The following is a 52,832-nucleotide window of genomic DNA, read 5'->3' as shown; positions in this document are numbered from 1 at the left end:
CTGCCACCACGTTTTCTTACGGCACTTTCGGTTCCAAAAGTGCCTACCCGTGAACTGTATCTGCCTGTTCCGTATATGTGAACATTTCTTCACGTCTTTCTTGACAAACGCAGACTGCACCTTTACAATAAAATACCGAACTGATGGGTAAAAAACGCTTTTCCAGCGTGGTTAAAGCGTTTTTTGCTGATTTTCCGGTAACGATTTGGCACTTTCATCGTTATCATAACAGAACCTGTTGCTATTTAGTATAGCACATTTTATTTTACGGAACAAGAAAACAGCGGCACACAAGATGATTGCCGCAGATGAAAGGATTTAAACCATGAAAAATCCACTTCACTACCAATTATCGGAATACGACTGCGGTCCGACCTCCCTCTTAAACGCGATCAGCTTTTTGTTTGAGCGCGAGGAAATTCCGCCGGAGATTCTTCGAAATATCATGCTCTACTGCCTCGACTGCTACGGTCCGGAGGGCTCGGCTGGAAAGAGCGGCACCTCCTGCACGGCGATGATGTTTTTGAGCAACTGGCTGCAGGGACTCGGCGATATCGGAAAACTTCCCATATCCAGCCGCTATCTGCGCGGTTCGGATGTCTATGTCGGGGACAACAGCCTGCTTCTCGACGCCCTGCACCGGGGCGGCGCGGTTGTCGTGCGCCTTTACTATGAGGTAGCGCATTATGTGCTGTTTACCGGTGTCAAAGATGGACAGATCCTGCTCTTTGATCCGTATTACCAGACGGTTCCATTTACAAAACCAGACGAGAAAGAGGCGCTTCTTGTGACCGACCACCCATTTTCATGGAACCGATCCGTGCCATTTTCCTATTTTAACCGGGAATCGATGGAGCTCTACGCGCTGGGCGAAATGGCAGGACGCGAGGCTGTGCTTCTGTTTAACCGGAATACGGTGCTGACGGAGGAAGCTACGATCGAATATTTCATATAAGGGTAATACAGCAAATAAAAAAGAATGTGCCTTTTTGTGTAATCGGGAATTCCAAGTAATTTCCTATTACACAAAGAAACTGCTGACAGAATATATTATAAGGGAGTATCATATGTTAAATTCATTTTCACGAACGGAACTTCTCCTCGGCAGGGATGCCATGGAGCGTTTATCAAAAGCACGCGTTGCCATCTTCGGCATCGGCGGAGTCGGCGGCTATGCGGTGGAGGCACTCGCGCGCAGCGGTGTCGGCACGCTTGATCTCATCGACGATGACAAGGTCTGCTTAACCAACATCAACCGCCAGATCATCGCAACCACCTCCACCATCGGAAAGTACAAGGTTGATGTCGCTGAGGAACGCATCAAATCCATCAACCCACATGCGGTTGTCCACACCTACAAGACATTCTACATGCCGGATACCGCGAAGGAATTTGATTTTTCCCAGTATGACTACGTGATCGACGCAATCGACACCGTGACGGGAAAGCTGCTTCTGGTGGAACAGGCGGAAGAAACCCACACGCCGATCATCAGCTCGATGGGCGCCGGAAACAAACTGGATCCGACCGCTTTTGAGGTGACCGATATTAATAAAACCTCTGTTTGTCCTCTCGCGAAGGTCATGCGGCGGGAGCTGAAAAAACGCGGGATCAAGAAGCTGAAAGTGGTTTATTCGAAAGAAAAACCACTGACGCCGGTGGATGATACGGCTATCTCCTGCAGTTCCCACTGTGTCTGCCCGCCGGGAACCGCACGCAGCTGTACCGCCAGACGGCAGATTCCGGGGAGTATCTCTTTTGTACCGTCAGTAGTGGGACTGATTATTGCTGGGGAAGTTATTAAGGATCTCGTTGGGGTTCATTGATTGCTTACCGATTAATTTGTTAAGCCGATATATTCTATTTGTGTCATTTTTTTAATTTTATATGTATGTAAAAAACCAATGAATCCCATCTTGGGGGTATCATTGGTTTTTTCGTTTTCTGTCTTTTATTCTTTTTCCAGTAAAAGCACCTCTTCATTCAGTGCCTTCGTGAAGATTCCCTTCACCGTCTTATTTTTCAATCCTTCTTCGTATGGCACGGCACCTTTGACATACTGGCGGGTGTGTCCCATCATGTATTTGGTTCCGTCAATCTCGATTGGTTCTTCGAGAAGGATTTCTTCTTCGGTTCCGAGGAAGCGCCCGCGGTATTCTAAGGACTGCTGTTTTTCCAGTGCCAGCAGGATATCGCTGCGGACGGATTTGGTTCCTTCTGGTACCTGATCCGGCATATCGGCGGCGCGGGTGCCTGCGCGGCGGGAGTATTTGAATATATGCATTTCATAGAAATGGATCGCTTTTAAGAAGCGTTCTGTTTCGGCAAATTCTTCTTCGGTCTCGCCCGGGAATCCTACGATGACATCGGTCGTGATCGCCGGATTGTCAAATTCTTCCCGTAGAATTTCACAGCACGCCTGATATTCGGCAGCGTTGTAGCGGCGGTTCATGCGCTTTAAAGTCGCGTCACAGCCACTCTGGAGTGACAGATGGAAGTGCGGGCAGATGGTCCGCAGCCTCGCCAGCTCTTTGGCAAATTCGCGTGTTACGATACGTGGTTCAAGAGAACCGAGGCGCAGGCGCTCAATGCCCGGAATCTGGTCGAGACGTTTGATTAAAGTCAGCAGATTTTCTTGCTGCTCATCCTTGAAATCGACACCATAGGAGCTTAAATGGATACCTGTCAAGACAATTTCCTTGTATCCGGCTTCCGCAATCCCGCGCACCTCGTGCTCGATGTCCTCCGGGCGGCGGCTGCGGACGCGTCCTCTCGTATATGGTATAATACAATAGCTGCAAAACTGGTTGCAGCCGTCCTGTACCTTGATAAAGGCACGCGTATGGTCAGCAATCCGGCGGATATGGAGTTCTTCGTATTCCTGTGAATGTCCGATATCCAGAATCTCACCGCTGTTTTCGTGATCTGCAAAATAATCATCCAGGATCTGTACCAGATCTTTTTTCTGGTTATTGCCGACGATCAGATCGACCGCCTCATCTTTTTTCAGCTCCGCGCCTGCTGCCTGCACATAACAGCCGACCGCCACAACAGCCGCCGACGGGTTCATTTTCTTTGCCCGGTGCAGCATCTGACGCGATTTCCGGTCGGCAACATTCGTCACGGAACACGTGTTGATAATATAAACATCCGCTCCTTCCTGGAACGGCACAATCTCATATCCTGCATCCTCTAAGAGCTGCTGCATGGCTTCCGTCTCATATGAGTTCACCTTGCAGCCCAGATTGTGGAATGCCGCTTTTCTCATTTTTATCTCCTTTAAATTGAATCCTCTCTTGACTTTTGTCAGATTACTTTGTAGTATAAAAGTATTATTGTAGATAGAGGAGGTTTTTTTCATGAAAACAGTTCGTATTTCTTTAAACTCGATCGATAAAGTTAAATCCTTCGTCAACGACTTAGCGAAGTTCGACGTAGATTTTGACCTTGTTTCCGGACGTTATGTGATTGACGCTAAATCCATCATGGGTATCTTCAGTCTGGATCTGTCCAAACCGATCGATTTAAACATCCATTCTGAGAACCAGATCGATGAGATCTTAACGACACTGGCTCCGTACATTGTATAGCAACCATTAGAACGATCGAGATGGTTCTGTTTGAAACGAAAAAAACCGCTGTTAAGCAACTCGCTTTGCAGCGGTTCTTTTTTTCATAGAGAACTGCGTCCTATGAAAAAAACTCTCCGCGAGGATGCGCACTCGCGCGAAGCAAAAACATGTCGCAAGCGACCGCGCGAGACGCCCGAATGTGCCAAGGCACATTCTTTTTTATATATGACTAGCACCGGATAACCTCAACCGTATCAATCGCCTCTTTTACCAGCGCATCTATCTTCTCTTCCAGATTGCGCTCGGATTTTTCAATCAGGTGCAGGACCGGCTTGGTAACCGGGTGTTTGGCTACGAAGATGGTGCAGCAATCTTCATACGGCTCGATCGATGTCTCGTAGGTACCGATTTTCAGGGAAATATCGACGATATCCTGTTTGTCGAAACCGATCAGCGGGCGGAAGACCGGAAGTGTGCAGACTGCATTGGTAACCGCCAGGGAATGAACCGTCTGGGATGCTACCTGACCAATGCTCTCGCCGGTGATGAGTCCGAGACAGTCGTCTTTCTTCGCCAGCTCTTCCGCGATCTTCATCATGTAACGGCGCATGATAATCGTCAGCTCCTCATGCGGGCACTGCTCGTAGATGTAGAGCTGGATATCTGTGAAATTGACTACGTTTAATTTAATCGGACCTGCGTATTTTGCTACCTGTTTTGCCAGATCGACTACTTTCTGTTTTGCACGGTCGCTGGTGTATGGCGGCGCATGGAAATAGGTTGCCTCGATGGTAACGCCGCGTTTTGCGATCATGTATCCTGCCACCGGGCTGTCGATACCGCCGGATAAAAGCAGCATCGCGCGTCCATTGGTTCCGACCGGCATACCGCCCGGTCCCGGAATCACCAGAGAATATACGTTGATACGTTTTGCACGCAGTTCCACATTTAAAAGAACATCCGGATTGTGTACGTCTACCTTCGTCTCCGGGAATGCGTCCAGGATGACCTCACCGAGATCGCGGTTGACTTCCTCGGAGGTATGCGGATACTGTTTGTTGGCACGGCGGGTGTTTACCTTGAACGTAAAGTGTTTATCTGGGTATGCTTTGTCCACATACTCAACAATCTTCGCTTTCAGGTCGTCATAGCCGTTGTCCTCTAACTGGACCATCGGACAGATCGCCGCAATACCGAATACCTTTTTCAGTGCGTCGATGACCTCATCGTAATCAAATTCTTCCGCTGCGGTCGCATAGATACGCCCTGCCTCCTTGGTTACGGTAAATTTTCCATCAAGACGCTTTAACGAGTGATGGATGTGGGACACCAGCGCGTCCTCGAATACATAGCGGTTTTTACCTTTCAGGCCAATCTCCGCATATTTAATCAAAAATGTATGAAACATGGAATTCCCTTTCTACAACAGGCTGTCATTCTTCTGCTTTCCCGCAAAAAACTGAACAGCCATTCTTTAAACAGCCATTTTATTTCATCTGGTAACGGCGCAGTACCGGAAGCAGTTCTCCCAGAACGCCGATCGCATAGTCTACTTCTTCCTCGGTATTCAGATCACCCAGACTGAACCGGATCGTCGAATCGAGAAGTTCTTTTTTCACGCCGATTCCCTTTAAAGTACCGCTGATGCCCGGATGATTGGACGAGCAGGCGGAACCGGACGATACATAAACCCCTTTGTCCTCCAGCGCATGGAGAAGTACCTCGCTGCGGACGCCCTCAAAGCTGGCGCTGACGATCTGCGGCGCGTTGGTGCGGTCCTCACTGCCGTTGATGGTGACGCCGCCGAGCGGTTTCAACCCCGCAATCAGGTGCTCCCGGAGTGTATACAGCTTTTCGATGCGTGCATCAAAATCTTTGTACGCCTCGCGTGCTGCCACGCCGAGTCCGACACACCCCGGCACATTTTCCGTACCGGAACGCATGCCCTTCTGCTGCCCGCCGCCAAACAGAATCGGGCGGATCTTGACACCATCGCGGATATAGAGGAATCCGACGCCCTTCGGCGCATGGATCTTGTGTCCGCTGACGGAAAGCAGGTCAATTCCCTGTTTTTTCGGACGGATCTTATATTTTCCATATGCCTGGATCGCATCGACATGGAACAATGTCTTCGGATTTTTCTTCTTGATGCACTGGCTGATCGCCTCGATCGGCTCTACTGCTCCGACCTCGTTATTGACGTACATCACAGACACCAGGATCGTGTCCTCGCGGATAGCTTTTTCCAGATCCTCCAGAGAAATATGCCCCAGATGATCGACCGGAAGATAGGTCACCTCAAAGCCCATCTCCTCCAGAAATGACATCGTATTGTAGATCGACGGATGTTCCACACCGGTCGTGATAAGGTGTTTTCCGGCTCTGCGGTTTGCCAGCGCCGTGCCGATCAGCGCCGTATTGTTCGATTCTGTTCCGCCGGAAGTAAAGAGAATCTCCTTCTCCTGCACTTTCAGTGTATCCGCGATCGCCTTCTTTGCCTCGCGAATCAAATTTTCTGCTTCCACACCTTTTCTGTGCTTCGCCGCCGCGTTTCCGTAGTTGACGCACATTGCATCAACGACCGCATCCTTTACGCAGTCCAGCACCTTGGTGGTCGCTGAATTATCAAAATAGGCTTCCATTTTTATCTCTATCTCCTTTGTAATTTTCCAATTACACTTCCAACTGCAGCATCAGTGCCGACAGCATACACAAGCCTGCCGTCTCCGTCCGCAAAATTCTCTTTCCAAGCGTTACAATCTCCGCCCCGTTTTCCCTGGCCAGCTCGACTTCTTCGTCCTCAAAACCGCCCTCCGGACCGATGAAAACGGCGATATCCGTCCCCGGCTTGACCGACGCCAGCAGTTCCCTCGTTTTCCGGATGCCGTCCGCCGACTCATATGGCAGAAGAACCATATCGTACCCGGCTGCCTCTTTGACCGCCTCTTTGTAGGTCATAAGCGGCGCCACCTCCGGGATAAGGCTGCGCTTGGACTGCTTCGCGGCGCTCTCAGAAACCGCATTCCAGCGTTTTCTCTTCGCGTCCGCTTTTTTCGCATCCAGCTTGACAACCGAGCGCTTCATGCTGACCGGAACCACCCGGTATGCCCCCAGCTCCACCGCCTTCTGGATGATCAGTTCCATCTTATCGCCCTTCGGAAGCCCCTGGAACAGGTGAATCCGCGCCGGAAGCTCTTTGTTTTCCCATTCTTCCAGAATCTTTGCCGAAACATACTCTGGTTCCAGTTCTTCCACGCGGCAGAAATAGTCGCCGCCCTCACGGCTGCTGATCAGGATCTCCTCGCCCGGCTTCATCCGCAGAACATTGCGGATATGGTTGACATCCGCGCCCTCAATCCGGATTTCTTCCGCCCCGATCTGGTGCGGTTCCACAAAAAAATGGTACATGATTATTTCTTCCTCGCTGTGACAGAAACCCACTCGCCCTGATGAGTAATCTCTACAATCTCAAAGGCATCGTTCGCCTCAAATGCCGCCTTGACTGCCTCTTCCTTCATATCAATGATACCCGATGTGATGAAGATACCATTTTTCTTAATATGAACCGGGATCTCTTTCTGCAGCATGATGATAACGTCTGCCAGGATGTTGGCAACCGCAATGTCGTAATACTCGTATTTTACCTCGTCCTGCACTGCTTTATCGTCGATGATGTTGCCCTGTACGACCTTGAACTGCTCCGGTGCGATTCCGTTTGCTTCCAGATTCTCGCCAACGGCTGTGATCGCATTTTCATCCAGATCCGTTCCAAATACGTGTTTTGCGCCCAGTTTTAACGCCGTGATGCCTAAGATACCGCTTCCGGTTCCGACATCAAGCACCTCTGAATCCGGTGTCACGTATTTCTCGAGCTGGCGGATGCAAAGCTGCGTTGTCTCATGCATGCCCGTACCAAACGCTGTACCCGGATCGATCTGAATCAGCAGCTTGTCCTTATGCTCCTCCGGCACTGTCTCCCAGGTCGGCTTGATGAGGATGTGATCGACCGTAAACGGTTTGAAATACTGTTTCCAGTTGTTGATCCAGTCCTTATCCTCCGTCTCGGATTCTGCAAACGTGCAGGCGCCCAGATCGGTAAACGGCTTCAATTCTTCCAGCGCCTCTTTGACTTTCGCCATCATCGCCGGGATATCATCATCCTCATCGAGATAAAAACTTACCTTCGCCACGCCCTCATCCGGCGGAAGCTCCGGCAGAATGTCGATGAACATTCCCTTCGTCTCTTTCTCGGTCAGCGGGATATTGTCCTCAATCTCAATACCCTCGATGCCGAGCTCATCCAATGTGTAGCTGATGAGATCCACCGCCTCTGTGGTGGTCGTCAGCGTAAATTTCTTCCATTTCATGTTCGTTACCTCTCTTTATTGAAACGACTTATCAGCCAAATATTCACGTTTCATCACGCAGCTATTTTTGCATCATTTTCACTGTAAATGTGTCAAACGTTACTGTTCACAGGTAGGCACTTTTGGAACCGAAAGTGCCGTAAGAAAACGTGGTGGCAGCAGGAATTTGCCGTATTTAAATGCGAAGCCACGGCAAATTCCGTTACTGGGCACGTATGCGTGAACAGTAACTGTCAAACGAATGAATCCGCCTAATCGTTTTAATTTTCTTTTCTAATTTCCCGATAAAATCTTCACAAACAGGATCGCCAGCACCACTAGAATCAGCGGGCGCACGATCTTCTGTCCATTTCCCATTACCAGGCCGGAACCGATATAATTTCCTAAAATACTGCAGATCGCCGCAGCCAGCCCCAGCGTGTAAATGATCTTGCCGTGAATCACAAATGTGACAAACGCCGCCACATTAGACGAAAGATTGATCGCCTTTGTCGTACCCGCCGCCTCTTTCATCGTATAGCGCGCCGCTCCTGTGAGCACCAGCAGCAGGAAAGTTCCGGTTCCCGGTCCGTAAAAGCCATCATAAATACCGATGATCAGCGCGGATGCCAGCGCAATCAGAAATGATTTCCGCTCCGGCAGGGTGCCCGCCAGCGAATCATCGCCCATTTTCTTATTCCGCATAACATAAAATGCAACAATCGGAAGAATCACGATCATCATATACTGTAAAATCTTATCGCTGACTAACAGAGTCAGGTTCGAACCGATCGAAGAACCGATCAGCGCCGCCACGATAAACCAGACCACCTTCTTAAACTGTATGTAACCGTTTTTGGCAAACCGCCCGGTCGCGATTGCCGTTCCCATCATGGAACTCATTTTGTTGGTTCCGAGCGCCATATGGGTCGGAACCCCGGCGATCAGGTACGCCGGAAGTGAAATCAATCCGCCTCCCCCTGCGATCGCATCCACAAAGCCTGCCAGAAATACCATCGGGCAGACGATTATAAACTGCAGTATCGTGCAATCCATGCTACATCCTCCAAAATTTTCATGCACGCCCAAATTCCTCCTGCCGTCGCAAAACAGAAATCAAAAAGCACTCCGGGCATACATTTCTATTCTTATTGCAAAAACTCCGCCAGTGCATAGGTACTGACATCCAAGCCATATTCAGTCAGGCGGATATGGCTATCTGTCTGGACCGATGCTTCCAACAATCCTTCTTTCAAAAGCCGCTCGATCACCTCGCCGTACACCGCTTCCATCGCCACGCCAAACCGGCGTTCAAACTCTGCCGTCCGGACGCCGCCGGTCAGCCGCAGCCCCAGAAACATAAATTCTTCCATCCGCTCCTGACGGCTCAGTTCGTGTATTTCCTCATACTGCGCGCCCGCTGCCAGCTCTTCTTTCGTAAACACCAGATAACGGTTCAAATCCGCCGTCACCTGAAAGCGTTTCCCGCCCACCAGCGAGGATGCCCCCAGACCAAGCCCCAGATACTCCACACCGGTCCAGTAACCGATGTTGTGGCGGCAGGCATAGCCCGGTCTGGCATAATTGGAAATCTCATACCGCTCATAGCCCAGCTTCGCCAGCGTTGTTTTCGTGTGGTGGTACATATTCCGGTCTGTCTCCTCATCCGGCAGACATTTGCAGCCTTCATACTTCGTCTGTAAACGCTTTGGCATAGAGGCGTAATCGCCGTATTTCTCCAGATCCGCGCACATCTCCCCGTACTCTTCATATAACGGCGTGCCTTCTTCCACAATCAGGCTGTATGCGGAAATATGTTCCGGTTCAAGGTCGCAGACGAACCGCAGAGTCTCCTGCCAGCTCTCCTCCGACTGTCCCGGAAGCGCCGACATCAGATCGACATTGATATTGTCAAATCCAGCGTCCCGCGCAGCACGAAAACTCTGCAAAAACTGCTCCCGCGTATGAATCCGCCCTAAAAGCCGCAATTCCTCCTCCGAAGCCGACTGCAGCCCCAGACTCAGGCGGCTGACCCCTGCATTCCGGTAACCGGCTGCCGAATCCGGCGTCAATGTCCCCGGATTCGCCTCCATCGTGATCTCCGCATCCGGCTCTACCCGAAAGACCTGCCGGACGGCTGCCAGAATCCGCTCAACCGCCGATGGTGGAAGCAGGGACGGCGTTCCGCCGCCGATAAAGATCGTCTCCACCGTACGCCCTGTCAGGTTTAGCCGCGGCGCCGCATTTTCAGGACACTGCCCTGCATCCTCTTCCGGAATGCTTTCAATCTCCCGGATCAGCTGATCCACATATTTCTCCCGCACGCACGCATCGGACGCAAACGAAAGAAAATCACAGTAACGGCATTTGCGGACGCAGAACGGGATGTGTATATATAATTCCATTATTCCTCGTCCAGCTTCAGGACGCTCATAAATGCCTTCTGCGGAATCTCTACGTTTCCGATCTGACGCATACGTTTCTTTCCTTCCTTCTGCTTCTCCAGAAGTTTTCTCTTTCGGGAAATATCGCCGCCGTAGCATTTTGCCAGAACGTCCTTCCGCATTGCCTTGACCGTCTCGCGGGCAATGATCTTTCCACCGACCGCCGCCTGGATTGGAATCTCAAATAAATGACGCGGAATCTCATCCTTGAGCTTCTCGCACATTTTTCTGCCGCGCTCATATGCCGAACCTTCGAATACGATGAAAGAGAGCGCGTCCACTTCCTCGCGGTTGACGAGAATATCCAGTTTTACCAGCTTGGATTCCTCGTAGCCCTTTAACTCATAATCAAACGACGCGTAACCGCGGGAGCGCGATTTCAATGCATCGAAGAAATCATAAATAATCTCATTTAACGGAAGTTCATATTTCAGCAGCGCACGGCTCGCCTCAATATACTCCATTCCCAGGTAAACGCCGCGGCGCTCCTGGCACAGCGTCATGATCGCACCGACAAACTCGGTCGTAACCATGATCTCCGCCGACACGATCGGCTCTTCCATATAGGCAATCTCGGACGGATCCGGCAGGTTTGACGGGTTCGTCAGCTCAATCATATCGCCGTTCGTCTTGTGCACCCGGTATACAACGCCCGGCGCCGTTGTCACAAGATCCAGATTGTACTCGCGTTCCAGGCGTTCCTGGATAATATCCAGATGGAGAAGCCCCAGGAAACCACACCGGAAACCAAAGCCCAGCGCTACCGATGTCTCTGGTTCAAAATAGAGCGCTGCATCGTTGAGCTGCAATTTTTCCAGCGCGTCCCGCAGATCCGGATATTTCGCACCATCCGCCGGATAAAGACCGCAGTATACCATCGGCGTTACCTTCTTGTAACCCGGAAGCGGCTCTGCACATGGGTTGTCCAGATCGGTAATCGTATCGCCCACGCGGGTATCCTGCACATTTTTAATACTGGCAGTCACATAGCCAACCATACCGGCTGAAAGCTCTTCGCACGGAATAAACTGACCTGCGCCAAAATATCCAACCTCCACAACCTCGGCAGCCGCTCCGGTCGCCATCATTTTCATGCGTGTGCCTTTTTTGATCGTACCGTTCTTCACACGGCAGAATACGATAACGCCCTTGTAAGAATCATACAGGGAGTCGAAAATAAGCGCCTGCAGCGATGCCTCCGGATCGCCCGCCGGTGCCGGGATCTTCTGCACGATCTCCTCCAGAACTGCCTCGACATTTAAACCGGTCTTCGCAGAAATACGCGGTGCATCTGACGCCTCCAGACCGATCACATCCTCGATCTCCGCTGCCACGCGCTCCGGATCCGCACTCGGCAGATCGATCTTATTTAACACCGGAATGACCTCCAGATCATGATCCAGCGCCAGATATACATTCGCCAGCGTCTGCGCCTCGATTCCCTGTGCCGCATCCACAACCAGAATCGCGCCGTCGCACGCCGCCAGGCTTCGGGAAACCTCGTAGTTAAAGTCCACATGTCCAGGCGTGTCGATTAGATTAAAAATGTACTCCTGACCGTCTTTCGCCTTATATACCGTGCGGACTGCCTGCGACTTGATGGTAATACCTCTCTCCCGCTCCAGATCCATGTTATCAAGCACCTGCGCCTGCATCTCACGGCTCGTTAAAAGTCCCGTCATCTCAATAATACGATCTGCCAGCGTTGATTTGCCGTGATCGATATGTGCAATGATGCAGAAATTTCTGATTTTGCTCTGATCTATAATTGCCATCCGTTCATTCCTCTCTCTGTATCACTTTGTTTGACAGCAAAATGTTTGCTGCGATATCTTATTTTTTATTTAAAATCATCTTTTATAATAAATAACACCTGATCTAAATGAATATACCATTTTTTCAGGTACGCCGCAAGTCCTGAAATAGAAAAAGCCTTGACATTAGCCCATCAGCACCTGATCCAGAAGCTGCGCCAGCGGATCCATCGCATTGACCGCCTCTTCATATGTATTCGTCTGTGCCCCGACCTCGATCAACGCCGAGCGCGGGCGTAGATGTAGATTGTAACGAAGCCCCTTTAAATAAATCGTCCGCGTAAACCCAGGATATATCTGATCGGCATTCCACTTCATCTGAAAACTGAACGCCAGATTTTCCTTCCGGCAGGGATTTGCCAGATACTCGATCGGTCCGTCCGGCGTCTCGCTGGTACCGTTGAAAAACATGATCTGTGCCGTTGGTTTCCCTTCTATCTGCGTGACTAGATGCGTCTGCTCGCTGACACCGTCCCGGTGCACATCTAAAATCACCTGAATCGACGGATACTTCTGCAAAAGGTTCGTGACACCCTCGCAGGCATATGTATAGGCACGGCTCCGGTCGAGATGCCCCGACTTCATATCATAGGCAGTTGTATCGTGCCAGACCTGATACCCTTTCGCCCGCAGCCGTTTTGCCAGCTCTTCCCCCAGAGACACCACCGCGCCCTTTCCGTCGCTTCCCGCATAATCTCTATAATTTTCCTGCGAATGGGTATGATAAATCAAGATCTGTGGTCCGTCCGCCTCGTCCTTCCTGATTGTCAGATCCATCGACAAAAATGTCTCTGCGTTCATCAGGCTCCGGTCAATCGACGCCGTCGGGTGGATTGTAAAAAAATGCTGGATCAGATAATCATAATCTTCCAGCTTTTTCCGCAAACGCGGGCTGTCCACCAGTGCGGCAGGATTTGCCCTCTCTGTCTTTTCTCCATTCTTTCCAGCACTATACAGCCTCTCTTCGTCTGTCTCTCCGCCGCCCTGTCTCCCACTTCCATGAACAAGCCCGTTCCATTTTCCAAGTAAAGTTCCATCCACCAGCCTACTCCCGGAAAACTGTGCCAGGAAATCCGTATACTCCTGCCGGACTTCCTGTTCTTCCAGATATTTATAATAGGACGGATCGGCTTCTCCCTGCGTCTGTTTCTTCCACCCGGCAAGTCTATGCCTTTTCCCCTCCTCCGAATCTGGTATATCCCGCAAATTAGTCCCCCAGACCGGATACCAGGACCTTACCACCGCATTCTGCACAGCTGTCCAGATGAATGCACGCATCTTCCAGCCGATTGTCAGCAAAAACAGAACCATCAGGAGCCCGGCTGCCCTCTGCCACCACCGCACCGCATTCATCTCCCTTCTTTCCTGTTCTATCCTATGCGGTTAGCAAAGTGTAGTTTCCTGTTTAGTTCTGTTTTTCAATCTGGCATTTTTTCAGTGTTATCTTTCTTCCTCCAGCCGTTCCACTGCCCGCCGGATCCCCTCGGCGATTGCTGCGCTCAGCTTGCAGATACGTTCGTCCATATCCTGCGGGGTCACAAACATCGCTCCAAATTCAGGTTCCAGAAGTTCCCGGATCAGCTCATACTGGCTGTCCGAATCCAATTCCCGGATGTATTCACCGTACCGGCTGCCCTCTTTTGAGGCGGTTAGTGTCCGCACTAACGCATTGACCGTCCCGTGAACGATCGCCGCCGCGCCCACAACCGTCGGAACGCCGATCGCGATTACCGGCACGCCGAGATTTTCCCGCGTCATTCCCCGGCGGTGGTTGCCGACGCCGGAACCCGGATGAATTCCTGTATCCGTCAGCTGAATGGTGCTTGCCAGACGGTGGACGTTTCGCGCCGCCAGCGCGTCGACCGCGATCACCAGATCCGGGCGGCTCTCCCGCACGACGCCGCGGACAATTTCTGCCGTCTCCATCCCTGTCTGTGCCATCACCCCTGGATGGATACCGCTAAGAACCGGATGCACCGTCCGCCCCGCTTTCTCAGCCGTATAGAGGTATGTGCCATTTCTTCTGCCTGGCTCCGTCCGCAGATGGCGGTTCATCGAAAGCCCATCCACCACGCGCGGTCCCAGCGAATCCGGCGTCACCTGCCGGTTTCCCAGTCCCGCTACCAGAATCGAAAGTCCGGCCATGGTTGAAGCACAGTTTTTCCGGATCAGGGACGCCAGCTGCCGTCCTAACTCCCCGGCAGCCGCCTCACAGTATGCGTCCTCTGTCTCCGACAGACCCGGATCTTCCATCGTCAGGTAGGTTCCCATCGGCTTTCCCATTGATTCCGCACCTTTTTCGTTCAAAATCGAGACTTCCGTCATTCGGATCGAACTGCCATGACAGCGCCATTCCCGCAGCGCCACACCGCCGATTTCGCCCCCATTCCCCTCAAAACTTTCTCTCTCCTCTAACGCCAGATCCGTCCGATTTTCAAACATGGCTGCTCCTTTCTATTTATTTTCCTCAATTCTTATGTTTTCCAGAAATATATGTTTTATTCTTTCAAAAAATCCTAACGTAAAAAACTGCGCCACCCAGCCCAGATATTTGACATCGCCCGCAAGGATAGGCGCCGCCTGATATCCGGTCAGATACCGCAGTTTATATGTTTATTTTTCGAATTTTTCTAAAACTCTATTCTATTTCTCGCCGTCCGCACTCTCCACCGGCATCTCTTCCCCCGGATGTTCCACTTTCCAGATCTCCGTCTCCAGATAGTTCCAGATCTCTTCTCTGCCCTGTTTTGTCTCGGCGGAGAACGGAATCATCATCACTTCGGTGCCGACTCCCAGACCTGTTCTGAGAATCTTTAACTGTTTCTGGAGCTGACTGCGCTTGATCTTGTCAGCCTTGGTCGCAATCAGGATCGGCTGGAAGCCCTGGGAAACGATCCAGTCGTACATGAGTTTGTCGTTTGAAGACGGCTCATGACGGATATCAATCAGCAGGAAGACGCAGCGAAGCATCTGCGATTTGTGCAGATAATTCTCAATCATCTTGCCCCACTTTGCCTTGACCTCGACGCTCGCGCGCGCGTAGCCGTACCCCGGCAGATCGACGTAGTAAAACGCGTCGTTGATATGGTAAAAATTGATCGTCTGGGTCTTGCCCGGCTGCGAGGATGTTCTCGCATAGGATCGGCGGTTCATCAGCGCATTGATCAGGGACGATTTGCCGACGTTTGATTTGCCTGCAAACGCGAATTCCGGCTGTGTATTTGCCGGCAGCTTACTGGTGATACCGCAGACGGTTTCCAGATTTACATCTTTTATAATCATATTTTTTCTCCTACTAAACCGCTATTTCTCCGGTACAAATGCCTCTCGGATGACTTCGTTCATCTCCTTGATGTATACGATCTCCATTCCTTTCGTGATTTCTTTCGAAAGTTCCTCGACATCCGGCTGATTTTTCGCCGGTACCAGTACCTTTTCCACCTGCGCCATGCGGGCTGCGAGCAGTTTTTCTTTCAGACCGCCGATCATCAGCACATGACCGCGCAGCGTTACCTCGCCGGTCATCGCCACACGCGGCAGTACCTTCCGTCCTGTCACCGCCGACAGCATCGCCGTTGCCATCGTGATTCCGGCCGACGGACCATCCTTCGGCACCGCGCCCTCCGGAATATGCAGGTGAATATCGTGTTTCTCAAAATAGTTCTCCTTCACGCCGTAATCAGATGCAACCGAACGCACATAGGTCAGTGCAATCTGCGCCGACTCCTTCATGACATCGCCCATCTGACCCGTCATCTGCAGCACGCCTTTGCCCGGCATGACATTGACCTCGATCTGCAGTGTATCGCCGCCGACGCTCGTCCACGCCAGACCGCGCACGATACCAACCTGTGCCTCATTTCCGGCTGCATCGAAGAAGACTTTCTCGCGTCCCAGATAATGATCCAGATTCCGCTCTGTCACGCGGATCGACGGTTTCTTCTTCTCCAGCACCTCTCTGGCTGCCTTGCGGCAGATATCGCCAACCCGGCGCTCCAGATTCCTGACTCCAGATTCCCTGGTGTAGCTGTGAATCATTTTCTCCAGCGCCGAACCCGTGATATTTAACTGTTCCTTCGAAAGGCCATTCTTCTCCAGCTGTTTCGGAATCAGATAGTCTTTTGCAATGTGATATTTTTCATTTTCCGTGTAACTATTGACTTCAATCAGCTCCATACGGTCCAGCAACGGTCCAGGGATCGTCTGCGTTGTATTCGCCGTCGCGATAAATAATACCTCCGACAGGTCAATCGGGATCTCCACATAATGGTCGCGGAATTTCACATTCTGCTCGCTGTCCAGCACCTCTAAGAGCGCCGAGGATGTATCTCCCTTATAATCGCTGCTGACTTTGTCGATCTCATCCAGCAGCATCAGCGGATTGGCAACCCCTGCCTGCTTGAGCCCTTCCACGATGCGTCCCGGCATCGCGCCGACGTAGGTCTTTCTGTGACCGCGGATCTCCGCCTCGTCGCGCACGCCGCCCAGGCTAATGCGGACATATTTGCGTCCCATCGCCTTCGCAATCGAGCGGGCGATCGAAGTTTTACCGGTTCCAGGCGGTCCCACCAGGCAAAGGATCGGGCTGGTGCCCTTCTTCGTCAGGATGCGGACTGCCAGGTATTCCAGCATGCGCTCTTTGACCTTTTCCAGACCATAATGGTCGGCTTCCAGAATCTCTTCCGCATGCTTCAGGCTCGCGTTATCCTTCGTCATTTTGTTCCACGGCAGTTCCAGCACCGTTTCCAGATATGTCCGGATCACATTCGCATCCTGGCTGCCAGCCGGCATATTCTGGAAACGGTTGATCTCCTTGCGGATCCGCTCCTTTACTTCCACGCTGGCTTTGATCTTCTTCAACTGTTCCTTCATCTCATCCGCATCAGAAACCGGATTTTCCTCTCCCAGCTCCTCCCGGATCACACGCAGCTGCTCCCGCAGAATATAATCACGCTGATTTTTATCCAGCGCCGCCTTTACCTTCGTCTGAAACTCGCGTTTCACGCGATAAACCTCTAATTCCGTCAGCAGAAGCTGCAGCTCTGTCTCATACATCTCCGTCAGCGTCCGGCATTCCAGTACCGACTGGCGCGCTTCATAGTTCCACGGGAACTGGGCTGATATCTGGTTCATTAATTCGGTCAGATCTGGCTGTGCGATCAACGGACTTAATACTTCACGTCCCGCTGCCACATTTAATTTTCCGTATTCTTCCAGCTTTTCTTTCAGAATCCGGAGCATCGCCTCTTTCTGAATCGTGTCCAGATCGTCCTCGACCGGATCCAGAATCTCCACGATCGCAGTGCAGCATGCCCCGCCCTTCTCCATCTCCAGAAGCTCGGCTCTCTCCTGCCCTTCCACCGTGACGCGCACCATGCCGCCCGGCATCTTGACAAGCTGTTTCACGTAGCCAATCGTTCCTACCTGAAAAATCCCATCAATATCCGGGATCACCTCATCCGGCTGCTTCTGCGTCGCCAGAAATACTCGCTGATCGCCCACCATCGCCTGCTCCACCGCCGCGATGGATTTATCCCGGATGATATCGAAATTTACCGTCATCTGCGGCAGCACGGTCAGTCCGCGCAGCGCGATCATCGGCATTGTCAGTTTCTTATCTTCCATAACACCTTTATCTTTCTTAATCAAATGTATCGTTATTTCCTGTGAAAAGAAAAACAGGGGTCTGCCTATGGCAGTTCGCCATCTCACAGACCCCCTTAACAGCCGCCATTCTCAAGCTGCTGCATTTATTTTCCTTTACATTTACGCAATCTCGCCGGTTCTGTCTTTCTTAGAACGTCCTGTAAAAGACTTGCGGGGCACCGTATTGTCGCGATATACCAGCTCCGGCGCACTCTTTCCCTCGACTACGTCTTTGGTAATCGTGCAGATGCCGATCGTGGAATCGGACGGAATCTCATACATGGTATCCATCATCAGGGACTCCATGATAGAACGAAGTCCTCTGGCTCCCGTCTTTCTCTCGACTGCCATGTGGGCGATCGCCATCAGCGCATCATCCGTGAACTCCAGCTTTACGCCGTCCAGATCGAGAAGCGCCTGATACTGCTTGATCAGTGCATTCTTCGGCTCTCTTAAAATGCGAACCAGCGCCTCCTCATTGAGCGTCTGGAGCGATACCGTGATTGGCACACGACCGATAAACTCCGGAATCAGACCAAACTTCGTCAGATCCTGCGGCATTACCTGTTTCAGAAGCTCATCGATATCCTGATGCTTACGATCCACAATATCGGAGTTAAATCCGATGGAACCGGCACCTAAACGGCTGTCGATGATCTTCTCCAGACCGTCAAATGCACCGCCGCAGATGAACAGGATGTTGGTCGTATCGATCTGAATCAGTTCCTGCTGCGGATGCTTTCTGCCGCCCTGCGGAGGAACACTGGCAATGGTTCCTTCCAGAATCTTTAAAAGCGCCTGCTGTACACCCTCGCCCGATACATCGCGGGTGATAGATACATTTTCAGACTTCTTCGTAATTTTATCAATCTCATCAATATAAATGATGCCGTACTCTGCCTTGCTGACGTCGTAATCAGCCGCCTGGATGATCTTCAAGAGAATGTTCTCTACATCCTCGCCGACATATCCAGCCTCGGTCAGAGTGGTCGCATCCGCGATGGCAAACGGTACATTTAAGATCTTCGCCAGCGTCTGCGCCAGGTATGTCTTACCGGAACCGGTCGGTCCGAGCATCAGGATGTTGCTCTTCTGAAGCTCTACATCCTGCGTGGACTTGGACATAACTCTCTTGTAATGGTTATAAACCGCTACGGAGAGCACCTTCTTGGCGTCGTCCTGTCCGATGACATACTCATCGAGAAATTCTTTGATTTCCTTCGGCTTCAGCAGGTTGATTCCGCTGAAATCCGGTCCTTTTTCCTGATCGGCAAATTCCTCTTCCAGAATCTCCGAGCAGAGTTCGATACAGTCATCGCAGATATATACATTATCTGTGCCAGCGATCAGTTTTCTAACCTGATCCTGTGTCTTGCCGCAAAATGAGCAGCGTATTTTGTCGTCTGTTCTGCCTGGCATACTTCCACCTTGTTCCTTTCTATTATTCCATCCAGAAATCTAATTAGTGGTTGGTAATGACACAATCAATCAGACCATACTCTTTCGCCTGCTCTGCTGTCATGTAATTATCACGCTCTGTATCACGCACGATCACGTCATACGGCTGGCCTGTATTGGCTGCCAGAATCTCGTTTAATTTCTTCTTGGTACGAAGAATATTCTCCGCTACGATCTGGATCTCGGTTGCCTGTCCTCTCGCGCCGCCGGATGGCTGGTGAATCATCACTTCTGCGTTCGGAAGTGCATATCTCTTTCCTTTGGTACCGCCGGAAAGCAGGAATGCGCCCATGCTGGCTGCCATACCCAGACAGATGGTAGATACATCACATTTGATATAATTCATCGTGTCATAGATCGCCATACCTGCGGTAACAGAACCGCCCGGGCTGTTGATATATAAGCTGATATCCTTATTCGGATCCTCTGCCTCCAGGAACAGAAGCTGTGCTACAACCAGGCTGGCTGTCACATCATTTACTTCCTCTCCCAGGAAAATGATACGATCTTTAAGCAGACGGGAGTAGATGTCATACGTCCGCTCGCCGCGGCTGGTGGATTCAAGGACATAAGGTACTAAACTCATGATTCTTCCTCCTATAATTGAGAATGAATGTTTATGGCAAAAATTCTATGATGCCTTAGGACATCATAGAATTCTGCCGTATTTCAGTATTCGCTTTTATCGGTTTAATTAAGCAAGCTTTGCCTGCTCTACCAGTAAATCGATCGCTGCCTGAACTTTCAGGTCCTCACGGATCTGCTCTTTCTCGCGCTCACCCATCATTTCTTTCAGCTTAGCGCCTTCCAGTTTGTAGGATGCTGCGATCTCGTTGATCTGCTCGTCAAGCTTCTCATCGGAAACTTCTACGTTCTCAACTTCAACTACTTTCTCAAGAACCAGTCTGGTCTTGATTCTCTTCTCTGCTTCCGGACGCATCTGCTCCATCAGCTTCTCCGGTGTCATGCCGGTATATTTCATGTAATCGTTGATGTTTAAGCCCTGGCTCTGCAGACGGCGAGCGTAGTTCTCTACCATCTCTCTTGCCTGAGTGTCAACCATCGGCTGCGGCAGTTCCATCTGAGCGTTCTCAACTACTTTTTCGATTACGTTGTTCTCGTTCTCTACTTTAGCGTCCTGCTCTTTCTTCTCCTGCAGTTTCTTGCGGATGTCTGCTTTGTACTCATCCAGAGTATCGAAATCAGATACTTCGCTTGCGAACTCATCGTTCAGCTCCGGAAGCTCGTTTCTCTTAACTTCTTTGATGGTTACAACGAACTTAGCCGGTTTGCCAGCCAGCTCATCTGCATGGTACTCAGCCGGGAAAGTAACGTTTACGTCACAGGTCTCGCCTTTTTTCTTGCCGATTAACTGATCCTCAAAGCCCTCGATGAAGGAATGGGAACCGATTACCAGCGGATAATCTGTACCAGCGCCGCCGTCAAATGTCTTGTCATCAATGTAGCCGGTGAAGTCGATGATCGTGTTGTCGCCGTCCTCGATTGTGCCGTCTTCTACGTCGATCAGTCTGCCGTTTTTCTTACGTGCTGCAGTCAGCTCGTTCTCTACATCCTCGTCTGTCACAACAGCTTCTGCCTTCTTAACTTCTACGCCTTTGTACTCGCCCAGAGTTACTTCCGGTTTCAGAGCTACGGTTGCCTCGTAGATGAATGCCTTACCTTTTTCGATCTGAGTCACTTTGATCTCCGGAGTGGAAACGATCTCTTCCTTGCTCTCCTCTGCTGCCTTCGGATAAGATGCGTCGATCACTTCGTTTGCTGCATCCTCATAGAAAATGCCAGCGCCATACATCTTCTCCAGCATAGCTAACGGTGCTTTACCTTTACGGAATCCCGGGATGCTGAATTTGTTTTTGTTCTTGTTGTACGCATTTTTGATTGCTGCATCAAACTCTTCAGCCGGAACTTCGATGGTCAGCTTTGCCATGTTCTTCTCTAATTTTTCTACCTGTAAACTCATTTTAAGGGGTCCTCCTTGCTTCTATATGTGAACCGCCATTCTACCGGGCGTTACACTTCAAGATAGCATTATAGCATATTTGCGTGCTAAATACTAGCGGAAAATATAATTTTGCGTTCACTTTTTGCGGGTTTATGAGTGGTTTTAGGTGGGTTTTATGCCATTTTTGATGTATTTTCTGTGTGTTTTTTAGTTGAAACTACACCTGGTCATACTGAATTGAATCTTTGACCTGTAATGCTACCGGGCGATCGACTAAGAGCGATGCCAGCTCAATTCCCAGATCCAGCGCATATCCAAGTCCACGCGCCGTTGTGATATTGCCGTCCGTCACAACGCCCGCACCCGTCAGCTTCGCACCGGTCAGGGCATCCTCAAAGCCCGGATAGCAGGTTGCCTTCTTGTCCTTCAAAAGCCCCAGCTGCCCCAGAATGCTCGGAGCCGCACAGATCGCTGCCAGGCGCTTTCCAGCAGCATCTGCCTGCACCAGTGCATCGCAGAGCGGTTTGCACGCCATCAGATTTTTCGTTCCCGGCATACCGCCCGGAAGAAACAGAAGATCCGCTTTCATCGGATCAATCTCATGCAGCAGGGTGTCTGCATGAATGCCAAATCCATGTGCGCCCTTCACCTCTTTTTTACCCGTAATCGAAACCAATTTTACCTTCACACCCGCGCGGATCAGCACGTCCGCCGTCGCCAGACATTCCACTTCTTCCAGTCCATCTGCTAAAAATGCGTATACTACAGCCATGATTATTTCCTCCTGTTCTTTGTTTTTATAACACTTTTTATATTAAATTACTTATTTGTTTTCCACAAAGCAATCATTTTTTCCTTTTGAAAATGCCTTTACTAGCACCCACACATTCACTATCTCGTCAAGAATCAGGCTCAAAATCCAGCCACAGAGCACATCGACCAGCGAATGCTGTTTGATGAACATGGTTGAAAGACAAATCAGAATCGTGACAATCCACGAAAGTGTACGGATCGGTTTCTTGTTCCGCACACTTGCCGCGTGGCAGATCGTCAGATACACCGCCACAGTGCTCGATACATGGATCGACGGGCAGACATTGTTCGGCGGATCCACACTCCGCAGAAACCGCACAATCTGCGCGCAGAAATTCTGTGATGTGATCTCCTGCCGCAGATTTAAACCGTTTGGTGCCAGCAGGTAGACAAATAAGCAAAAGGTTGCTCCTGCAAACATCACAAAGCAAAGTCTCAGATATGCCTCCCGATCCTTGATCATAAAATAAATCATAAACACCGGCACCCACGCGTACCACAGAAAATACGGCAGTACAAACCATTCATTAAACGGTATCAGGTCATCGACCGCACAGTGTATAATATGAACATCCGATGGTTCATGCAGCTCCAGCAGAAAAAATCCTGACAGAAACACCAGCATATAGAGTCCTGCCAGACAGTAGCGGTGTGTTTTGATCCAATTCATTACTTGTTTTATCATTAATAATATACCTTTGTATTGTTCTTTCGTTTTTATTCTTTCGTTTTTAATACCAGGTTTTCCGCCAGCACCAGACGGCTGTTCTGGTACTCGCCCGTAAACGTCACCTCGCGCCCGAACCATTCCGGCGGCACAAAGGCAAGTGCGGCTTCCTCACTTGGAAATTCAACCTCCGCCAGCTTCAATCCCTCATATTCACCTAAAAAAATGTCCAGCTCAATCGTGTACTCCGTTCCTTCCATCGGAATCAGATAACGCTTTTTCGTCAGAATCCTGCCGTCAGCCTTCGAGCGGAGATGCTCATAGGATTCCTTCGTCAGCGGCAGATTGTATTCCTCCCGCGCCATCAGTCCTTTGGATTTGTAGGTCAAATAATAGGTGTCATCCTCCTGACGGACACGCACGACCGGAGCAGTGCTTAGATATGCCTGCTCGATCTGGTGGAAGGGGTATCCGGCTATATCAAATGGAATGTGAGTAATTAAATATTTGCGTTCAATTTCCATGGTACATGATTCCCCCTCACTATTTATTCAAAATTCCCAGCACCACAACCACCACAAACAGCACCACCATCACGCCAATAAAAATATCCATCGTCCGCACGGACACATGCACATGATCGTAGATGCGTTCTTTGACAGTCTTTTCCTTCATAAGTTCCAATTCCTGGCGGAGTTTTTCGTTTTCAGCTTCGAGATCCTCAAGGGTTTTATCGGCAGCATTTTCTGCGGCTTCTTCCACCGTTCCCTTCACCGCCTCAATCTCTTCGCCCAATGCCTCTTCCAGCGTTTCTTTCTTGTTCAGCATTTCGTTTTCGCTCATTCTTTTTCCTTTCAGAATATGGCTTGTTTTCTCCGCTGTTCATCCCGAACAGCCTCTTCTCCTATTATATCCATAAAAATAGGTTCAAGCAATCCAAAAATCGTTTTCCTGTCCAAAGAAAACGCTGATCGTTTATCTCTACAAGCCCCCTAAAAATGAACATTACAAAAAATCCCCCGCCACACATCCATGGCAGGGGATTTTCAAATCCATTTTAAAATCTTTACCTATGCACCTTCCAGACACATTTCCGCGCTGCAATTCACACAGCCAGATTACTTCTTCGCAATGTACTTACGGATATCCAGTGCAATCGCAACAACGATAACGATACCCTGTGCAATATACTGGTAGTTCGGGTCGATGCCAAGGAACTGCAGACAGGTCTTTAAGAACTCGAATACGAGTACACCGATGATAACACCGGAGATACGTCCGATACCACCGTTTACAGATACACCACCGATGGTACAAGCTGCAATAGCCTCCAGCTCGTAACCGTTACCGGTATTTACACCGGCACCACCGGACTTAGCTCCCAGAAGGAAACCAGCGATGGCATACAGTGCAGTAGCTGTTACATAGATGATGATCTTGGTTTTCTTAACATTTACACCAGCAACCTCTGCTGCTGCCTCGTTGCCGCCGATTGCATACATATATTTACCATGGCGGGTGTAGTTAAATACGAACCACATGATCGCGCCGATGACAAATGCAATGATGAACAGGTACGGAATACCAAAGAAGTTACCATTTGCGATAATGGTGTAATCCTGACGATAACCGCCTAACGGTACAGATTTGGTATAAACCAGGTTGATACCGTAAACGATCATCTGCATACCCAAGGTGCCGATGAAGGCCGGTACGTTCAGGTAAGCAACTACGATACCATTAATAAGACCAAATACACAGCTGATGGCGACACAGATAAGGAGAATCAGCCATACGTTCTGCTCACCAAATCCCTTGGTCAGCTCAAAATGTCCGCTGTAATCACTCTTCTGGAGCAGAGTACCTGCCAGGCAGGCAGAAAGTCCAACCAGACGACCTGCAGAAAGGTCGGTACCTTTCGTAATCAGACAGCCGGATACGCCGACTGCGATGATGAAACGGCATGCTACGTTGATGGAAATGTTGCTAAAGTTGCTACGGCTGAAGAAGTTCTGTTTTGTTACACCAACAAAGAGAACCATCAACAGGATCAGAATAACGATACCGTTATTGATCAATATATCTTTTACATTCAGTTGTTTCTTATCCATTCTCTCTTCCTCCTTTAGAACTTAGTCGCGTAGCTCATGATACGCTCCTGAGTTGCTTCCTCACCCTGTACCTCGCCGGTAATGTGACCATTACACATAACAAGGATACGGTTCGACATACCAATCAGCTCCGGCATCTCAGATGAAATCATGATGATACCTTTGCCCTGTTTTGCCAGGTCAATCATGATCTGGTAGATCTCGTACTTGGCACCAACGTCGATACCACGGGTCGGCTCATCCATGATGAGGATATCCGGGTTGTTGGCCAGCCAGCGGGAAATCAGAACCTTCTGCTGGTTACCGCCTGAAAGTGACTGAATCAGTGTCTTACTGCTCGGTGTCTTGATTGAAAGCTTCGCCACATTATCCTTGACAAGCTGCTCAATCTTCTTCTTATTCAGTTTGATACCATAATGTAAATACTGATCCAGGGAGGAAATTGATACATTATCTGCAATGGACAGACATCCCAAGATACCCGTACCACGCCGGTCCTCGGTAATCATGCCGATACCGCCGCGGATCGCATCCTGCGGACGCTTAATGTTCATTTTCTTTCCTTTGATGTAAACTTCTCCGGATTTGATATGGCGCATACCGAAGATACCTTCCATCAGCTCCGTTCTCTGTGCGCCTACCAGACCGCCGAAACCGAGGATCTCGCCTCGTCTCAGGGTAAAGGAGCAATCTTGGAACGAACGGTCATGGATACTGGAATATCCTCTGACATCCAAAAGCACCTCTCCTGCCTTCGTATCATTCTTTGGAGGATAAATGTTGGTCAGCTCACGACCAACCATCTGTTTGACGATCTCATCATCCGAAATCTCGTCCATATGCCAGGAACCGACATAGGTACCGTCTCGCATGATGGTAATATCATCACAAATCTCACGAATCTCCGCCATCTTATGGGAAATATAGATGAGGGATACACCTCTTGATTTCAGGTCACGGACAATGCGGAAAAGTGCCTCTACCTCATTATCCGTTAAGGAGGAAGTCGGCTCGTCCAGAATTACAACTCTGGCATTTAAGGATACAGCCTTGGCAATCTCTACAGACTGCATCTGGGCGATGGACATGGTTCCCAGTTTTGCCTTCGGGTCATAAGGCATCTTAACATCGTCCAGCCATTTTGCTGTCTCTTCAAACATCTTCTTATGGTCGATCACCTGAATCGGTCCAAATTTCTTCGTCGGGTAACGGCCGGTGTACATATTCTCTGCTACCGTTCTCTCAGGTATCGGCTGCAGCTCCTGATGTACCATTGCCAGTCCTTTGTGAAGGGCTTCATCCGGATTGTGGATCTCTACTTTTTCCCCGTCCAGATAGACCTCTCCTTCATCCATATGATAAATGCCGAACAGACATTTCATCAGGGTGGATTTACCGGCGCCGTTCTCTCCCATCAGTGCATGGACGGTACCGGGACGAACTTTGAGATTTATCTTGTCCAGAGCCTTAACGCCAGGGAAACTTTTCGATACCCCGCGCATCTCCAATCTGTACTCTGCCATCCCATTCTCTCCTTTCATAAAATCGGGTGTGCCAACTGGACACACCCGACACATTTTTATCTATCCCCTCGCGGAAACAGTAGATTGTTACAAGAATTATTTAATGAGTTCCAGAATCTCGGAAGCATTCTCTGGTGTAACTTTTACATAGTCTACCATGTATACGTTGTCAACATCTTTGCCGTTTACGAAATCAAGAGCTACATCTGCTGCTTTGTGAGCCTGTCCGAAGTAATCGTTGAATACGGTACCGGTCATCTTGTCGTTCATAACGTTCTCAACAACCTCTACCAGAGCATCAACGCCTACTAAGTAGATGTCTTTGTTTACAGTTCTGCCAGCTGCTTCGATTGCCTGCAGAGCGCCAAGTGCCATTGCATCGTTGTTGCAGAATACAACATCGATCTTGTCACCATACTGGGACAGAGCGTTTGCTGTGATCTCCTGACCTTTGGTCTGATCCCAGTCACCACGCTGTTTGGTCAGCTCTTCTACTTCGATATCCTGAGACAGTCTCTCGATGGATTTCTCGGTTCTGTACTGAGCATCTACGTTCTCCGGATCACCCTGAACCATGATGTAACGAACAACGCCGTCGCCGTCTGCATCGCCCTTGTTCTCAAGCTCAGCGATCTCTTCGCCCTGGTATGTACCGGACTGTCTAGCATCAGCACCTACATAAGTAGCTTTGATACCATCCGTTACCCAAGCCTCTTCTCTCTCAGCATCCGGCTCACGGTTGATGTAAACAACCGGGATACCTGCTTCGTTGCAGATGTTGGTAACATCCGGCTCGGAAGAAGCCTGTACCAGGTTTACGATCATAACGTCAAATCCCTGTGTAACGAAGTTACGGATCTGGTTCATCTGCTCGGACTGGTCATTCTTACCATCCATGATGGAGATGTTCTCTGCCTTTAAGCCAAGCTCGTTTACTAAGTAGTTCTGAAGCTCGTTTCTATAAAGTGTCATGAAGTTATCAGCGAACTGATAAATGGAAATACCAACTTTAACTTCTGCCGGGTCTTTGCCCTCAACAGCTTCTTTAACAGCCTCGCCGTCTGCTGCTGCGGTTGTCTCTGCTTCCTCTGCTGCTGCAGTTGTCTCTGCCGGTTTGCTGCTGGAGCAAGCGGTTACAGAAAATGCCATTGCAGTTGCCAGACCAAGTGCTGCTACTTTTTTCAGTTTCATAATATTTGTCCTCCCTTAAACCTGCGTATCCGTTTGTGCTGTCCGGATCCACCGAACAGTTAAATTTTCCGCATACACATATTATACAGTTTCGCCGATTCGTCATTTTTTCTTATCGACACCTTTATTATACGGATCGTTTGTACACTTTTCCATATGATTTTCTTGGTTCTTATATAAATTTTTTTTAGATTCTTTGTGATTTTATTCACATATTCTTATTTTTCCGGTGTAAAACTGTGGGATTTTATGGTAAATCAGCAACAGTCAACGCTTTCTGACTGCATTGATAATAGGTTCCGTCCTCTAATTCAACCTTTTCCTGTACATTTTGACCAAGTGCCTCGGCAGCAGCTATCTCAAAAATCACTTCTGCATACTCGTCGCTGTCGCACTGGACTGTTCCATACAGTTTTCCGCTCTTAAGCCCCTCGATTCCCTGCGGAGTCCCGTCGATGCCGACCACCTTCACGCCCCTTGTGTCACCAGCGCGTTCAAGCGCCTCGGCAGCTCCGAGCGCCATCTCATCGTTGTTGCAGATCACCACCTCGATCGCATCCCCGAACTGGCGGATCCACTGTTCCATCAGCGCCGCCGCCTGGCTCCTATCCCAGTTTGCCGAACCACCGGTCAGTTTTTCCAGCGGAATATCTCCGTCGCGCATCGTCTGTACCGACCACTCTGTGCGGATCAGCGAATCCTGATGGCTGCGCTCGCCCTCCAACATCACATATCCCACGGTTCCATCCTCATTTAAATCAAGACTGCCTGGATTTTCCTGATACGCATCCACCAGAAGTTCTCCCTGCAGAACCGCCGATTCCCGCGCGTCCTCCCCTACATAATAGAGGTGCTCCCATCGTTTCATGTCCTCCTCGACCGGTTCGCGGTTGAAAAATACGACCGGCGTCCCGGCATCCATCGCCTTGTTGATGACATACGATGCCGCCGAGCGATCCACCATATTAACGCAGATCGCATCGTATTCCAGAGAAAGGAAACGATCTACCTGACTGTTCTGCGTATTTTGGTTTCCCTTCGGATCCATGATTTCCAGATTAACCTTGATGCCCGTCTGCTGCTCATATTCCTTCGCCTTTTCCTCCAGACTGGAACGGATATTGTTGATAAAGGCATCGTCGCCCCGGTACAGCGTCACGCCGATACGGATGCTCTTTTTTTCTGCCGGTTTTGCCGCGCTGCATCCATTTAAAAGAAGTGTGCCCGCTGCCAGAAGCGCCAGCACCATCTGAATGCTTTTTCCGCTTTTTTTCATTTCTCTATACCCCCTTCCCAGATTTTTAATCAATCGGGTACAGCATCTTCTCATATTTCTTTGACCGCAGCTCATCCTTCTCTATATAGTAGGATTCCAGTGAAAGCTGGCTTCTCTCCTGCTCTTTTTCAATCGCCTGCACTGCTTTTTGGACCGCAAAATAGCCCGCGTCAAACTGGTTCGTCACCACCAGCCCCCGGATTGTCCCCTTGTCAAGCTGATCCAGCAGGGACGGCATCATCCCGACGCCGTACAGCCCGGAAATGTATTTTCCGTACACGCTGCTTCCGCCGACAATCTCCGCCGCCTCCGCTGTGCTGGCGAAATCCAGTGCCGCCACCACCGCCGTGCCGCTGCCCGGATAAACTGTTTTTTCAATGACGGAACGGTAAGTATCATCGGTGCCGCGCGGCACAATGGTATAGGAAAAGCCCTGTTTTTCCAGTACCTCCGTCAGCCCCTGTTTCATCTCCCCCGCCTTGCCGATATATGGGTTATCTGCAAAGATCCAGACAGGAAGATCGGGGCTCTGTTCCGCCGTAATCGCCTCGCCAAGCTTTCTCCCGGCTGCCGTCCAGTCCATATGAACCGCCCCCTTGACCTCCTCATCCGGTGATAATTCGCCCAGCAGGATAATGGGCGTTCCATATGTATTTTCTTCCAGATATTGGCGGCATTCCAGCTCATCAACCGGCTCCAGTATCACTGCCCCGGCACCGTCTGCCGCTTCCCGGCGCACCAGCTCCATCTGCTGTGCCAGATTATCCTTTTCATACAGGGTAATAAAGCTGACATCTACATTATACTCAACCGCCGCCTGATCCACGCCCTTGCGGAAGTTGACGTAATCATCATCCGAAGTATCGCTGATAATCAGGGACACCGGGTAGACCTCCACCTCTTTTTCCTTGATGATCCAGTCCGTGGAGGAAAGGAGATACAGCAAAATAAGTCCCACACACAGGATTCCCCAGAACACCAGCTCCTTTTTTTTTCTCACTCCATATCGCATTGATCTGTCGCCCCCACTTTTACACCTTTTTCTCTTCCAGCACTTTTTCGTAAGGCACTGCCGGAAGATGAATCTTCACCGCGGTTCCCTCATCCGGCTCCGACTCGATCGAAAGACCGTATTCCGCGCCGAAATACAGCTTGATCCGCTCGTTGACATTGCGTACCCCGATGCCGGATCCGCGCTTGGATGCCACGTGCGCCGTATCGGTAAAGAGGCTCTCGACCTGTTCCTCCGTCATGCCAAGCCCATTGTCCCGCACCTCCAGATACAGCTCTTTTTCCTCCTGCCAGGCGCGCACGAAGATCTCGCCGTCGCCGTCCATATATTCCATGCCATGGTAGATCGCATTCTCCACCAGCGGCTGCAGCATCAGTTTTAAACTTGCAAGTTCCAAAACCTCATCATCTGACTCGATCGTGTAGGTAAACTTATTTTTAAACCGCATCTGCTGGATCATCAGGTAGTTCCGGACGTGTTCCAGCTCATCCTTCACAGTAATTAAGCTCTTGCCGCGGCTTAAACTGATACGGAAGAACCGCGCCAGCGCCGTTACCACCTTGACCGCCTCCGTTTTCTGCTCATTTTCAATCATCCAGACAATGATATCGAGCGTATTATAGAGGAAATGCGGATTGATCTGCGACTGCAGCGTGTCAAACTCCTGCTTTCGTTTTGCCTCATGCTCACGCACAATATCCTGCATCAGGAGGCGGATCTGTCCCGCCATATCACTGATCGATTTTCCCAGATGGCGGATCTCATACGAACCGCCGATGTACACAGGTGCGCTTAAATTGCCCGCCTCCAGGACGCCGACCGATTTTTCCAGCTCGCGGATCGGATTCGTGATCCTCGATGAAATATAAGAGTTAATCAGAGCCAGAATGCACAAAATGAGGGCAATGACAAATACGATAAAAAGCCTGGTTTTGATCGTATTGAGCGACACGGCATTTTCCGGCGTCACCCCGACCACCTTCCAGCCCGTGTAGCCGATCGTCTTGACCGTCGCCATCCGCTTTTTTCCGGCAAATATCTCCTCATGATTTCCGTCCGAATAGCCGGCTGCCCGTCCATTGTTCTCCTGTACCCAGCCGGAATCCAGAAGCTGCATCTGCGGATGGTAAAGAATCTCGCCATTTCCGCTGATCATATAGAAATAACCGCCGCGCCCCGTCGTGATGCCGCCAAAGAGCTGTTCCAGGCTCGAATAGCGGATATCAACCAGAAGGACGCCCTGCGAGGTCGAGGTTCCGTGTGTCAGCTCGACCGCCCGCGACAGCGAAATGACCCATCGGTATTGATTTTCCGCATTGTCAAACACATACTGTACGTGCGGCAGGGAAAAATGCAAGTTTTCCGTCCGGTTTAAGGCGCTCCGGAACCATTCTTCCTGCGTCACATCCACCTCATTTTTCAGACGCACCGCCGGGACTGCCTCCAGAAGCGCCCCATCCTCCGAAAACAGGGCAATATTCTCCACATTATCCTTATTATTATCGTAGAGAAGCGTAAATTCACTTCCAAGCGACTGGCTCGACAGATCAGCATTCTTGATCGTGCCATAATAAAGCGAGTCGGACAGCTTCATGATCGTGCGGAGGTACGACTCCACAGAGCGTCCCACCTGCGCGATCAGGTTCTGGCTCTCCTCCTGTACTACTTCCGTGACCTGCCGTGACATTCTCTGGTACAGCGACAGGGAGATCAGCACGCTCGCCGCCAGCGCCGTGATCGTAAAATAGATAAAGATCATCGACCGGATGCTGGCGTCGTCAAAGAGCTTTTTCTTCCAGATCGTCCTTTTTTTACCCATTATGCCTCCCCACTCCGGTGTGCCGTGCGGTACCGCGTCGGGGAAACACCGAATTTTTTCTTAAATACGTAACTGAAATAGTTCTGCTCCGGGTAGCCGACCTTTTCCGCGATGATATACGTCTTGTCGTCAGTTGCCATCAGAAGCTCGACCGCGCGCCCCAGCCGGACATCGGTCAGATAGGCGATGTACGCCTGTCCCGTCTCCTTCTTAAACATCGTTGAAAAATACGCCGGGCTCATATGCAGATGGCGGCAGATCTTCTCCACCGACAGATCCGGATCTTGAAAATTGTCCTGAATGTACTGCTTCGCCTCGCGGATCACATTTTTTGTCGTATTGCTCCGCTCTTCTTCCATTCCGGCATTCATCTTGAGCGCCACCTCGGTCAGGTACGGGCGGACATTCTCCATCTTCTGGACACGCCCCAGAATCTCGAAATAATCATTTTCCACGCCAAACATCTCGCTGATCCGCAGATCATACTGCTGGGAGAGCTGTGTCAGCACATTGATGATCGCAAGCACATACGCCTGATACTGGCGATAATGCACCCGCGCATCCTCCATCCGGCTCACAATCCCGTCTATCACGGAACGGATCTTTTCCTCCGGTCCAAACTTGACTGCCGCTATAAGCTCCGACTCCATCCGGCTGTCGAACCGGAGTTTTTCATGCCCGGACGGCTCCATATCGCCGATGCAGATCACGCCGCCGGAACCCGTGATCGCACGGTAACCGAGCGCATTGAGTGCAGTGTGGCACGGGCGGCTTAAATCCGTCAGCGAACTGCAGCTCTCGCCCACGCCGATCGTAACCGATACCTCCAGAATTTTCTTCGTCTCCTTGCAGATATCGCCCAGCAGGGCAATCAGCCCGGTCTGTGTATTGTCTTTGTCGATCGCCACCAGAAGGATCGTCTCAAAGGAAGAATGGAACACAATAAAACGGTACTGCCCTTCCAGTTTTTCCTCAATCAGATTGCGGACGGAGATCGGAATCAGCTCCCGCTGCTGGTGCAGCGAAACCGCCTTGTCCACCTTCTCATCCGGTTCCAGATGGATCGCCGCAATCACCCATTTGACCGCACCCGCAACGTCGATCGCATATTCGTTCAGTTTTTCCTCAATCTGCGTTTCCTCCATGCCGCCTTGAATCAGGTCATTCAAAAAATGTTCCCGGAGCGCCGGAAGGCTCTTGATATAACTCTCCCGAAGCAGGGTAACATTCCGCTTCTGCTCGATCTCCTCATCGAGATTTTTCTTGATTTTCTTTAAAATCGCCGTCAGCTCTTCGACATTGACCGGCTTTAAAATATATTCGATCACATTGAGCTTGATCGCCTTTTTTGCGTACTCAAATTCATCAAAACCAGAAAAAATCACGATCTTGATGGACGGATATCTCTGCCGTATATTCTCCGCCATCTCCAACCCGTCCATATATGGCATCCGGATGTCTGTCAGCACAACATCCGGCTCATTCTGCTCGATCTTTTCCAGTGCTTCCTTCCCGTTCTCCGCATCCCCGATCACCTCGAATCCGGCATCCTGCCAGTCGATTTTGCGTATGATGCTTGTCCGTACTTCCTCCTCGTCATCTACCAGCATGATTTTATATGGGTTCATATGGATTCGTCCTTTCAGTTCCTGATGCAATGTTGTTGTGAGCCAGTTTGTCTTAGGACTCTGGAGCTCTGCTACGGTATCCCCATTCCAGCTTTCCCTGACACCTCATGAGGAAGTGGCTGGGCAGGCTGGAATGAGGGGAATTTCTTTCTTTACATTATACCACATCTTTCTTTATTTGTGAGTTTGTGATTTTTCACTGGCAGGTTCCATTTTCTGTAAAGGCGTGCTTCGTCCCCGGGTGCGGGAACCCGTTTCCACACAGTGTCTGCATCCGGTCCGCCGTCCGCGGCAGGCGAGACAGTCTTCATCTATTTCATAAACGGCATTTCCATCAATGATCAGCCGGGTGTTCATAGTTCTGAATCCTTTTCTTTCTTATTTTTATAATATACTATATGTGGTTTTTCCTATCCCGGAGCTTTTTTTCTTTAAACATTCCCGTTCTTTTTCGGTTCCAAAAGTGCCTACCCGTGAACCAAAACGTCTTTTTTTCCTCTCATCTGCATATATTGAGACAAAGATTTGGGAGGTTTTTTTCGTGAGCCAAGATGTTTCTCTCAAAATGACCGAGTTAGACCGCCTGACCTCACTCCCACATATGCAGCTTGTCAAGGCGGCGCTTCCCTATATTCACATCCCGGAACAGCGTTTTTTCTCCCTGTTTGTGAAATTCCGCGAACTAGAAAAGACGATGCAGCTATTTGCTGATCCGGCCGACGGTGAGATCGGAATCTGCTCGGTGGGCGAACGCGACAAGGATTCGCCGGTTGATATGCTGAAAGCGATCAAGCCGTATGGCACAGAGGAAGAGCAAAGTTCGATCGATCTGGTCTTAAATTTTATCGAAGGTTCCCGCCTCTATGAATCCTACTGGCAAAATATGCCGCAGACAGCATCCTTTCCGACTTCGCAGGATATCCAGAATGATTCACCCAATTCTGATGCTGTTCCGGCATCTGTCCTTTACCCGCAAGCCAAATATTCCCGCAGACAGAAAGAACCCACAGACCGTGCATCTGGCACATCCACTTCAAACAGACAGGAGGCACACACTATGGAATTTCAAAACTGGAAACAGGATCCGAGACTTCGCTCCATGGATCCTGACAAAATAAAACAGATGGAACAGTTAGCCGATCAGGCAAGAAACACGCCGCAAGACAAGCTTCTGCCGCTTCTCATGAGTCTCCGGGGCAGCAACGGTTCCCCTCAATTCTCAACCTCAGAAATGGACACTCTTTTTTCGATCCTGACAGACCAAATGCCCCCAGCGCAGAAACGGCAGGCGGAAATGCTGCGGATGCTGAGCCGGCAGATGGGCGGGGCAAATAAATCATAAAACCAGAGTTGCCATTGCTATTTTTTCCAAATCATGCTACAATTCATTTCGATAATGGGGAGCTTGTGATGCAGGCTGAGAGGGAACCAAAAGTTCCGACCCGAAACCTGATTTGGATAATGCCAACGTAGGGACAGATATTTTGAGACACCTGAGCGCCGGATATTGTCCGGCGTTTTTTTTAAGGCACTAACGTGCCAATGATGCGCACTCACGCGAAGGGGAGAGACTTTTATGAACTTTTCAAAAACAAAAAAAAATTCCAGTTCGAAACAATCCCTGGGCGGACAAAAGATCGTTCCGATTTTGTTTCTAGCCTCACTTTTAGTCATCTGGGAGCTGGCGTGCAAGTTATTTTCGATTCCACTCTACGTACTTCCTTCCCCGGTGCAGGTTATTCAGTCGCTCTTTACTGAATCTGCAACGCTCAGCCATCATGCAGCAGTAACTGTCATGGAAGCCGTGATCGGCATCCTGCTCTCCCTGATTCTGGCGATCGTGCTCGGCATCCTTATGGACTGCTTTCCTCTGGTCCGCCAGGGCATCTACCCGCTTCTTGTGGTAACACAGACGGTTCCGATGATTGTACTGGCGCCGATTCTCATCATCTATATGGGATTTGGCATCGCGCCGAAAATCCTGACCGTTATCCTGATGTGCTTCTTCCCGATCGCCGTCAGCTTTTCCGACGGTCTGGCACAGGTCGATGAGGAATACGTTCATCTCGTCCGTTCTTACGGGGCAAGCCGTTTATCCGCCTACCGGTTAGTCAAAATCCCGGCGGCGATTCCGGCGCTTTTATCCGGTCTCAAGGTTTCCGCGACATACAGCATCAGCGGTGCCGTTGTCGGCGAATGGATCGGTGCCCAGGAAGGACTCGGCTATTATCTGCTACGCGTCAAAAATGGCTATATGCTGGATCGCGTCTTCGCCTGCGTTCTGATTATTATTATCCTGAGCCTGTGCATGAATGGACTCATCCGGATTTATCAGCATTTTGCACTTCCTTATTTGAAAAATGACGCAAATTAAAACTTAGGTTTTTGCACGATTCCTGCAATCATGCGTGAATCTGCCAAATAGTTATATTTTTTAGGAGGACTTATGATGAAAAAGAAATCTGTTGCTGCACTGTTTACCGCTGCCTGCCTCGCCGCTGGCTCTCTGGCTGGCTGCTCCGGCGCATCTTCCACTGCTTCCAGCGAGGCTGCCGACAACACCGAGGCATCCGATGCAGCCCAGAGTGCTGATAATACCGCCTCTGACGATGATACCAAGGATCTCGAAGATGTTACCGTCATTCTGGACTACGTTGCCAACACCAACCACACAGGTATGTATGTCGCACTGGATCAGGGCTATTATAAAGACGCTGGTTTAAATGTCTCCATCGTAGAGCCGACCGAGGGCGCAACCGCGACACTCGTTGCCGTTGGAAAAGGCGATTTCGGCATCAGCTATCAGGAGGACGTCACCATCGCCCTGACTTCCGCCGATCCGCTTCCTATTAAGGCGATCGCAGCCATTCTCCAGCACAATACCTCCGGCTTTGCAACCTATGAGGGCAAGGGCATCAACTCCCCGAAGGATTTCGAGGGCAAGACCTACGCAGGCTGGGGCGGACCGGGTGAAGAGGCAGTTCTGAAAGCCGTTATGACCCAGGACGGCGCTGATTTCTCCAAGCTCAACATGGTTATCTCCGACGGTTCCGGTTTTGAGGCACTCAAGGACAAAGTCGATGTGATGTGGTTCTTCGAAGGCTGGGATAATATCAAGTGTGAACTGGCGGATTTTCCGATCCACTATATGCCGGTCCGCGACCTTGACAGCCGCCTCGACTACTATACTCCGGTCATCATTGCCAACAATGATACTCTCGAAAACAAACCGGAAATGGTTGAAAAATTCCTCGCAGCCACCGAAAAAGGCTATGAATATGCGATCGAAAACCCGGATGAGAGCGCTGAGATCCTGCTCAAATATACTCCGGATTCTTCCCCTGAACTGCTTCAGAAATCCCAGGAATATCTGGCTGACAAGTACATGGAAGATACTGACCAGTGGGGTGTCATGAAGGATGAGGTTTGGGATAACTACACCGATTTCATGGTAGAATACGGTGTGATCGACAAGGCAATCCCGGCAGCTGACTGCTACACCAATGAATTTCTTCCGGAGAAATAAATAGAATCATCAAAAACCGGAATGATTGTATTTCTTCCGCAAAACAATTAACACAATTCACGTGCGCCCGCCCATTCTGCCCCAAACACGGACAGGCATGGTTCCGGGCGTACCGTTTTATTGGATTATTTGAACTATGAGGTATTTCTATGAAACTAGAACTTCAAAACCTTTCCTTTTCCTATGGGACACAGGAAATCCTGCACGATTTAAGTTTTTCCGTGGCAGAGGGCGAATTTGTCAGCCTGCTCGGACCGTCCGGCTGTGGCAAATCCACCATTTTAAAACTTTTAACCGGCGTCCTGACGCCATCTGACGGAAGTATCCGCGCCGATGGAAACGAAATCCACGGCATAACCGGTCATTTCGCCTATATGCCGCAGAATGACCTTCTCTTCCCGTGGAAAACGATTCTGGACAACGTCTGCCTCTATGGGGAAATCCACGGTTCGCTGGCACGTGCCCGTGAAGAGGCGCTGAAAAACTTTCCTGCGTTCGGACTGACTGGCTATGAAAACAGCTATCCTTCCGCTCTCTCCGGTGGAATGCGGCAGCGTGCGGCATTTTTACGCACCGCTCTCTGTCAGGCGGATATCCTGCTTCTCGACGAGCCGTTTGGCGCCCTCGATGTCATCACTCGCAGCGAAATGCAGGACTGGCTTCTGGCGATGCGCGCGCGGTTAAACCGCACCGTTCTTCTCGTTACACACGATATGGACGAAGCGATTTATCTATCTGACCGCATTCTTATCCTGAATCCGGCACCGGCTGGGATCGTCAGTGAGATCCGGATTGATGAAAAGAAACGGGATCGGAACTGGCTGTATGAGCAGGGCGAGCTGCGGAAGACCATTTCTCAGAAAATTAAAGGATTTTAATAAAGCATTTTATATAAGACAACTTTGGAGGTTATTTTCATCATGCCATCCCATTATCCACTCATCGATGCCCATACACATCTGGGAAGTGACTCCGAACGGAGCGAACGTCAGAAAAAACAGATTTTAAGCCTCGTCTGCGCTTCCACACCGCCCGAAGCCGAAGCACTTTTAAAAACTGCCAAACCTTACCTTCTCCCCACCGCCGGGCTGCATCCGTGGCAGGCGGCATCATATTTCGTAAATGATATGCTGCCCTACCTCACCGCCTGCCCGGTTATCGGGGAAATCGGCATGGACAGTGTCTGGTGTGATGTCCCGCTTGACCGCCAGGAAGAAGTCTTCCGCGCCCAGCTCGCCATCGCCTGCCAAATGAAAAAGCCGGTCATTCTCCACACCAAAGGCGAAGAAGACCGGATCGCTTCCATTCTCCCAGAATACCCAAACACCTACCTCGTCCACTGGTATTCCTGCGAAGAATATCTGGATCAATATCTCGCGCTCGGCTGCTATTTCTCCATCGGACCAGACGTCCTCTGGAACCCACCCGTCCGCACTCTCGCTGACCGCGTCCCGCAGAACCGCATTCTCATCGAGACAGATGGGATGGGAGCCGTCAAATGGGCATACGAAGCGCCGGAAGCGCCTAAAAACAGCCAATTAGCCGATGCACGTGAAAACACAAAAAACGTAGAAGATGCACTCACCCACACACTTCTCGAAACCGCCGCTATCCGGCAGACAGAACCCGGTGTTCTTGCAAAACAGATACAAAAAAATCTCATCTGGAGATTCCTATCTGCTTCCAAATAAAAATCTCCAAATGAGATCGGATCCTATTTTATTCTAATAGTTTGCAAGATCCGCTTCATCCTGCACCACCACAATCTTCGTCCCGGCATCCACCTGGCACACAACCTGTTTCATATCTTCCTCCGGAATACTGATACACCCGGAAGTTCCCGTATTATTCCAGCTCTTCGGGCAATGCAGAAAGATCGCCGATCCCTTTCCCGGTGTACACTCCGGATTATAATCCAGCACCAGGCCATAATTATACTGCGGCGCCTGCGCCATCAGATCCTCCGCCGAATTCCAGTCCTTCTGTACCTGCTTCGTATTTGCCAGCTTGTTATAATACTGGCTGTTTCCGTCATCCACATAATAATCGCCGTCCACGATCTGGTGATACGGCAGAATCGTTCCCGGATTTGCCTTCAGGCCAAATGCCATCGTAAAGCGGTACACACCCGCCGGCGTCTTCTTATCGCCCTCCTGCTTCTGCATCGTGATACCGTTCATGCCGCTGACCGCTTCTTTCGACATCACCTGCACCAGTTTTCCATCTGCATCGCGTTTATACCAGTCCAGACGGCTCTTCGCCGGATCCTGGCGGTTTCCAATCACCACAATCAGCTGCGTTGCATCCTTCGCCGCCTCCAGTGTATTTACATCCCCGTTGTAGCTTGCCGTAAGCGCCGGCCCTGTCGCTTTCTCCGCTGCCATCGCAGCCGCCGGAGCTGCCGCACTCATCAACATGCCTGCTGCCAATATTACCATTGCTTTCCGCTTCATTCTCAATTTCATCTTATTTATCTCCTATTATTTTATGTATCTGAATTTTACTCAAAAATCGGCTGCTTTTATCTTTCGCACACCCTTTTTCCACACTCTCTGTCAGTTCCTGCCACTTTCCAGTCCAGCCGCCTGCAGCATCGCCTTTCCAAAAATATGATGAAACAGCGCAATCACGCGCCCCACCAGCATGACAGCACAGACCGTTCCAATGCCGATTCCCACCGGTTTTCCCGCAAACAAAAGTCCCATAATCAGTGACAGAACAATGCAAAACGCATCCACACAGTTCTTCATCAGACCCGTGCCGATTCCAAAGGTGTCTGCAAGCACCTGCACCAGACCATCGCCCGGATTTGGCACCAGCCGCATTGACAGGGACATCGCCGCGCCGATGCCTGTAAAAATCAGGGCAAGCATCAGCACTCCCAGGCGTCCTAAAAGTCCAGACGCCTCCGATCCGCATTCTTCTAACGACGGTATGCACACTGAAAATACATTCAGAAATCTTGTAAATACAATACTCAATGGAAACTGCAGCGCATCTTTCATAAGCAGGCTGCGTCCGGCTTTTCCTTTCTCCCGCAGATGAATCGCCGCCTGAATCAAGACAAAGATACCATACAGGACAAAGGTCATATCACCAAAATTCCGGTTCCAGATCACGGATGCCGCATACGAAAGTGAAATAATCGGCGACACTCCGAGTCCAGCTTTCGTATTGAGCGTAAGCCCCATCGCCAGAATCAGAAGCCCCATCAGATAAAAGCTCCACCGTGCTGCCCCGCTTCCCGTCGTTTTCTCCGTCATTTCCATGTTGTGATTCAAGATTTCCTCATCTCTTTTTCTTAATATTTGTTAAACCTATTCTATTATAGATCCTCCTCTTTCCACTTGACAAGCGCTTCCTGTATTCTAAATCTTCCAATTTTCTTACGAAATAAATATTCCCGCCTGCCTACATTCTACAGTCACAGCCTACATCTTACCATTGCGCCCCATTGAACCCACGACAAATTTCTGCTGCCATCAGATTATCTTACAGCACTTTCAGTCCAAAAAGTGTCTTGCATGATGGTCATATCCTACTTTCCGTTCTCTTTACTTTTTCCATTCCCTATGCTACACTAAACTCATGATTTTAGCTGTATCAAAGGAGTTTTATACATATGAAAAAAGATATGACCGAAGGGCGGGAATGGTCCTCCATCCTGCTCTTTTCCCTGCCCATCATGGGGGCAAACCTGCTGCAGGTTTTGTACAACCTCGCTGACAGCGTGATCGTCGGAAACCTCATCAGCGCGACCGCCCTTGGAGCCGTCGGACTGACCAGCTCCATGACCTGGCTTCTGACCGCCATCTGCACCTCCATCGGTGCCGGCGTCAACATCGCAGTCGCCCAGTATTTCGGTGCCAAAAAAGAGACGGATATACAGGAATCCATCTCCGTCTCCTATCTGATCGCCGTGATCGCAAGTATATTTTTAACTGCCGCCTGCTTTCTGGCAGCCCGTCCAGTTATTTTCGGCTTTTTGCAGGCACCGGAAGAAATGCGTTTCGACAGTATGGCATACTTTCTGATCTACAGCGGCGGAATTATTTTCCAGCTGCTCTACAATGTCACCTACGGCATCCTGCGGGCACACGGGGATTCGCGCGGCGCACTCATTTTCCTGATGATCTCCGCCGCCCTGAACATCGTGCTGGACTGTTTGTTTATCTCCGTCTTTCATATGGGTGTCTCCGGCGCGGCTGCCGCGACCGTGATCGCACAGGCAGGTTCCGCCATCGCCAGTTTCCTGTATCTGCGTCACATTTTCCCGGATCTGCTGCCGAAACGGCATTATCTCTACGCCTGGAAGGGACAGGGAGCGCTGCTGATGCGCCTGAGTATTCCGATCATGCTGCAGACGGGCGTCAATTCGATCGGTTTCCTCATCCTGCAGCGTCTCATCAACTCCTTCGGCGCTCCCAGCATCGAGGGCTACGCTGCCATGCTGAAGGTCGAACAGCTCGCGCACATCCCGTCCCAGAGCTTTAACGTCGCCATTTCCAGCTTCGCCGGACAGAATATCGGCGCTGAAAAACTGGACCGTGCCCGCCGCGGCTACCGCACCACCATCCTGATGGGCGTCCTGATCAGTATCTCCATCAGTATCGTAGTTCTGCTTTTTGACCGGCCGCTTCTCCAGATCTTCAACATCACCGGAGAGTCCCTGCGGCGCGCAAAGGAACATCTCGACATCCTGATGTTCTTCATCTGGACCAGCACGATCACCAACATCACCTGCGGTTTTCTGCAGGGTGCAGGCGATGTCAAGATCCCGGCAGCTTCCGGCTTCATCAACCTGGGCATCCGCCTCGCGCTCTCCTTCCTGCTGGCGCTCACCCCGGTTGGCTTCCGCTGCTACTATGTGAGCATGCCGCCCGCATGGCTGATCGCCTGCTTCGTAGTTGTGATGCGCTACCGGAGTGGAAAATGGAGGGAGTTTCGGATTGTAAAAGAGTAAAGAAAAGGGATGGAAGAATTCACTTTTGGGGGGTGATTTCTTCCATCCTTATTTCGTTTAAAGCTCTTTTTCGCGTTCTATCTGCTCCTAAAATTTTAGCACACTGTTATCCATAAAACACAAATTCCATTTTTGCCATGCACATTCCACTCCACTCGCACACCGCTGCTACCAGTGCCCGGTATGTAAACACGATATGGATATAAGCAGATCTGCGTATGTATAACCAACCGCCGCACCTATTCCTTAAACTTTTCCAAAATATTCCTAACTTCATCCACATCTATCTTCATCTGTTCTGCAATCTGGTTTTCTGTATATTTATCTCGATATAATCTATAAATTCCAAACACCCGTTCTTCACCCTGCTTCTGACCTTCCTTTAATCCTTCCTTCTTACCTTCCGCATACTCTGCCTTCCGAATCAATTCCTTTTCCCGTTTCTCATCATATTCGAAAATACACACCTCTATCGCCTCCGTTCGATTCTTTCTCAGGAAATCAGCCAGTATATTTTCCTCAATACATTCCGTCACAGCCTGCTCTGCCGCCCGGTTTATGTCCTTATACTCTGCCGCATATTTACGAATCTTGTCAACCAGAAGCATATACTCTTTCAACAGGCAGCAAGTTTCCAGAATCCTCTGTTTTTTATCCAGATTAATATTCAATACCTTCACTATCAATTCCAGTTCTGGTTCATCTGCCTTCTGGCAGAATGAATGTGACAGTTTCAGAACACTTTCCGCTTCCCGCTCCTCTTCTCCATTGTAAAATACAACAAAGTGTGGGGTCGGCAATTCCACCAGCGTTGACGCATACAGCGTTTGATTCCGAATGAGCATCTGGTATTCTTTCGTCACATAAATCAGAAAACGCAGCGGCATATTCGGATTCCAGGTTGACTGGTGTTCATACAAATTCAACTGCATATCCAGTAAAAATGCCTGGTCATTTTTCATATTCATATAAACCGCATTTTCCAGCGTCACGATCTCCAACTCTTTTGCATCCGTATAATGTGAATGATTTACCGCATTATACAGACTCAACAGATTCTCCCTTGTACTGAAAATCATCCGAAACAACGTATCCTTGTGATCCCGCCTTACTTTTACAGAATTCCTATTTCTCATTCATTCTCCCTTCTGACAGGAGAATTTCAGTTCTTCATCATCCATCGAAAATCTCCTGCTCTTTAATTGTTGTCAACTTGGATAAGCATAAGATTTTCTTAGATTAATTTAGAACATTAGATACATTTGAATAGTTGATAAAGAAAAATATATGCTTGATAGGATAAATGTATCATATTCCCAAAAAGGATGCAAGAGAAATCCTCAATCATACATTAAAATTTGCAAATATTCATTTAGCAGATCAGGAGTACTCCTCTCTCGAAAAGCACCCCTGATCCATTTTTACTCATATTCCGTATTTTTCTTCTTCCCGGACATCCCCGCCATCACAATAATAAACCAGAAAAATGGCTGTCTGCAGTTCATCAACGTAAAACTTTCCGCCAGCAATGCCAGCACTGCCGCCCGCTGTGCCCGGTCGCAGCGAATCACATTTCTTCCAATCCAGTACACCAAAAAGGTAGTTGGAATCAATCCATACGAAAACCAGACATCAAAAAAACTGGAATGAATCTCGTTGACATGAAACACATCAAAAACACCCGGACTCAAAAGTGCCTCAAATCCATCATATGGAATAAACCGCTCAAAAAATCCCTCTCCGGCTCCGTATAACAGATACTGCGGTTCTAACACCAGTCGTTCTGCGCTTCGATCATAAAGTAAATCATAGATATTTCCATTCGCCAGCTTCCATATCTTCTGTTGAATCCGCGAAAGAAGTGTATAATCCGTCTGGGAAACATCAAAATCCGCTCCCGGCAAAATCAAATACACATCGACTGCCAGCAGCACCAAAAATGCGGCACCGCCAAACCACCAAACTTTCTTTTGCTTCGAATGACAACATTTATCCCAGAAAAACTGCCCGGTCAGTACGCCAACGAACACCAGCAGACCGATAAACATTCCTGTTGATTTTGCCTTTCCAATCAGAAATACACCAAGCAGAAACATTCCCCAGAAACCGATGCGCGTTTTCGCTGTATAAACTGCTTTCCGCCGGTACTCCATAAAAAGCACCAGCATCATGATAAAAATGAAAACTGCGAACTGATTCGGGTCGTTAAAAGTTCCCATAAAACATGATCCGCCCCAGGTTTCATAAAAATATCTGCCACGACCAGAAACAAGTAGCAACACCTGGAAAATCAAGTTGATGCGGCACATCCAGCAAAGTCCGCTCATGAACGACTCCGAATATAAAGTTCGAAATGTCCAGATCAAAAATGCTGAATATATCCAATACAGCGTATGTAAAGGAAAACTTCTATTCAATGTCCGAATAAAATAGACTCCATTAATAATTATCGCAAATATCAAGAAGATGAGCCAAGGGAAATCTTCTTGGTACAAAACTTTTCTGCTGTTATTTCGGACAGCACATAATGTAAGGAGCCCAGAAGCGGTGAAGAAAAGAGCGGCTATTCCGATGCTACCGCTAGAAAACAAATAAAATTGTTTTATAAAAGCTGCAGCATAGAATAATATTTTTAATACTATTTAATCTCAAAGATTTCGCAGAACAAAGTATTCTGCGAATTTTTTTCTTTTCGAATTTAGCAGAGTAATCTATAATATTGCGATTCCCGCATTCAAACGCTTCCTAATGCGTTTTTTGTTTCATAGGACGCAATTTTCTATGAAACAAGAAGCAAAAAAACAGCACCCTGTGTATTTTCTTCTCGAAATACACAGGATGCTGTTTTTTTTAGTCCAACGGATCAATCTCAATAATCCCGCTTGATTCCGCCCGGATTTTTCACAATTTATTTCATAACAATATTCACAATCCGTCCCGGAACGTAAATTTCTTTTACGATATTTCCAGTCAGCTTGTCCTTGATAGCCTCTTTACCAGCGGCGATAGCATCTTCTTTGGAGATGTCTGCCGGTACGGTGATGGTCGCACGGACTCTGCCGTTGATCTGAACGGCTACTTCTTTCTCGTCATCCTTCATCTTCTCTGCGTCGCACTCCGGCCAGGAAGCATGGAATACGCTGTCGGTGCCGCCGAGCTCCTGCCACAGTTCTTCACCCAGATGCGGTGCGAACGGTGCCAGCAGGATGGTGAAGGTCTTGAGGGTTTCTTTGTCGATGCCGCCCTCTTTCTTCGCCAGATCGATGAGCTTGTTGTTGTACTCCATGAAACCGGAGATAACGGTATTCAGGCTGAACTGCTCGAAACGCTGCTCAATGTCGAATACCAGTTTGTGGCGCAGTTTAACCATTTCCTTGGTCTCTTTGATGTCTTTGTCCTTGCTGGTCATAACCAGGTTGTAGAAACGGTTCAGGAAACGGGATACGCCCTCGATACCGCGGTCATCCCACTCTGCATCCAGTTCCGGCGGTCCTACGAAAAGCTCATAGAGACGCAGGGAATCGCAGCCGTAGTCGCGTACCAGATCATCCGGGGATACGACATTTCCTTTCGACTTACTCATCTTGATACCATTCTTACCAGTGATCATACCCTGGTTGAACAGCTTCTTGAACGGCTCGTCGAAGTCAATAACACCGATATCGCACAGGAACTTGGTGTAGAAACGGGAATACAGCAGATGCAGTACTGCATGTTCAACACCGCCGATGTACATATCAACCGGCAGATATTTGTCTGCTTTCTCACGGGATACCAGCTCTTTATCGTTCTTGTTATCTACATAGCGCAGGAAGTACCAGGAAGATCCAGCCCACTGCGGCATGGTGTTTGTCTCACGTTTTGCCGGAGCGCCGCAGCACGGGCAGGTGGTGTTGACCCACTCGTCGATGGCTGCCAGCGGGGATTCGCCGGTACCAGTCGGCTGATAGCTTTCTACCTCCGGAAGTTTTAACGGAAGCTGATCCTCCGGAACCGGTACGTTGCCGCACTTCGGGCAGTGTACGATCGGGATCGGCTCGCCCCAGTAACGCTGACGGGAGAATACCCAGTCACGCAGCTTGTAATTGACTCTCTTGTGACCGATACCTCTCTTCTCAATCATTTCCGGCGCTTCTTTTTTCAGTACGGAAGATTCCATACCATTCCACTCGCCAGAGTTGATCATCGTGCCGGACGCCTCGGTATACGCCTCGGTCATGTTCTCGATCTCTTTGCCATCTTTTGCGATAACCTGGATGATCGGGATATTAAATTTCTTTGCAAACTCGAAGTCACGGTCATCGTGTGCCGGTACGCACATGATAGCGCCGGTACCGTAGTCAGCTAATACATAATCAGACAGCCAGATCGGAACCTTCGCACCGTTGATCGGGTTGATTGCATAAGTTCCAGTAAATACGCCTGTCTTTTCCTTATCCTGCAGACGGTCTACGTTGGAACGCATGGAGGAATCGAAAATGTATTTCTCTACTGCCTCGCGGGTCTCATCGGTTGCCAGGCTCTTTGCCATCGCGTGCTCCGGAGCCAGTACCATGAAAGTTGCACCGTACAGGGTGTCCGGGCGGGTGGTGTAAACGGTGATCTTCTCATCGCGTCCCTCTACGCCGAAATCAACCTCTGCACCGTAAGATTTGCCGATCCAGTCAGTCTGCATCTTTTTAACCTTCTCCGGCCAGTCCAGTTTGTCCAGATCATTTAAGAGGCGGTCTGCGTACGCGGTAATCTTGAGCATCCACTGACGCAGGTTTTTCTTGGTAACCGGGGTACCGCAGCGCTCACAGCAGCCGTTGACAACTTCCTCGTTTGCCAGACCTGTCTTACAGGACGGGCACCAGTTGATCGGGAATTCTTTCTCGTATGCCAGACCTTTTTTGAACATCTGGACGAAGATCCACTGGGTCCATTTGTAGAATGCCGGATCTGTGGTATTTACTTCCATATCCCAGTCATAGATGGCTGCGATCTCGTTGATCTGACGTTTAATATTTTTAATATTGGACTCGGTCGAGATAGCCGGATGTACGCCCATCTTGATCGCGTAGTTCTCTGCCGGCAGACCAAATGCGTCCCAGCCCATCGGATGGATCACGTATTTGCCGCGCAGCAGCTGATAACGGCTCCATACATCTGAAATAACGTAGCCTCTCCAGTGACCAACGTGCAGACCACTTCCGGACGGATATGGGAACATATCCAGGCAGTAATATTTTTCTTTCTTTCCATCGTTTACATTGATGGGATGTTTTTCCCAGTTCTCGCGCCATTTTTTCTCAATGGCGGTATGATTGTACTGTGACATCTTTGTTCCTCCTGTTTTCTGCTTAACCCACGCTGATTTTTTGCTATTTCCTGTCAAAATCCGGCTCCAGTCTCTAAAATGATGATTCATTATTGCAATCGACTGATCCGTTGGCAGTTGCATAACATCCAACCCTTGCGGACATTCTTTCAATCCGGTAACGTCAAAAACGCCCTGCGTCTCTACATTACCTGTATAGAGACGCAGGGCGAAAATTCCAACTGCGCGGTACCACTCTATTTCACACGGAATCCGTGTGCTCCTCATCGTCCTGTAACGGCGGATGACCGGCTCTGTCTACTCGGGTATTCAAAAACACTTCTTTCAACAGGCTGCTCCCGGACCAGTTCGGCGGCTTCCTTCCGCTGCCTCACACCATCCGGCAGCTCTCTGTAGAAATTTCGCAGCTTACTACTTCCGTTCATTGCATTTGTGCTATCTGGTAGAATAGCATAAATGGGAAGAAATGTCAAGTAACGTGACCTTCTCAAGCAACTTGTGAAAAGTCAAGCAATAAATGCAAAACTTTACTTGCGAAACATCATTTCATCATTTTGCACAACTATGTTTGCGTTTTGTTGGCAAATTTGCACAGACTGCCCCTCTTTTCGTTTTGCTCTCTGCTTATTCTACTCTTTTTATGCCAGTCTCGCCAGTTCTTTCTGGAACAGTTCGCCGGAGGTTTTCCATCCGAACATCTCCCTTGGGTAGTCGTTGATCCAGTCCTCTACCCTCTGGATATCGTCCTCTGTCCGGTCATCGAAGTTCTCTCCCTTTGGTATCTTCCTGCGCACCAGTCGGTTCTGGTTTTCGTTGCTGCCACGCTCAAAGGAGCAGTATGGGTGGCAGTAGAACACGGTCACTCTCTTTTCGGACTCATCTGCTGCCGACTGCTGCATTCCCTCCCAGTCAGCGAACTCCGAGCCATTGTCCACGGTTATGGTCTTGAACACCTGCCCGAATCGCTCTCCCCATTCCGCTTCTAACTGATCCAGTCGCTTGCAGACCTGCTCAGTCGTGTGCTCATATAAAAGGTATATGAGTTCGTTCCTGGTCTTTCTCTCTGTCAGTACCAGAAGGCTGTGTTTACTTTCCCCTCTCTTGCCTACCACTGTGTCCATCTCCCAGTGTCCGAATTCCTCTCTGGTGTCGATGTCCTCTGGCCGCTTCTCTATGCTTGTACCTGCGTTGGCTCTCGCCTGCCTGCGGACTTTCTTATTCTTCTTTTTCCGTCTGCCTTTTACTGGGAGTTCCTTATTTGTGATTGTGAGGAATATCCCCTTGTCGATGTAACTGTAAAGGGTCGGCTTGCTAATCTCTGTTTCAAACTCCAACCCCTTGGCTTTAATTTCTCCGAGGACTGCTCCGGGCGAGTATCCGTCCTCTGCTATCTTTGTTTCTATGTACTCTGCCAGTCTGTGGTCTTTGCCTATCTTAAGGTCTGGACCCTTATCTCGCAGGTTCTGTTGATACTTATCCTCTGCGATGTCTGGGGAGTACCGTTCTTCCTCTGTCAGATCTGAATTGGTATGTGTGTATGTTCCTCTCTTTATCTCACGGTATATGGTGCTGACATGGACTCCTATCTGGTCAGCGATTTCCTGTTTGCCGTGTCCTGCTTTCAGCAGTGCTTCTAATTTCAGCCTGTCGGCTCTGGATAACTGTTTAAATCTGCGCATGGCAGCACCTCCTTGTCTCTTTCTACTATTATCGGTGTTAAAGTTATAAATTTCAATAACAAAACACTTATAAATAAGGATAAGATACCAACAAAGAAGTGGTGCTTTTATGGTTATATTTTTGTTGAATTTATGGGTTATAAAAGACTTGAATACCTCCGCAACCCAAGGTAATATACAGACAACCTAAAGGAAAGGAGGTGCATCCGATGAATTTGGATGATTTGGTTTCTAAAATAAATAAGCTGAGTAAAGTTGTTCGAGCCCTTACTCAGCTTGCATTGGAAATCGGAACGCTCGTAGCGGTTATCCGATTCATCATCTTATGATGATGGCTTGGGGGAGGGGTCCACCTCTCTCCCTTGCTTCTCAAAATATACCACACGATTGGAGGTCTTGTCAATGAAACGGTTATGTGTTTCAGTTTCGGTTCTGGCTTTTCGGATAGCGGAGTTGCTTATCGTGGTTTCTGGTCTGCTTCTCCTGCTTTCCAGAATGTAGCCGGTCCGTCCGGGGCAGTGCATCTGCTCCGGCTCTAACCCACCGATGTCTGGTCCCAAGTCCAGAAGGCGGAAGCGTGAGGGGAGCAAAGGACAATGCCATGTCTGAGTGATGTCTGACAAGTTTGCCTGGTTTTTAATGTGAAAGCCTTAAAGGTAGGAGGAGTTATTGGTTTTTACCGATTGCCTATCGCAACTCGTTGATTTTGTTTCCTGCGTTGCAGAGAAAGGGTTAGGTGATGTGTAGCCGAGCACGAGGTCTTATCTGGTGTACCGTAACACTGGACGCTCTCTCCAGTCGGGCGAGACCGATGGGCGACATGGCTTATTGTTCCTTTTTGAAAAACGGCGATAAATTTCCGGCGGTAAAACTCCGGCGATAAAATCTGAAAGGATCTGATAAAATGATTTATATTGATAAGTGCCGCACCGACCTCGGTGTTACCGTGGACGAGTGGGCGGTTGATGATAGATGTCGGTTCTCTGATTCCGGCAAGGTCGGCATAGGGACTGGTGTTCGTGTGCTCGATATTACTGACAAGTTTGGCGATGTTCTGGTTCGCCTTGTGATTTCGGATTCCTGCTCTGACAATGTCAGCAGGTTCTCCTGCAGGGAGGTGTTGTCTCATGAATAAAGAACTGCTTGAGCCGATCATGCGTGCTCACGGAGATAAAAACAAGGACTTGGCTGCGGCCATTGGTATGTCCGTTCCGAACTTCTCCACCATCTGGAATGATCGTGGCGAGTTTGCTCTGAAGTATATCCGTCTCATTGCCCGGAGATATTCTCTTACCCCGGAGCAGGTCTATAAAATCTTTATCTTTCCGCAGGGGTAATCATTGCCCCTGCTTTTTCTTTGGCTTTCAAATCTGCCCCATTTAGGCAATAAAAAAGACCCAGTGGGTGTTTGTTCCACTGGGTTGCTTTTCGTCTTATTCTGGCTGTCACGGTGCGCCACGCTCTGGGTTCTGCGTTGCGGTGTTCCCGACATTTATGTCGGTCACATCGTCCGGGTGCTTACCCCCTTTAGAACCCCCTCTGCGGCACATCATACCTCCACTCTTTTTATAAGTCAATCGCCAATTACAGAAGTTCATTGACCTTCTTCTGCACGGCTGCGTAGTCGTATCCGGCTGCCTTCAGCTTCTGCTTTCTGGTTTCGCCGTTGCCCCACTTACCTGCGATCACTTCCTTGGCTACCTCAGTAACGCTTTTCTGCGGTTTTACTCCAAGCTGTGCATTGACCTCTTTCTGGACTGTATCGTAGTCATATCCTGCTGCCTTGATGCGGTTCTTTCTGTCATCGCCATTTCCCCACTGTCCTGCAATGACTTCCTTGGCGATTTCTGCCACGCTCTTTTTCGGTGCGGAGGTTGCTCCTGCAAGGCGGTTCACTTCTGCCTGCACCGTTGCGTAGTCATATCCGGCAGCAGCCAGTCTATTCTTGCGGTCATCTCCGTTTCCCCAGTCTCCTGCGAGCACTTCCTTTGCCACCTCAGTGACGGATTTCTTCTCGCCCTGGTTCTCTTTGATTTCCTCTCCGTAGTAGTAATCCATATCTACCTTGCCATCGATGCCGCTTACTGTTCCGGAACTGGTGTACTGGTGGAATGCGCAGTCATAGTCCGGAGATCCTGTGTAATCTGCGAGCCAGTACACATACTTGGAGAGCACTTCGTCCGAATACATATTTCTGTGGTAGTCGATGTTGGAATAAACACCTGCCTTGTATCCATGGCTTTCCACATACTCGCAGAATGCCTTTGTAAATGCGATGCACTCATTCTTTCCGAGGGTTACTCCCTTTGCCTTGGCTTTCTTTACAGTGTCGTACTCAAAATCGTAGAATACAATCACATCTTTTCCGAGACCTGCCTGCTCCATCTGCTTGATGCAGAATGCCGCCTCCTGCGCTGCCTGCTCTGCGTTGATCGCATAACTGAAATGATATACTCCCTTGATTTCGATGCCGTTCTTTCTGCAGCCTTCCACATACTGGCGGAACTTTGCGTCTACCGTCTGTGCGTATCCTTCACGAAGGATTGCGAACTTGATGCCGTCTGCTGCTACTCTGGCAAAGTCTACATTGCCCTGCCAATATGAAATGTCCATACCTTTGATTGTCATATCTGTTTCCTCACTTTCTGTAATAAAATAGGGCAGCCTACTGGCCGCCCTGCTGCGTATGTTTCCTGTTACTGTTCCTCGGCATCATCCGAAGCACCGATGTTGGCGGAGTCGGTCAAGCCTTCCCCGATGATGTAAGCCACCACGGACGCTCCTGCCATGATGAGTGCAGTTACCTGCGTTGCCGTGTTGTCTGTTCCGCCTGTGGCGAGGATCATCATTGAGACGAATGATGCCACTGCCGTCCACAGTTTTCTGCTTGTGAGTTTTCTTACCCAGTCGATTTTCTTCATTGCTTTGTCCTCCTGTTATACAATTTGTTTTAGTGCCTGTTCGTTCAGAAAGTCCTTCTGTTCATGTTTGACCTTCTGAGCGTAGTCGAGTGCTGCGTGCATATCCCCATTGCAGTGTGCGTCTGGGATTCTCTGCACCGCTCTGGCTGTCGCTTCTCCGAGTGCCAGGGAAGCATTGACGCAGTTGATGATGCAGAGTTCATTCTTCTCTCGGATCTGCTCTCTGGCATCTACTTCCTTCTGCCGTTCTTCCCGCTCTGCTTTTTCCTTGTCGGCACGCTTCTGTATGCTCTGCTCGATGAGCCAGAAAAAGAAGCCAGTCAGTGCCGATGGGATACTCGCTGCCACGATGATTGCTGTCACATCCATGCGCTGCACCTCCTCTCTAAAAAGACCGCCTTGTCCAGACGGTCCTTAATTCTGATTTAATTTCTCACACCACTTGCATGGGTACTGCGTCATCGGTATGTGGTAATTTGTGCAGTGGGCACAGGTGCCGCTTTCCTTGCAGTCGAGGTCACATTCTTTCATGTGCTTATGGCAGTACCTGCTCCCATGTGCGTGGGTACATTGGAAGTTATTTTGCCTTGGTTTCTGCCTTGTACTTCTCGCCTGTGATTTCCTCGTACTCTGCTTCATCAATAGTTCCCTTCTCCACTCTGACCGCGATCTGTTCCTTTGTCAGCCTGCCTGCGGCATAAAGTCTTTTCAGACTGTCGATTAATACTCTCATTATAACAATCCCTCCTCGATAAGCTGTGCGGTGTAATCATCAATCGCCTTGTCGGTATTGATCTGCTTAATGGATTCCAACATCTGGTATTCCGATATAGTGATTTCCCTGCTATCGCACTCCCAGTCGGTGTAGGCTTCCATGCCCTCGGTTGCTTCGTGCTGCACTTTCTTGATGTTCTTTCTCTGGATGTAGATGCCGTCAGCCACAAGCTGCAGCTCCTGCGGCTCCTCGGAGCATCTTTCCTTGGTCCATTCCTTCATGGTTCTGCCTCCTTTTGATTTTTGATATTATTTTCTTAAGCCGGCCCACATGGATATAAGGTTTTATCCTGCTCTGGTAACAGTCATATGTTGAAGTGCTATACTAACGTTGTAACAGTAGTGGCTAATAAGATATAATAAATC

48 protein-coding genes, 1 riboswitch and 1 other annotated feature are annotated in these 52,832 nt (G+C 49.5%); of the genes, 11 read left to right on the top strand and 37 right to left on the bottom strand.

Annotated elements, in window-relative coordinates; translation table 11 throughout:
* Positions 1-325: 325 nt before the first annotated feature.
* Both PUQ60_RS06105 and PUQ60_RS06100 read left to right on the top strand, forming a co-directional pair.
* On the top strand, positions 326-955 hold the full coding sequence (locus PUQ60_RS06105; RefSeq protein WP_273380379.1) for a peptidase C39: 630 nt from the start codon (positions 326-328) through the stop codon (positions 953-955).
* 112 nt (positions 956-1,067) lie between these two features.
* The gene (locus tag PUQ60_RS06100; protein ID WP_273380381.1) at positions 1,068-1,826 is read left to right on the top strand and encodes a tRNA threonylcarbamoyladenosine dehydratase; all 759 of its coding nucleotides are present in this window, start codon (positions 1,068-1,070) and stop codon (positions 1,824-1,826) included.
* 125 nt (positions 1,827-1,951) lie between these two features.
* On the opposite strand, the gene mtaB is transcribed toward PUQ60_RS06100, so the two are convergent.
* Positions 1,952-3,268, bottom strand: a complete 1,317-nt coding sequence (gene mtaB / locus PUQ60_RS06095; RefSeq protein WP_273380382.1) for a tRNA (N(6)-L-threonylcarbamoyladenosine(37)-C(2))-methylthiotransferase MtaB — start codon at positions 3,266-3,268, stop codon at positions 1,952-1,954.
* Positions 3,269-3,359: 91 nt separating this feature from the next.
* On the opposite strand from mtaB, the gene PUQ60_RS06090 reads away from it, so the two are divergent.
* Positions 3,360-3,590, top strand: a complete 231-nt coding sequence (locus PUQ60_RS06090) for an HPr family phosphocarrier protein (protein WP_022359725.1) — start codon at positions 3,360-3,362, stop codon at positions 3,588-3,590.
* 211 nt (positions 3,591-3,801) lie between these two features.
* Here PUQ60_RS06090 and thiI read toward each other — a convergent pair whose 3' ends face one another.
* The 25 genes from thiI to PUQ60_RS05965 all read right to left on the bottom strand — a co-directional run bounded on the left by thiI (position 3,802) and on the right by PUQ60_RS05965 (position 33,283).
* Complete coding sequence (gene thiI / locus PUQ60_RS06085) at positions 3,802-4,980, bottom strand: tRNA uracil 4-sulfurtransferase ThiI (protein ID WP_117795086.1); 1,179 nt, start codon at positions 4,978-4,980, stop codon at positions 3,802-3,804.
* Between the two features lie 79 nt (positions 4,981-5,059).
* Positions 5,060-6,214: a cysteine desulfurase family protein gene (locus PUQ60_RS06080; RefSeq protein ID WP_117795084.1), complete on the bottom strand. Its 1,155-nt coding sequence runs from the start codon at positions 6,212-6,214 to the stop codon at positions 5,060-5,062.
* Positions 6,215-6,245: 31 nt separating this feature from the next.
* Positions 6,246-6,980, bottom strand: coding sequence for a 16S rRNA (uracil(1498)-N(3))-methyltransferase (locus PUQ60_RS06075; RefSeq protein WP_117795082.1), 735 nt, complete (start codon positions 6,978-6,980; stop codon positions 6,246-6,248).
* 2 nt (positions 6,981-6,982) lie between these two features.
* Complete coding sequence (gene prmA, locus PUQ60_RS06070; protein ID WP_107001601.1) at positions 6,983-7,939, bottom strand: 50S ribosomal protein L11 methyltransferase; 957 nt, start codon at positions 7,937-7,939, stop codon at positions 6,983-6,985.
* 273 nt (positions 7,940-8,212) lie between these two features.
* On the bottom strand, positions 8,213-8,974 hold the full coding sequence (locus PUQ60_RS06065) for a TSUP family transporter (RefSeq protein WP_022359721.1): 762 nt from the start codon (positions 8,972-8,974) through the stop codon (positions 8,213-8,215).
* 92 nt (positions 8,975-9,066) lie between these two features.
* A complete protein-coding gene (gene hemW / locus PUQ60_RS06060) occupies positions 9,067-10,323 on the bottom strand; it encodes a radical SAM family heme chaperone HemW (protein WP_273380681.1) in 1,257 nt (418 codons plus the stop codon).
* Positions 10,323-12,137 (bottom strand): translation elongation factor 4, encoded by a 1,815-nt coding sequence (gene lepA / locus PUQ60_RS06055; RefSeq protein ID WP_022359720.1) that lies wholly within the window; start codon positions 12,135-12,137, stop codon positions 10,323-10,325. Before lepA ends, hemW begins: the two co-directional genes overlap by 1 nt.
* Positions 12,138-12,302: 165 nt before the next feature.
* Positions 12,303-13,529: a stage II sporulation protein P gene (spoIIP, locus tag PUQ60_RS06050; RefSeq protein WP_273380678.1), complete on the bottom strand. Its 1,227-nt coding sequence runs from the start codon at positions 13,527-13,529 to the stop codon at positions 12,303-12,305.
* 87 nt (positions 13,530-13,616) lie between these two features.
* Entirely contained in the window at positions 13,617-14,618 is a 1,002-nt protein-coding gene (gene gpr / locus PUQ60_RS06045; RefSeq protein ID WP_022359222.1) for a GPR endopeptidase, read from the bottom strand.
* Positions 14,619-14,819: 201 nt separating this feature from the next.
* Positions 14,820-15,458 (bottom strand): ribosome biogenesis GTP-binding protein YihA/YsxC, encoded by a 639-nt coding sequence (yihA, locus tag PUQ60_RS06040; RefSeq protein ID WP_022359223.1) that lies wholly within the window; start codon positions 15,456-15,458, stop codon positions 14,820-14,822.
* A gap of 21 nt (positions 15,459-15,479) precedes the next feature.
* Positions 15,480-17,801 carry an endopeptidase La gene (gene lon / locus PUQ60_RS06035; protein ID WP_273380683.1) on the bottom strand — a complete coding sequence of 774 codons (2,322 nt, stop codon included), beginning with the start codon at positions 17,799-17,801 and terminating at the stop codon, positions 15,480-15,482.
* 141 nt (positions 17,802-17,942) lie between these two features.
* Positions 17,943-19,241: an ATP-dependent Clp protease ATP-binding subunit ClpX gene (clpX, locus tag PUQ60_RS06030; RefSeq protein ID WP_117795072.1), complete on the bottom strand. Its 1,299-nt coding sequence runs from the start codon at positions 19,239-19,241 to the stop codon at positions 17,943-17,945.
* 43 nt (positions 19,242-19,284) lie between these two features.
* A complete protein-coding gene (gene clpP / locus PUQ60_RS06025; protein ID WP_022359226.1) occupies positions 19,285-19,866 on the bottom strand; it encodes an ATP-dependent Clp endopeptidase proteolytic subunit ClpP in 582 nt (193 codons plus the stop codon).
* A 108-nt stretch (positions 19,867-19,974) separates the two neighbouring features.
* Complete coding sequence (gene tig / locus PUQ60_RS06020; protein ID WP_273380674.1) at positions 19,975-21,261, bottom strand: trigger factor; 1,287 nt, start codon at positions 21,259-21,261, stop codon at positions 19,975-19,977.
* A gap of 199 nt (positions 21,262-21,460) precedes the next feature.
* Complete coding sequence (locus PUQ60_RS06015) at positions 21,461-22,015, bottom strand: DJ-1 family glyoxalase III (protein WP_022359228.1); 555 nt, start codon at positions 22,013-22,015, stop codon at positions 21,461-21,463.
* 51 nt (positions 22,016-22,066) lie between these two features.
* Entirely contained in the window at positions 22,067-22,726 is a 660-nt protein-coding gene (locus tag PUQ60_RS06010) for a phosphatase PAP2 family protein (RefSeq protein WP_273380671.1), read from the bottom strand.
* 47 nt (positions 22,727-22,773) lie between these two features.
* Positions 22,774-23,247: a CYTH domain-containing protein gene (locus PUQ60_RS06005; protein ID WP_273380669.1), complete on the bottom strand. Its 474-nt coding sequence runs from the start codon at positions 23,245-23,247 to the stop codon at positions 22,774-22,776.
* 19 nt (positions 23,248-23,266) lie between these two features.
* Positions 23,267-23,566: a hypothetical protein gene (locus PUQ60_RS06000; RefSeq protein WP_022359231.1), complete on the bottom strand. Its 300-nt coding sequence runs from the start codon at positions 23,564-23,566 to the stop codon at positions 23,267-23,269.
* A 275-nt stretch (positions 23,567-23,841) separates the two neighbouring features.
* Complete coding sequence (locus PUQ60_RS05995; RefSeq protein WP_022359232.1) at positions 23,842-24,834, bottom strand: hypothetical protein; 993 nt, start codon at positions 24,832-24,834, stop codon at positions 23,842-23,844.
* A 14-nt stretch (positions 24,835-24,848) separates the two neighbouring features.
* Positions 24,849-26,357 carry a sugar ABC transporter ATP-binding protein gene (locus PUQ60_RS05990; protein WP_022359233.1) on the bottom strand — a complete coding sequence of 503 codons (1,509 nt, stop codon included), beginning with the start codon at positions 26,355-26,357 and terminating at the stop codon, positions 24,849-24,851.
* A gap of 96 nt (positions 26,358-26,453) precedes the next feature.
* Positions 26,454-27,548 (bottom strand): substrate-binding domain-containing protein, encoded by a 1,095-nt coding sequence (locus PUQ60_RS05985; RefSeq protein ID WP_273380687.1) that lies wholly within the window; start codon positions 27,546-27,548, stop codon positions 26,454-26,456.
* Positions 27,549-27,795: 247 nt separating this feature from the next.
* A complete protein-coding gene (locus PUQ60_RS05980; protein ID WP_287895791.1) occupies positions 27,796-28,824 on the bottom strand; it encodes a galactose ABC transporter substrate-binding protein in 1,029 nt (342 codons plus the stop codon).
* Between the two features lie 25 nt (positions 28,825-28,849).
* Entirely contained in the window at positions 28,850-29,824 is a 975-nt protein-coding gene (locus PUQ60_RS05975; RefSeq protein WP_273380689.1) for a substrate-binding domain-containing protein, read from the bottom strand.
* Between the two features lie 31 nt (positions 29,825-29,855).
* A complete protein-coding gene (locus PUQ60_RS05970) occupies positions 29,856-31,655 on the bottom strand; it encodes a sensor histidine kinase (RefSeq protein ID WP_273380691.1) in 1,800 nt (599 codons plus the stop codon).
* On the bottom strand, positions 31,655-33,283 hold the full coding sequence (locus PUQ60_RS05965) for a response regulator (RefSeq protein ID WP_022359238.1): 1,629 nt from the start codon (positions 33,281-33,283) through the stop codon (positions 31,655-31,657). Before PUQ60_RS05965 ends, PUQ60_RS05970 begins: the two co-directional genes overlap by 1 nt.
* 541 nt (positions 33,284-33,824) lie before the next feature.
* On the opposite strand from PUQ60_RS05965, the gene PUQ60_RS05960 reads away from it, so the two are divergent.
* The 5 genes from PUQ60_RS05960 to PUQ60_RS05940 all read left to right on the top strand — a co-directional run bounded on the left by PUQ60_RS05960 (position 33,825) and on the right by PUQ60_RS05940 (position 38,500).
* Positions 33,825-34,625: a hypothetical protein gene (locus PUQ60_RS05960; protein WP_273400830.1), complete on the top strand. Its 801-nt coding sequence runs from the start codon at positions 33,825-33,827 to the stop codon at positions 34,623-34,625.
* A 45-nt stretch (positions 34,626-34,670) separates the two neighbouring features.
* Positions 34,671-34,776: riboswitch (TPP riboswitch) on the top strand.
* An 83-nt stretch (positions 34,777-34,859) separates the two neighbouring features.
* Entirely contained in the window at positions 34,860-35,657 is a 798-nt protein-coding gene (locus tag PUQ60_RS05955; RefSeq protein WP_273380693.1) for an ABC transporter permease, read from the top strand.
* Between the two features lie 75 nt (positions 35,658-35,732).
* Positions 35,733-36,809 carry an ABC transporter substrate-binding protein gene (locus PUQ60_RS05950; RefSeq protein WP_273380694.1) on the top strand — a complete coding sequence of 359 codons (1,077 nt, stop codon included), beginning with the start codon at positions 35,733-35,735 and terminating at the stop codon, positions 36,807-36,809.
* A gap of 149 nt (positions 36,810-36,958) precedes the next feature.
* On the top strand, positions 36,959-37,687 hold the full coding sequence (locus tag PUQ60_RS05945) for an ABC transporter ATP-binding protein (RefSeq protein ID WP_273380696.1): 729 nt from the start codon (positions 36,959-36,961) through the stop codon (positions 37,685-37,687).
* A gap of 42 nt (positions 37,688-37,729) precedes the next feature.
* A complete protein-coding gene (locus PUQ60_RS05940; protein WP_273380697.1) occupies positions 37,730-38,500 on the top strand; it encodes a TatD family hydrolase in 771 nt (256 codons plus the stop codon).
* A 33-nt stretch (positions 38,501-38,533) separates the two neighbouring features.
* Here the strand turns inward: PUQ60_RS05940 and PUQ60_RS05935 are convergent, their stop codons facing one another.
* Entirely contained in the window at positions 38,534-39,274 is a 741-nt protein-coding gene (locus PUQ60_RS05935; protein ID WP_273380699.1) for a L,D-transpeptidase family protein, read from the bottom strand.
* A gap of 90 nt (positions 39,275-39,364) precedes the next feature.
* The gene (locus PUQ60_RS05930) at positions 39,365-40,090 is read right to left on the bottom strand and encodes a DUF6198 family protein (RefSeq protein ID WP_273417080.1); all 726 of its coding nucleotides are present in this window, start codon (positions 40,088-40,090) and stop codon (positions 39,365-39,367) included.
* Between the two features lie 341 nt (positions 40,091-40,431).
* Between PUQ60_RS05930 and PUQ60_RS05925 the strand changes: the two genes are divergently transcribed.
* Positions 40,432-41,772: an MATE family efflux transporter gene (locus tag PUQ60_RS05925; protein WP_273400827.1), complete on the top strand. Its 1,341-nt coding sequence runs from the start codon at positions 40,432-40,434 to the stop codon at positions 41,770-41,772.
* A 239-nt stretch (positions 41,773-42,011) separates the two neighbouring features.
* On the opposite strand, the gene PUQ60_RS05920 is transcribed toward PUQ60_RS05925, so the two are convergent.
* The 4 genes from PUQ60_RS05920 to PUQ60_RS05905 form a co-directional block, all read right to left on the bottom strand.
* Entirely contained in the window at positions 42,012-42,824 is an 813-nt protein-coding gene (locus PUQ60_RS05920) for a transposase (protein WP_273380884.1), read from the bottom strand.
* Between the two features lie 369 nt (positions 42,825-43,193).
* On the bottom strand, positions 43,194-43,991 hold the full coding sequence (locus PUQ60_RS05915) for a hypothetical protein (RefSeq protein WP_273380882.1): 798 nt from the start codon (positions 43,989-43,991) through the stop codon (positions 43,194-43,196).
* Positions 43,992-44,680: 689 nt separating this feature from the next.
* The gene (gene leuS, locus PUQ60_RS05910) at positions 44,681-47,092 is read right to left on the bottom strand and encodes a leucine--tRNA ligase (RefSeq protein WP_022360162.1); all 2,412 of its coding nucleotides are present in this window, start codon (positions 47,090-47,092) and stop codon (positions 44,681-44,683) included.
* 195 nt (positions 47,093-47,287) lie between these two features.
* Positions 47,288-47,526: a binding site (T-box leader), on the bottom strand.
* Between the two features lie 204 nt (positions 47,527-47,730).
* A complete protein-coding gene (locus PUQ60_RS05905) occupies positions 47,731-48,771 on the bottom strand; it encodes an IS30 family transposase (RefSeq protein WP_008396627.1) in 1,041 nt (346 codons plus the stop codon).
* Positions 48,772-49,675: 904 nt separating this feature from the next.
* Between PUQ60_RS05905 and PUQ60_RS05900 the strand changes: the two genes are divergently transcribed.
* Both PUQ60_RS05900 and PUQ60_RS05895 read left to right on the top strand, forming a co-directional pair.
* On the top strand, positions 49,676-49,906 hold the full coding sequence (locus tag PUQ60_RS05900) for a hypothetical protein (protein ID WP_147327035.1): 231 nt from the start codon (positions 49,676-49,678) through the stop codon (positions 49,904-49,906).
* Positions 49,899-50,108, top strand: a complete 210-nt coding sequence (locus PUQ60_RS05895) for a hypothetical protein (protein ID WP_273380878.1) — start codon at positions 49,899-49,901, stop codon at positions 50,106-50,108. Before PUQ60_RS05900 ends, PUQ60_RS05895 begins: the two co-directional genes overlap by 8 nt.
* 247 nt (positions 50,109-50,355) lie before the next feature.
* Here PUQ60_RS05895 and PUQ60_RS05890 read toward each other — a convergent pair whose 3' ends face one another.
* The 5 genes from PUQ60_RS05890 to PUQ60_RS05870 all read right to left on the bottom strand — a co-directional run bounded on the left by PUQ60_RS05890 (position 50,356) and on the right by PUQ60_RS05870 (position 52,688).
* Entirely contained in the window at positions 50,356-51,399 is a 1,044-nt protein-coding gene (locus PUQ60_RS05890; RefSeq protein WP_008396633.1) for a GH25 family lysozyme, read from the bottom strand.
* A gap of 68 nt (positions 51,400-51,467) precedes the next feature.
* Complete coding sequence (locus PUQ60_RS05885; RefSeq protein WP_008396635.1) at positions 51,468-51,692, bottom strand: hypothetical protein; 225 nt, start codon at positions 51,690-51,692, stop codon at positions 51,468-51,470.
* 15 nt (positions 51,693-51,707) lie between these two features.
* Complete coding sequence (locus tag PUQ60_RS05880) at positions 51,708-52,061, bottom strand: hypothetical protein (RefSeq protein WP_008396637.1); 354 nt, start codon at positions 52,059-52,061, stop codon at positions 51,708-51,710.
* Between the two features lie 208 nt (positions 52,062-52,269).
* Positions 52,270-52,425, bottom strand: a complete 156-nt coding sequence (locus PUQ60_RS05875) for an XkdX family protein (protein WP_008396638.1) — start codon at positions 52,423-52,425, stop codon at positions 52,270-52,272.
* Positions 52,425-52,688, bottom strand: a complete 264-nt coding sequence (locus PUQ60_RS05870) for a hypothetical protein (protein ID WP_273380869.1) — start codon at positions 52,686-52,688, stop codon at positions 52,425-52,427. The genes PUQ60_RS05875 and PUQ60_RS05870 overlap by 1 nt, the downstream gene beginning before the upstream one ends.
* Positions 52,689-52,832 lie beyond the last annotated feature (144 nt).

The organism is Clostridium sp. AF02-29 (assembly GCF_934835585.1).
Taxonomy (GTDB): Bacteria; Bacillota; Clostridia; order Lachnospirales; family Lachnospiraceae; genus Otoolea; species Otoolea fessa.
This window is presented reverse-complemented; position numbering and strand designations above follow the sequence as displayed.

What these genes read in the sequence shown, in the direction of transcription:
- PUQ60_RS06075 (WP_117795082.1), bottom strand. Translation starts at nt 6,980, where the DNA reads ATGTACCATTTTTTTGTGGAACCGCACCAGATCGGGGCGGAAGAAATC.
- prmA (WP_107001601.1), bottom strand. Translation starts at nt 7,939, where the DNA reads ATGAAATGGAAGAAATTTACGCTGACGACCACCACAGAGGCGGTGGAT.
- PUQ60_RS05990 (WP_022359233.1), bottom strand. Translation starts at nt 26,357, where the DNA reads ATGGCAGAGTACAGATTGGAGATGCGCGGGGTATCGAAAAGTTTCCCT.
- PUQ60_RS05955 (WP_273380693.1), top strand. Translation starts at nt 34,860, where the DNA reads ATGAACTTTTCAAAAACAAAAAAAAATTCCAGTTCGAAACAATCCCTG.
- PUQ60_RS05965 (WP_022359238.1), bottom strand. Translation starts at nt 33,283, where the DNA reads ATGAACCCATATAAAATCATGCTGGTAGATGACGAGGAGGAAGTACGG.
- tig (WP_273380674.1), bottom strand. Translation starts at nt 21,261, where the DNA reads ATGAGTTTACAGGTAGAAAAATTAGAGAAGAACATGGCAAAGCTGACC.
- clpP (WP_022359226.1), bottom strand. Translation starts at nt 19,866, where the DNA reads ATGAGTTTAGTACCTTATGTCCTTGAATCCACCAGCCGCGGCGAGCGG.
- yihA (WP_022359223.1), bottom strand. Translation starts at nt 15,458, where the DNA reads ATGATTATAAAAGATGTAAATCTGGAAACCGTCTGCGGTATCACCAGT.
- PUQ60_RS06090 (WP_022359725.1), top strand. Translation starts at nt 3,360, where the DNA reads ATGAAAACAGTTCGTATTTCTTTAAACTCGATCGATAAAGTTAAATCC.
- PUQ60_RS05980 (WP_287895791.1), bottom strand. Translation starts at nt 28,824, where the DNA reads ATGAAAAAAAGCGGAAAAAGCATTCAGATGGTGCTGGCGCTTCTGGCA.
- hemW (WP_273380681.1), bottom strand. Translation starts at nt 10,323, where the DNA reads ATGGAATTATATATACACATCCCGTTCTGCGTCCGCAAATGCCGTTAC.
- PUQ60_RS06080 (WP_117795084.1), bottom strand. Translation starts at nt 6,214, where the DNA reads ATGGAAGCCTATTTTGATAATTCAGCGACCACCAAGGTGCTGGACTGC.
- PUQ60_RS05945 (WP_273380696.1), top strand. Translation starts at nt 36,959, where the DNA reads ATGAAACTAGAACTTCAAAACCTTTCCTTTTCCTATGGGACACAGGAA.
- PUQ60_RS05890 (WP_008396633.1), bottom strand. Translation starts at nt 51,399, where the DNA reads ATGACAATCAAAGGTATGGACATTTCATATTGGCAGGGCAATGTAGAC.
- PUQ60_RS06010 (WP_273380671.1), bottom strand. Translation starts at nt 22,726, where the DNA reads ATGAATTGGATCAAAACACACCGCTACTGTCTGGCAGGACTCTATATG.
- PUQ60_RS05900 (WP_147327035.1), top strand. Translation starts at nt 49,676, where the DNA reads ATGATTTATATTGATAAGTGCCGCACCGACCTCGGTGTTACCGTGGAC.
- PUQ60_RS05885 (WP_008396635.1), bottom strand. Translation starts at nt 51,692, where the DNA reads ATGAAGAAAATCGACTGGGTAAGAAAACTCACAAGCAGAAAACTGTGG.
- lon (WP_273380683.1), bottom strand. Translation starts at nt 17,801, where the DNA reads ATGGAAGATAAGAAACTGACAATGCCGATGATCGCGCTGCGCGGACTG.
- PUQ60_RS06005 (WP_273380669.1), bottom strand. Translation starts at nt 23,247, where the DNA reads ATGGAAATTGAACGCAAATATTTAATTACTCACATTCCATTTGATATA.
- PUQ60_RS05970 (WP_273380691.1), bottom strand. Translation starts at nt 31,655, where the DNA reads ATGGGTAAAAAAAGGACGATCTGGAAGAAAAAGCTCTTTGACGACGCC.
- gpr (WP_022359222.1), bottom strand. Translation starts at nt 14,618, where the DNA reads ATGTTTGAAAATCGGACGGATCTGGCGTTAGAGGAGAGAGAAAGTTTT.
- PUQ60_RS05875 (WP_008396638.1), bottom strand. Translation starts at nt 52,425, where the DNA reads ATGAGAGTATTAATCGACAGTCTGAAAAGACTTTATGCCGCAGGCAGG.
- leuS (WP_022360162.1), bottom strand. Translation starts at nt 47,092, where the DNA reads ATGTCACAGTACAATCATACCGCCATTGAGAAAAAATGGCGCGAGAAC.
- PUQ60_RS06000 (WP_022359231.1), bottom strand. Translation starts at nt 23,566, where the DNA reads ATGAGCGAAAACGAAATGCTGAACAAGAAAGAAACGCTGGAAGAGGCA.
- PUQ60_RS06100 (WP_273380381.1), top strand. Translation starts at nt 1,068, where the DNA reads ATGTTAAATTCATTTTCACGAACGGAACTTCTCCTCGGCAGGGATGCC.
- PUQ60_RS05905 (WP_008396627.1), bottom strand. Translation starts at nt 48,771, where the DNA reads ATGCGCAGATTTAAACAGTTATCCAGAGCCGACAGGCTGAAATTAGAA.
- PUQ60_RS05950 (WP_273380694.1), top strand. Translation starts at nt 35,733, where the DNA reads ATGAAAAAGAAATCTGTTGCTGCACTGTTTACCGCTGCCTGCCTCGCC.
- spoIIP (WP_273380678.1), bottom strand. Translation starts at nt 13,529, where the DNA reads ATGAATGCGGTGCGGTGGTGGCAGAGGGCAGCCGGGCTCCTGATGGTT.
- clpX (WP_117795072.1), bottom strand. Translation starts at nt 19,241, where the DNA reads ATGCCAGGCAGAACAGACGACAAAATACGCTGCTCATTTTGCGGCAAG.
- PUQ60_RS05870 (WP_273380869.1), bottom strand. Translation starts at nt 52,688, where the DNA reads ATGAAGGAATGGACCAAGGAAAGATGCTCCGAGGAGCCGCAGGAGCTG.
- PUQ60_RS05935 (WP_273380699.1), bottom strand. Translation starts at nt 39,274, where the DNA reads ATGAAATTGAGAATGAAGCGGAAAGCAATGGTAATATTGGCAGCAGGC.
- PUQ60_RS05995 (WP_022359232.1), bottom strand. Translation starts at nt 24,834, where the DNA reads ATGGATAAGAAACAACTGAATGTAAAAGATATATTGATCAATAACGGT.
- PUQ60_RS05895 (WP_273380878.1), top strand. Translation starts at nt 49,899, where the DNA reads ATGAATAAAGAACTGCTTGAGCCGATCATGCGTGCTCACGGAGATAAA.
- PUQ60_RS05915 (WP_273380882.1), bottom strand. Translation starts at nt 43,991, where the DNA reads ATGGGAACTTTTAACGACCCGAATCAGTTCGCAGTTTTCATTTTTATC.
- PUQ60_RS05925 (WP_273400827.1), top strand. Translation starts at nt 40,432, where the DNA reads ATGAAAAAAGATATGACCGAAGGGCGGGAATGGTCCTCCATCCTGCTC.
- PUQ60_RS06065 (WP_022359721.1), bottom strand. Translation starts at nt 8,974, where the DNA reads ATGGATTGCACGATACTGCAGTTTATAATCGTCTGCCCGATGGTATTT.
- PUQ60_RS05880 (WP_008396637.1), bottom strand. Translation starts at nt 52,061, where the DNA reads ATGGATGTGACAGCAATCATCGTGGCAGCGAGTATCCCATCGGCACTG.
- PUQ60_RS05985 (WP_273380687.1), bottom strand. Translation starts at nt 27,548, where the DNA reads ATGAAACTGAAAAAAGTAGCAGCACTTGGTCTGGCAACTGCAATGGCA.
- PUQ60_RS05940 (WP_273380697.1), top strand. Translation starts at nt 37,730, where the DNA reads ATGCCATCCCATTATCCACTCATCGATGCCCATACACATCTGGGAAGT.
- mtaB (WP_273380382.1), bottom strand. Translation starts at nt 3,268, where the DNA reads ATGAGAAAAGCGGCATTCCACAATCTGGGCTGCAAGGTGAACTCATAT.
- PUQ60_RS06105 (WP_273380379.1), top strand. Translation starts at nt 326, where the DNA reads ATGAAAAATCCACTTCACTACCAATTATCGGAATACGACTGCGGTCCG.
- thiI (WP_117795086.1), bottom strand. Translation starts at nt 4,980, where the DNA reads ATGTTTCATACATTTTTGATTAAATATGCGGAGATTGGCCTGAAAGGT.
- lepA (WP_022359720.1), bottom strand. Translation starts at nt 12,137, where the DNA reads ATGGCAATTATAGATCAGAGCAAAATCAGAAATTTCTGCATCATTGCA.
- PUQ60_RS06015 (WP_022359228.1), bottom strand. Translation starts at nt 22,015, where the DNA reads ATGGCTGTAGTATACGCATTTTTAGCAGATGGACTGGAAGAAGTGGAA.